This is a genomic window from Janibacter corallicola NBRC 107790 (genome assembly GCF_001570965.1).
GTDB lineage: Bacteria > Actinomycetota > Actinomycetes > Actinomycetales > Dermatophilaceae > Janibacter > Janibacter corallicola.
This window is the reverse complement of record NZ_BCSR01000027.1, coordinates 1-41299: the sequence shown is the minus strand read 5'-3', so window position 1 is coordinate 41299 and position 41299 is coordinate 1. Positions and strand designations below refer to the sequence as shown.

General features: G+C 71.8%; 37 protein-coding genes, 4 tRNA genes and 1 riboswitch. Of the genes, 19 read left to right on the top strand and 22 right to left on the bottom strand.

The genetic code is table 11. The annotated features are described in order from the left end of the window. Nucleotides 1–89: 89 nt before the first annotated feature. Both purM and JCO01S_RS10525 read left to right on the top strand, forming a co-directional pair. The gene (gene purM / locus JCO01S_RS10530; protein WP_068255012.1) at nucleotides 90–1199 is read left to right on the top strand and encodes a phosphoribosylformylglycinamidine cyclo-ligase; all 1110 of its coding nucleotides are present in this window, start codon (nucleotides 90–92) and stop codon (nucleotides 1197–1199) included. An 8-nt stretch (nucleotides 1200–1207) separates the two neighbouring features. After that, nucleotides 1208–1801, top strand: coding sequence for a response regulator transcription factor (locus tag JCO01S_RS10525; RefSeq protein WP_068255009.1), 594 nt, complete (start codon nucleotides 1208–1210; stop codon nucleotides 1799–1801). Nucleotides 1802–1818: 17 nt separating this feature from the next. On the opposite strand, the gene JCO01S_RS10520 is transcribed toward JCO01S_RS10525, so the two are convergent. The 3 genes from JCO01S_RS10520 to JCO01S_RS10510 form a co-directional block, all read right to left on the bottom strand. Continuing rightward, nucleotides 1819–2010 (bottom strand): DUF3073 domain-containing protein, encoded by a 192-nt coding sequence (locus JCO01S_RS10520; protein WP_068255006.1) that lies wholly within the window; start codon nucleotides 2008–2010, stop codon nucleotides 1819–1821. A gap of 153 nt (nucleotides 2011–2163) precedes the next feature. After that, a complete protein-coding gene (locus tag JCO01S_RS16430; RefSeq protein ID WP_157074570.1) occupies nucleotides 2164–3897 on the bottom strand; it encodes an ABC transporter ATP-binding protein in 1734 nt (577 codons plus the stop codon). Further along, entirely contained in the window at nucleotides 3890–4759 is an 870-nt protein-coding gene (locus JCO01S_RS10510; protein ID WP_245634405.1) for an ABC transporter permease, read from the bottom strand. The genes JCO01S_RS16430 and JCO01S_RS10510 overlap by 8 nt, the downstream gene beginning before the upstream one ends. A 63-nt stretch (nucleotides 4760–4822) precedes the next feature. On the opposite strand from JCO01S_RS10510, the gene JCO01S_RS10505 reads away from it, so the two are divergent. The 4 genes from JCO01S_RS10505 to JCO01S_RS10490 all read left to right on the top strand — a co-directional run bounded on the left by JCO01S_RS10505 (nucleotide 4823) and on the right by JCO01S_RS10490 (nucleotide 11031). After that, nucleotides 4823–7360, top strand: coding sequence for a glycosyltransferase (locus JCO01S_RS10505; protein WP_169796938.1), 2538 nt, complete (start codon nucleotides 4823–4825; stop codon nucleotides 7358–7360). Beyond that, nucleotides 7357–8175 carry a CDP-alcohol phosphatidyltransferase family protein gene (locus JCO01S_RS10500; RefSeq protein ID WP_068254997.1) on the top strand — a complete coding sequence of 273 codons (819 nt, stop codon included), beginning with the start codon at nucleotides 7357–7359 and terminating at the stop codon, nucleotides 8173–8175. The genes JCO01S_RS10505 and JCO01S_RS10500 overlap by 4 nt, the downstream gene beginning before the upstream one ends. Before the next feature lie 125 nt (nucleotides 8176–8300). Further along, nucleotides 8301–9359, top strand: coding sequence for a sulfotransferase domain-containing protein (locus tag JCO01S_RS10495; RefSeq protein WP_068254994.1), 1059 nt, complete (start codon nucleotides 8301–8303; stop codon nucleotides 9357–9359). After that, nucleotides 9352–11031 carry a stealth family protein gene (locus JCO01S_RS10490; RefSeq protein ID WP_068254991.1) on the top strand — a complete coding sequence of 560 codons (1680 nt, stop codon included), beginning with the start codon at nucleotides 9352–9354 and terminating at the stop codon, nucleotides 11029–11031. The genes JCO01S_RS10495 and JCO01S_RS10490 overlap by 8 nt, the downstream gene beginning before the upstream one ends. Nucleotides 11032–11037: 6 nt before the next feature. Here JCO01S_RS10490 and JCO01S_RS10485 read toward each other — a convergent pair whose 3' ends face one another. From JCO01S_RS10485 to JCO01S_RS10475, 3 genes are all read right to left on the bottom strand, one after another. Continuing rightward, nucleotides 11038–12732 (bottom strand): stealth family protein, encoded by a 1695-nt coding sequence (locus JCO01S_RS10485; protein ID WP_169796937.1) that lies wholly within the window; start codon nucleotides 12730–12732, stop codon nucleotides 11038–11040. A gap of 38 nt (nucleotides 12733–12770) precedes the next feature. Next, nucleotides 12771–14393 carry a stealth family protein gene (locus JCO01S_RS10480; RefSeq protein WP_068254983.1) on the bottom strand — a complete coding sequence of 541 codons (1623 nt, stop codon included), beginning with the start codon at nucleotides 14391–14393 and terminating at the stop codon, nucleotides 12771–12773. Nucleotides 14394–14488: 95 nt separating this feature from the next. Then, nucleotides 14489–15355: a glycosyltransferase family 2 protein gene (locus JCO01S_RS10475; protein ID WP_068254980.1), complete on the bottom strand. Its 867-nt coding sequence runs from the start codon at nucleotides 15353–15355 to the stop codon at nucleotides 14489–14491. Between the two features lie 122 nt (nucleotides 15356–15477). On the opposite strand from JCO01S_RS10475, the gene JCO01S_RS10470 reads away from it, so the two are divergent. Continuing rightward, entirely contained in the window at nucleotides 15478–15939 is a 462-nt protein-coding gene (locus JCO01S_RS10470) for an FAD synthase family protein (RefSeq protein ID WP_068254977.1), read from the top strand. A 112-nt stretch (nucleotides 15940–16051) separates the two neighbouring features. After that, entirely contained in the window at nucleotides 16052–16759 is a 708-nt protein-coding gene (locus JCO01S_RS10465) for a class I SAM-dependent methyltransferase (protein ID WP_068254972.1), read from the top strand. Nucleotides 16760–16810: 51 nt separating this feature from the next. Here the strand turns inward: JCO01S_RS10465 and JCO01S_RS10460 are convergent. From JCO01S_RS10460 to JCO01S_RS10440, 5 genes are all read right to left on the bottom strand, one after another. Then, nucleotides 16811–16884 (bottom strand) — tRNA-Phe (locus JCO01S_RS10460). Nucleotides 16885–16910: 26 nt separating this feature from the next. Beyond that, nucleotides 16911–16984: transfer RNA gene (locus JCO01S_RS10455), tRNA-Asp, on the bottom strand. A gap of 23 nt (nucleotides 16985–17007) precedes the next feature. Further along, nucleotides 17008–17080, bottom strand: a tRNA-Glu gene (locus JCO01S_RS10450). Between the two features lie 149 nt (nucleotides 17081–17229). Then, entirely contained in the window at nucleotides 17230–18279 is a 1050-nt protein-coding gene (locus tag JCO01S_RS10445; RefSeq protein WP_068254970.1) for a PHP domain-containing protein, read from the bottom strand. Between the two features lie 4 nt (nucleotides 18280–18283). Then, the gene (locus JCO01S_RS10440; protein ID WP_068254962.1) at nucleotides 18284–19720 is read right to left on the bottom strand and encodes a GuaB1 family IMP dehydrogenase-related protein; all 1437 of its coding nucleotides are present in this window, start codon (nucleotides 19718–19720) and stop codon (nucleotides 18284–18286) included. 23 nt (nucleotides 19721–19743) lie between these two features. Between JCO01S_RS10440 and JCO01S_RS10435 the strand changes: the two genes are divergently transcribed. After that, nucleotides 19744–21018, top strand: a complete 1275-nt coding sequence (locus JCO01S_RS10435; RefSeq protein WP_245634404.1) for a DUF445 domain-containing protein — start codon at nucleotides 19744–19746, stop codon at nucleotides 21016–21018. Nucleotides 21019–21045: 27 nt separating this feature from the next. Here JCO01S_RS10435 and JCO01S_RS10430 read toward each other — a convergent pair whose 3' ends face one another. Both JCO01S_RS10430 and JCO01S_RS10425 read right to left on the bottom strand, forming a co-directional pair. Further along, the gene (locus tag JCO01S_RS10430) at nucleotides 21046–22149 is read right to left on the bottom strand and encodes an acyltransferase family protein (RefSeq protein ID WP_068254958.1); all 1104 of its coding nucleotides are present in this window, start codon (nucleotides 22147–22149) and stop codon (nucleotides 21046–21048) included. A gap of 34 nt (nucleotides 22150–22183) precedes the next feature. Next, entirely contained in the window at nucleotides 22184–23440 is a 1257-nt protein-coding gene (locus tag JCO01S_RS10425; RefSeq protein ID WP_068254955.1) for an NAD(P)/FAD-dependent oxidoreductase, read from the bottom strand. A 164-nt stretch (nucleotides 23441–23604) separates the two neighbouring features. Between JCO01S_RS10425 and JCO01S_RS10420 the strand changes: the two genes are divergently transcribed. Next, nucleotides 23605–23677, top strand: a tRNA-Lys gene (locus JCO01S_RS10420). A gap of 102 nt (nucleotides 23678–23779) precedes the next feature. Here JCO01S_RS10420 and JCO01S_RS10415 read toward each other — a convergent pair. Next, on the bottom strand, nucleotides 23780–24733 hold the full coding sequence (locus JCO01S_RS10415) for a glycosyltransferase family 2 protein (protein WP_218002262.1): 954 nt from the start codon (nucleotides 24731–24733) through the stop codon (nucleotides 23780–23782). Beyond that, on the bottom strand, nucleotides 24730–25659 hold the full coding sequence (locus tag JCO01S_RS10410; RefSeq protein ID WP_068254952.1) for a glycosyltransferase family 2 protein: 930 nt from the start codon (nucleotides 25657–25659) through the stop codon (nucleotides 24730–24732). The genes JCO01S_RS10415 and JCO01S_RS10410 overlap by 4 nt, the downstream gene beginning before the upstream one ends. 206 nt (nucleotides 25660–25865) lie before the next feature. Between JCO01S_RS10410 and glf the strand changes: the two genes are divergently transcribed. After that, nucleotides 25866–27008, top strand: coding sequence for a UDP-galactopyranose mutase (gene glf / locus JCO01S_RS10405; RefSeq protein ID WP_068254949.1), 1143 nt, complete (start codon nucleotides 25866–25868; stop codon nucleotides 27006–27008). Here the strand turns inward: glf and JCO01S_RS10400 are convergent. From JCO01S_RS10400 to JCO01S_RS10390, 3 genes are all read right to left on the bottom strand, one after another. Then, on the bottom strand, nucleotides 26934–28289 hold the full coding sequence (locus tag JCO01S_RS10400) for a glycosyltransferase family 2 protein (RefSeq protein WP_068254946.1): 1356 nt from the start codon (nucleotides 28287–28289) through the stop codon (nucleotides 26934–26936). The genes glf and JCO01S_RS10400 overlap by 75 nt on opposite strands. 16 nt (nucleotides 28290–28305) lie before the next feature. Then, nucleotides 28306–29265 (bottom strand): glycosyltransferase, encoded by a 960-nt coding sequence (locus JCO01S_RS10395; protein ID WP_068254943.1) that lies wholly within the window; start codon nucleotides 29263–29265, stop codon nucleotides 28306–28308. Nucleotides 29266–29389: 124 nt separating this feature from the next. Next, nucleotides 29390–30595 carry a hypothetical protein gene (locus JCO01S_RS10390; RefSeq protein ID WP_068254939.1) on the bottom strand — a complete coding sequence of 402 codons (1206 nt, stop codon included), beginning with the start codon at nucleotides 30593–30595 and terminating at the stop codon, nucleotides 29390–29392. Nucleotides 30596–30753: 158 nt separating this feature from the next. On the opposite strand from JCO01S_RS10390, the gene JCO01S_RS10385 reads away from it, so the two are divergent. From JCO01S_RS10385 to JCO01S_RS10360, 6 genes are all read left to right on the top strand, one after another. Continuing rightward, nucleotides 30754–31491 (top strand): sulfotransferase family protein, encoded by a 738-nt coding sequence (locus tag JCO01S_RS10385; protein WP_068254936.1) that lies wholly within the window; start codon nucleotides 30754–30756, stop codon nucleotides 31489–31491. A gap of 17 nt (nucleotides 31492–31508) precedes the next feature. Then, a riboswitch (cobalamin riboswitch) is annotated at nucleotides 31509–31686 on the top strand. Nucleotides 31687–31724: 38 nt separating this feature from the next. Then, on the top strand, nucleotides 31725–32561 hold the full coding sequence (locus JCO01S_RS10380) for a hypothetical protein (RefSeq protein ID WP_068254933.1): 837 nt from the start codon (nucleotides 31725–31727) through the stop codon (nucleotides 32559–32561). Next, entirely contained in the window at nucleotides 32551–33609 is a 1059-nt protein-coding gene (locus JCO01S_RS10375; protein ID WP_068254931.1) for a FecCD family ABC transporter permease, read from the top strand. The genes JCO01S_RS10380 and JCO01S_RS10375 overlap by 11 nt, the downstream gene beginning before the upstream one ends. Next, nucleotides 33606–34406, top strand: a complete 801-nt coding sequence (locus JCO01S_RS10370) for an ABC transporter ATP-binding protein (RefSeq protein WP_068254928.1) — start codon at nucleotides 33606–33608, stop codon at nucleotides 34404–34406. The genes JCO01S_RS10375 and JCO01S_RS10370 overlap by 4 nt, the downstream gene beginning before the upstream one ends. Continuing rightward, nucleotides 34403–35467, top strand: coding sequence for an ABC transporter substrate-binding protein (locus JCO01S_RS10365; protein ID WP_068254925.1), 1065 nt, complete (start codon nucleotides 34403–34405; stop codon nucleotides 35465–35467). Before JCO01S_RS10370 ends, JCO01S_RS10365 begins: the two co-directional genes overlap by 4 nt. 45 nt (nucleotides 35468–35512) lie before the next feature. After that, nucleotides 35513–36118 carry a hypothetical protein gene (locus JCO01S_RS10360; protein WP_369407291.1) on the top strand — a complete coding sequence of 202 codons (606 nt, stop codon included), beginning with the start codon at nucleotides 35513–35515 and terminating at the stop codon, nucleotides 36116–36118. Nucleotides 36119–36127: 9 nt separating this feature from the next. On the opposite strand, the gene JCO01S_RS10355 is transcribed toward JCO01S_RS10360, so the two are convergent. Further along, nucleotides 36128–36475: a universal stress protein gene (locus JCO01S_RS10355; RefSeq protein WP_068254921.1), complete on the bottom strand. Its 348-nt coding sequence runs from the start codon at nucleotides 36473–36475 to the stop codon at nucleotides 36128–36130. Nucleotides 36476–36757: 282 nt separating this feature from the next. Here JCO01S_RS10355 and JCO01S_RS10350 point away from each other — a divergent pair, with 282 nt between their 5' ends. Continuing rightward, nucleotides 36758–37384 carry a DUF47 domain-containing protein gene (locus JCO01S_RS10350; RefSeq protein ID WP_068254917.1) on the top strand — a complete coding sequence of 209 codons (627 nt, stop codon included), beginning with the start codon at nucleotides 36758–36760 and terminating at the stop codon, nucleotides 37382–37384. Between the two features lie 6 nt (nucleotides 37385–37390). Continuing rightward, the gene (locus JCO01S_RS10345) at nucleotides 37391–38392 is read left to right on the top strand and encodes an inorganic phosphate transporter (RefSeq protein WP_068254914.1); all 1002 of its coding nucleotides are present in this window, start codon (nucleotides 37391–37393) and stop codon (nucleotides 38390–38392) included. Nucleotides 38393–38402: 10 nt separating this feature from the next. Here the strand turns inward: JCO01S_RS10345 and pstB are convergent, their stop codons facing one another. The 3 genes from pstB to pstC all read right to left on the bottom strand — a co-directional run. Continuing rightward, nucleotides 38403–39182: a phosphate ABC transporter ATP-binding protein PstB gene (gene pstB / locus JCO01S_RS10340; protein ID WP_068254912.1), complete on the bottom strand. Its 780-nt coding sequence runs from the start codon at nucleotides 39180–39182 to the stop codon at nucleotides 38403–38405. Between the two features lie 29 nt (nucleotides 39183–39211). After that, a complete protein-coding gene (gene pstA / locus JCO01S_RS10335; protein WP_245634403.1) occupies nucleotides 39212–40318 on the bottom strand; it encodes a phosphate ABC transporter permease PstA in 1107 nt (368 codons plus the stop codon). Further along, nucleotides 40318–41299 (bottom strand): phosphate ABC transporter permease subunit PstC (pstC, locus tag JCO01S_RS10330; protein ID WP_439645698.1); only part of this gene is annotated, 982 nt, incomplete at its 5' end. The genes pstA and pstC, both read right to left, overlap by 1 nt.

Genomic DNA, 41299 nt, shown 5'->3' with positions numbered 1-41299 from the left:
CCGAGCCGCGACCGGCTGGGCAAGCAGCTGCTCGAGCTCGACTTCGCCCCGACCGAGGATCCCGCCAGCGCCGAGGAGGCCGTGCGCCCATGAGCGAGACCCCCATCACCTACGCCGGCGCCGGCGTCGACGTCGAGGCCGGTGACCGGGCCGTCGAGCTGATGAAGGCCTCCGTGGCCCGCGCGACCCGCGCCGAGGCGCTCGGCGGTCTCGGCGGTTTCGCCGGGATGTTCGACGCCACCGCCCTGAAGGACATGGACCGCCCGGTGCTCGCGACCTCCACCGACGGGGTCGGGACGAAGGTGGCCATTGCCCAGGCGATGGACCGCCACGACACGATCGGGCAGGACCTCGTGGGCATGGTCGTCGACGACATCGTCGTGTGCGGGGCCGAGCCGCTCTTCATGACCGACTACATCGCGACCGGTCGGGTCGTGCCCGAGCGCATCGCCGCGATCGTCTCCGGCATCGCGCGGGGCTGCGAGCTCGCCGGCGTCGCGCTGATCGGCGGCGAGACCGCCGAGCACCCCGGCCTGCTCGACCCGGACGAGTACGACGTCGCCGGGGCCGCGACCGGCGTCGTCGAGCGCGACGCCGTCATCGGCCCCGACCGGGTCCGCGCGGGTGACGTCGTCCTCGCGCTCGCCTCCTCCGGGCTGCACTCCAACGGCTACTCGCTCGTGCGCCGGGTCATCGCCGCCGCCGGGTGGGAGCTGGACCGGGACGTGCCGGAGCTGGGCCGCACGCTCGGCGAGGAGCTGCTCGAGCCCACCCGGATCTACACGAGGCCCCTGCTGGACCTCGTCCGCAGCGAGGACGTCGACGTGCACGCCCTCAGCCACGTCACGGGCGGCGGGCTCGCCGCGAACCTCGCCCGGGTGCTGCCCGCCGGCACCCTGGCACGGGTGGATCGGTCCACCTGGACCCCGCCGCCGGTCTTCTCCCTCATCGGCCGGCTCGGCAGCGTGCCGCGCGAGGACATCGAGCGCACCCTGAACATGGGCGTCGGCTTCGTCGCCGCGATCCCGCAGGAGCACGCCGACGCGGCGATCGCCCGCTCCCGCGCCGCCGGGATCGAGGCCTGGGTGCTCGGCGACGTCACCGACGCCGCGGAGAGCGCCGACGCGGGCTCCGACGTGGTCCAGGGGGCGAAGGGGGTCGACGGCGGCGCCGTCCGGGTGTTCGGGGAGCACCCCTGAGCGCCCCGGTGCGGGTCCTGGTCGCCGACGCCGACGAGGACCACCGGCAGGGCCTCCTCGGGGTGCTCCGGACCGAGCCCGGCCTGGAGCTGACGCCGCCCGCCGCGACCTGCGCCGAGGTGGTTGCCACACCGGGTGTCGACGTCGTGCTGCTTGTCGGGTGCCTGGACGCGCCGGACGTCCCGAGCGCGCTCTCCCGGTGCCCCGACGGCCCGGCACGCGTGGCCATGATCGCCGAGGGCACGGACACCACGGACCTGCTGAACGCCGGGGCACAGGGGTGCCTCGTCGTCTCCAGCACTCCGCTGCAGATCGTCGCCGCCCTGCAGGCGGCAGCAGCCGGGGAGCGGGCCGATGCCTCGGGCGGCCAGGTCACCGGACCGCTCGTGCAACGGGTCCGGCACGAGGTCTCGGAGCTGACCGACCGCGAGGTCGACGTGCTCCGGCTCGTGGCCGCCGGGTTGGGCAACCGGCAGATCGCCGAACGGCTCTACCTGAGCCGCTCCAGCGTGAAATCCCACCTGGCGCACACGTATGGCCGACTAGGGGTCAACCATCGTGGCGCGGCGGCGGCGGAGGCCCGCCGCAGGGGACTGATCTGAGAGTCGAGGAGACCAGGTCAGCGCGTGGTGTCCTCCGGGGAAGCCCACTCGTCGTAGTCGTCCTCGCCCGCGTCGTCGTGCTCGTCGCGACGCGCGCGAGTCTTCCCGTGAAGTTCCGCCTCCAGCGCCGCAAGGTCGGTCTCCGGCGAGTAGTACTTCAGCTCGCGGGCAACCTTCGTCTGCTTCGCCTTTGCTCGGCCGCGCCCCATGGCGTGACCCCCTCATTACGCTAGTGCGGGTCGGCATCAACTCTCCCACGACCCCCGATGGAGGACGTGGACGACTTGTGCGGACCCGGATCTGTGTGGTTTCTCGTGGTTCCAACCGTACATGGTCTGCGGTTGTTCCGCCCCATCCGGGTCTCAGGCGTGGACGGCCCCGAGCTCCTCACCGAGCGAACCGCGCAGCTTGGGCGGCAGCGTCTCGAGGGTTCCGCACAGGGCGACCTCCCCGGGGGAGAGCCGCTCCAGGGCCGCCCGGGGGACGTCGGAGAGGCGGCCGGAGTTCGCGAGCAGCAGCGGCGTTCCGGTGTGCCCCGAGACGACGACGGCCGAGAGCAGCTCGACGGTGGCTGGACCGGCGAGGATCACCCGACCCCCGGCCTCCGTGCCCTCCCACAGGCTCGCGGCCATGGCCATCGGGCCGTGGTCGGTGGAGAAGGCGATCTCGGCCCCCGTGGCCTCGCGCAGCCGGTCGACGGTGGCCTCGGGCCACTCCTCCTCGTACCCGATGAGCACGAGCCGGTCCGGCCGGAGGTCGGCGAGGGCGGAGAGGTGCTTCTCCCGCAGCCGGTTCGGGTTGCCGGCCGTGACCGCGCGGCCGGTCACCGCCGCCACGAGCGAGATCATGGTGGTGCGTGCCGGGTTGTCGCTGCGGGTGAGGTAGACCCTCGAGGTGTCCTCCGGGGGGAAGGCCCGCAGCAGCTCGCCGGCGGTGCGGCCGGTGTCGTCGTCACCGAGGCGCTCCATCGTCCCCGGCACGACCCGCTCGATGCGGGCGAAGGTGTCGGAGGAGACCGAACCCTCGCCACCGACGACGACGACGCGCTCGGGGGCGAGACGGGCCAGCTCGTCACTGGTCGCGCCGGGAAGGCCGCCGGGGCGCACCCACAGCAGCGGCCAGCCGAGCCGGGCCGCGATCGGGGCGACCATCCGGCCGACCGCCTGGGACTTCACGCTCACCACGAAGCATCCCGGGACGCCCGCGGGCCAGGTCGCCCGACTGATCTCCCGGACGACCTGGAAGCTCGTCTTGCCTGACCAGCGCACCGTGCCGGGCACCTCGGGGTCCTCCTCCGGCTGCTGCTCCTCCTTGGTGCCATGCGGCAGGGTGGCCTCGTAGGCGGAGAGGACCTGCTCGGTGGGGCCGTCCATGATGAGCTGGCCGTGATCCATCCACAGCACCCGGTCGCAGATCTGGCGGATGCTGGAGTTGGAGTGGGAGACGAGGAAGACCGTGCCCGCCTCCTCGCGGATCTGCGCGATGCGCGCGGTGCTCTTCTCGCGGAAGGCGGCGTCCCCGGTCGCGAGGGCCTCGTCGATCATCAGCACGTCGGGCGCGGCGGCCGTGGAGATCGCGAACCGCAGCCGGGCGCCCATCCCCGAGGAGTAGGTGCTCATCGGCAGGTGGATGGCCTCCCCGATGCCGGAGAACTCGACGATGTCGTCGAACTTCTCGTCGATCTCGGCCGTGGTCAGGCCGAGGGCCTGGCCACCGACGTAGACGTTGCGGGCGCCGCTCAGCTTGTTGATGAGGACGGCGTTGACGCCGAGCAGCGAGGGCTCGCCGGCGACCCACACCTTCCCGTGGGTCGGCGGGATGAGACCGCTGACGGCGCGCAGCAGCGTGGACTTGCCCGAGCCGTTGTGGCCGATGATGCCGATGGACTCCCCGTGCCTGGCGACGAAGCTGACGTCCTTGACCGCCTTGATCTCGCGGGTGCGCTCACCGGGGTCCGGGCGCAGCAGCTGGCGGAGGGGGCGGCGCTCGCCCTGGCTGCTCGGGGCGCCGCGCCGCTCGCCGCCGAGCACCTGGTAGGTGACGCTCAGGTGGCTGACGACGACGGTCGGGGCGGCGTCCTGCTCGGGCTCAGCCACGGCCGTACCTGGTCTCTGCGCGCCAGAAGATGACCAGTCCCACGGCTGCGACGACGATCGCCCAGACGGCCATGGCCAGCCAGTCGGTGAGGACCACGCTCTCGCTGCCCATGAGGGACTGCCGCCCTGTGGTGAGCATCAGGGCGAAGGGCTGCATCGTCAGGACTTCCTGGACCACCGGGGGCATGGCCTGCGCGTAGTGCACGACGGGGAAGAAGACGCCCGAGACGTAGCGCAGCAGCCGCACGACGACGGGGATGAGGTTGGCCATGTCCTGCGAGGCGTTGACCAGCCGGGCGGCGATGAAGGCGAAGCCGACGAGCGCCACCCCCTGCATGATCACGGCGACGGGGAAGAGCAGCCACTCCCAGTTCGGCCGCTCGCCGGTGATGAACATCAGCACGAAGAGCAGCCCGAATGCGGGGATCGAGGCGAGGAACTCGGTGAGCGTCACCGACATCGGCAGGATCGCGCGGGGGAAGTGCAGCGTGCGCACGAGGCCGAGCCGTCCCGTGATGGCCTTCGCGCCCCTCGTCACCGTCGCCGAGGTGAAGGCGAACATCACCACGCCGATGCCGAGGAAGCCGACGAAGTTCTCGATCCCCCCGCGAGTGCCGAGCAGCAGCCCGAAGATCATGTAGTAGCTCGCGATGAGCAGCGCCGGGTTGAGCACCGCCCAGACCTGCCCGAGGTGGTTGTCCTCGTTCTTCGCGTGGGACTCCGCGGAGGAGAGGGTCCACAGGAAGGAGCGGCGGTCCCAGATGTCGCGCAGGTACCGGCGCAGCGGGGGCCGTTCGCTGAGCGCTCGTAGGCCGTGGCCGGTGGCCAGCTCACGGGCCTCCCGGGTACTCAGCGCAGGCATGCGGCTGATCATACCGACCAGTTCATAGACTGCCGTGCAGGTCGATCCGGGAGGCAGATGCGCATGAGTGGGACGAGACGGGTGCTCTCGGTGCTGCGGCGGGCCCGACGGATCCCGCGGGCGCAGTGGGTGGCCCACTGGCGCGGCCGGCCGGTCGAGGCCGACACCGTGCTCTACGAGTCGACCTTCGGCGCGGGTCTCGTGGACAGCCCCTACGCGATCTTCCGGCACTTGGTAGCAGCCCCCGACATGGGCCACCTGAGGCACGTCTGGGTGGTCGCGGATCCCGAGCGACGCCGGCGTGCCCGCGAGCACGTGCGGTCCCTGGGCCTGGCCGAAGGGAGCGTGCGCATCGTCGGACGCCGCACCCCCGGGTACTTCCGCCACCTCGCGACGGCCGGGTACCTCGTGACCAACTCGACCTTCCCCGCGGAGCTCGGCAAGCGTCCCGGCCAGACCTACGTCAACACCTGGCACGGGACCCCGCTGAAGTCGATGGGCTACGACACACCCGACGGGGCGCTCGGCGCGGCCAACGTCATCCGCAACTTCCTCGCGGCCGACCACCTGGTCTCCTCCGGCCCCTACATGACGGACACGATGTACCGGGGGGCCTACCGGCTGGAGGGGCTCGCGCCGGGCAGCGTGCTCGAGGTGGGCCAGCCGCGCACCGACGTCCAGGTCACGGCCGGTGAGGGGGAGCGAGCACGGATCCGCGCTCGCCTCCGGGCCGAGGGGGTCGCGATCGGGGCGGGCCAGCGGGTCGTGCTCGTGGCGCCGACCTGGCGGGGCGAGGCCTTCGCCGACCCGAGCCTGGACGCGGGCGCGCTGGAGGACCTCGTCCGTGAGCTGCGGGCCTCCATCGGCGAGGACCGGCAGGTCCTCGTGAAGGCACACCCGGTGGTCCACGAGCAGGCGGAGGCGCTCCCTTCGCTCGAGGGGGCGCTCGTGCCGCCCGACGTGCCGGCCAACGAGGTCCTGGCCGTCACCGACCACCTGGTGACCGACTACTCGAGCATCCTCTTCGACGCGCTCGCCGACCCCCGCGTCCCGATCACCTTCCACGTGCCGGACCGGGAGGCCTACGAGGCGCTGCGCCCGCTCTACCTGCCGGCCGAGGAACTGCCGGGACGGGTCTGCACGACGCCGCAGGAGGTCGCCGCCGAGGTGGCCGAAGGGGGTTCCCGCCCCGAGGCCCGTCGGGAGTGGGCGGCGCGGTACGCCCCCTTCGACGACGGTGGTGCCACCGAGCGGGTGGTGGACCGTGTGTGGCGGGGCCGGCCGCCGACCACCGGACGTGAGGTCCCGCTGGCCGGGCGGAGTCGCCAGGGACGGGTCCCGCGGCTGCTCATCCACGGCGGGTCGCTGCAGCGCAACGGCGTGACGTCCTCGCTCATCGCGCTGCTCGGGCGCCTCGACCTCGACGCGGTCGACGTCTCCATCGCCTGGGGGCCCGCACGCAAGGCCGCTCCCCGCGCCTTCGCCGAGGCGATCGACCCACGCGTGCGGCTGCTGCCCCGGGTGGGCGGGATGAACGGGCCCAAGCGCGTCGTGTGGTCCCGACGGCTGCTCCAGCGGTTCGGGGCCGAACACCCGGTCGTGCCGGTGGGTGCACTCGTGCGCCTCCTGCAGGAGGAGTGGGTGCGCTGCTTCGGGACGGCGCAGTTCGACCACGTCATCGACTTCGGCGGGTACTCGCCCTACTGGGCGCTGCTCTTCTCGCGCGGGGTCGCCCCCGGGCCGGTGCGTACCCACTCGATCTGGCTGCACAACGACCTCGCCGCCGAGGTGAGCAGCACCAACGAGCACGGACGGACCCGGGCCCACCACCTCGAGCAGGTCTTCGGTCTCTACGACCGCTACGACCGGCTCGTCTCCGTCTCGGAGTCCCTCTCCCGGGTGAACGAGCGCTCCCTGGGTCGGTTCGCCGGCGACGCGCGCTTCGTCAGCGTGCGCAACGTCGTCGACGCGGGCCGGGTGCGCACGCTGGCCGACGCCGACCTCGTCGACCTCGGCCTGCCCGAGGGCGCGGTCGCCGCGCTGCGGGACGAGGGCACGGTCACCGTCGTCACCGCCGGGCGGCTCACCCACGAGAAGAACCAGGCACGGCTCGTTCGGGCCGCCGCCGCGGTCCGGGAGGCCGGCCACGACGTCGCCGTGGTCGTCATGGGTGACGGGCCGCTCGAGGGGGAGCTGCGCGGGCTCGTGGCCGAGCTCGGGCTGGAGGGCTCGGTCCACCTCACCGGGCACGTGGCCAACCCCTTCCCCGTGGTGGCCGCGGCGGACTACTTCGCGCTGACGAGTGAGCACGAGGGGCTGCCGATGGTGATCCTCGAGGCCCTCGCGCTGGCCACCCCCGTGCTGACCACCGCCTTCTCCTCCGTCGAGGGGGTGGTGCCCCCGGGCTGCGGGGTCGTCGTTCCCCGTGACGACGACGCGGTCGCCCGTGCGATGATGGAGCTCGTCTCCGAGCGGCCCGAGTTCGCCACCTTCGACGTCGATGGCTGGAACGCCGCCGCACTCGAGGAGTTCGCCGCTGCGATCGACCTCGGTGCCGGGCCCCGGAGACCGTCCGGACCGCGACCCCCAGGAGACACGTGAGCGAGCAGAGCCCGCGTCCCGCCCGACCCTCGCTGGAGGAGCTGCGCGCGGTCGTGCAGCCCCCTTCGGTCGTGGGGCGACGCAACTCCGAGCACTGGGCCGGGACGTTGTACCTGCGGGCGCTGTCCCTGCACTTCACCCGGGCCGTCATCCCGACCGGCATCTCCGCCAACGGCGTGACCTGGTTGATGGTCCTCGTCGGGATCATCGGTGCCGCCGTGCTGATGATCCCGTCCTGGTGGGCGGTGCTCGCCTGCGCGCTCATCATGCAGTTCCAGATCCTCATCGACTGCTCGGACGGCGAGGTCGCGCGGTGGCGGGGGACCTCCTCGCCGATGGGCGTCTACCTCGATCGGGTCGCCCACTACGTCACCGAGGCCGCGCTGCCCATCGCACTCGGCGTCCACGTCGACGGCGGTCCCACCTCGATCGGTGGCTGGACGACGATCGGCGCGCTCGTCGGCTGCCTCGTGCTGCTGAAGAAGTCCTTCGGCGACCTCGTCCTCGTCTCCCGGCTCTACTTCGGCCTGCCCAAGGCGGACGAGAGCGCCGAGACGGCGGCCTCCCGCTCGGCCGGGCTCCGCTCCGCCCGCAGCCTGTTGCGCTTCTTCCCCTTCTTCCGTGCCTTCGTCGCCATCGAGTTCTCGCTCATCACCCTGGCCGCGGCCACGCTGGGGCTCGTCCTCGCCGCGCTCGGCGTGGTCGAGGAGGGCACCGTCCTCGCGGGGTGGCTGCTGGTGTCGCTGCCGCTGGCCCTCGCGACCGCGGGCGGATTCCTGCTGATGATCGTCACCTCGAACCGCTTCGACGCCTGAGGACACACCCGCCTCGGCCCCGGTCGGGGCCACCGGTGCGCTGCTAGCCTGACGATGTTCGTCGAGCGGGGCCTGGGCGCGCCTTCCCCCATCTCGCGGGTGAACAGTGACCTCGGAGGGGTTCAGTGAGCCACAACATCATCGTCGTCGGCCGCCAGAAGACCGGCACCACCGGCGTGTACAGCCTGATCAAGTCGGCCCTGGCACCGATGGCGCAGGAGTACCTCTTCTCCTTCGAGCCGAACCGGTTCGACCCGCTGGAGCAGGCCCTGCGGACCTCGCCGCAGCTGAGCGTCATGACGAAGATCATGTACAAGAACATGGCCAACTTCCCGGTCGCCGCCTTCGACCGGCGGGTGATGACCGTGCGTGACCCGCGGGACGCCCTCATCAGCACGCTGCTCTTCAAGCCGCTCATCAAGAGCGTGGTCTCCACGGTCGAGATGTCCGAGCACGAGCGCTTCCTCAAGGCGTTGCGGCGCAAGGAGCGCGACCCGGGCAGCATCAGCGTCAAGCGGCTCATGAGGCTGGGCAACCAGGTCGGGTACAAGAAGTGGCGCCCGGGCACCGAGGAGCTGCTCGAGATGACCGACTTCGCCAGGGCCAACGAGTTCTTCCTCGTGTACTACGAGGACTTCGTCGACGACCGCGTGGACACCCTCGCCCAGTACCTCGGGCTGCCGCTGAACGCGCAGCAGTCCGCCACCCCGGCCTGGCTCTCCCACATCTCCCGCTCCAAGGGGCACGGCGCGTGGCGGGACTGGATGACCCCCGAGGACGTGGAGTTCTACCGGCCCCTCCTCAAGGAGGCCATGGACGCCATGGGCTACGAGGACGACTGGGAGCTGAACCCCGAGCCGTCGATCGACCCGGCGACCTCCTCCCGCTACGTCGCGGACGCGATCGCCAAGCGGCGCACGGAGCTCGCGGCGGGACGGCAGCCCGACACGGGGCACTCGGCGGCGACGCTCGCGACCCTCCACTCCCGGGCCACCGACGGTGGCGCGAACGACGCGCTGCAGCTCGCGCAGGCGCTGGACCAGCCGGAGGCCGGCATGATGCGGTGGCCGCGCTCCGCGCTGCACTGGGCACGGGAGGCCGAGATGCAGGGCGTACAGGCCGCCACCGACGTCCGGGCACGCCTGGAGCGCGAGCTGGCCGACACGCCCCCACCGCGTGCGTGACCGGATCCCCCTCGGGGTGCGCCGGCGCGTCCTCGGTGTGCTGCCGAAGGGGGCGTGGCCGAGGATCCGCGCGGTCCTCGACGGAGAGACACCGGCCCAGGAGGCCCTGCGGGAGGCCCGGCGCCGCCGGCACGAGCAGCGGCACGCATCCGGCCCCGGCCTGGTCTCGGTCGAGCACGACGGCCACCTCGTCGTGGCGCGGGAGGTCGACTCCTTCGCCGGGGAGACGGTGCGCCGGGAGAACCTCGCCCTGACCGCGGAGCTGCTCGAGCGGGCGGGCATCGAGTGGGTGCTCCTCGACGACCCGCCGGCCGGACGCAGCGTCGTCGTCGTGCCCGCGGCCTCCCGGGTGCGCTTCCGGGAGGCACTGCGGCACTGCGGGGCCGATCCGTCGCTGCACGTCGCCGACCCGGGCGGGGACCGCATCCGATCGGCAGCGGCCGGGGCGGACGCCGAGGGCCACGCCGTGGTCCTCTTCCGCCTCCTCGCCCACGGCAGGCGCGTCCTCGACGCGGGGGTCCTCGGCTGCGAGGTGCAGTTCTGGGGAGCCACCGCGGCCGGTCAGCGGGACTCCGGTGGCGACCTGCTCCCCGAGGGCACCCTGGTGGCGCCGGTGAGGAACCGGTGGGTCGACCACGTCCGCCCGCGCGAGTGGGCGGAGGCGAGACGGGGGAACGATGGCCACCCCCGGCTGCCCGGCACCGACGGGTCCCACGTGGAGGACGTCACCTTCCCGATCGACGTCGTCTACACGTGGGTGGATGGCGAGGACCCGGAGTGGCTGGCGCGCAAGGCGGCGGCCCGGGGCGGCGAGGTCGACGGGGCCCGCCACGCGACCGCCGCGAACGAGTCGCGCTACGAGGACCACGACGAGCTGCGCTACTCGCTGCGCTCGCTCCAGATGTACGCCTCGTGGGTGCGCCACGTCTACCTCGTCACGGACGCGCAGGTGCCGTCCTGGCTGGACCGGGACCACCCCGGCATCACGGTCGTGGACCATCGGGAGATCTTCACCGACACCGACGACCTGCCGACCTTCAACTCGCACGCGATCGAGGCGCAGCTGCAGAACATCGAGGGGCTCTCGGAGCAGTTCCTCTACCTCAACGACGACGTCCTCCTCGGGCGGCCGGTCCCTCCGGAGCTCTTCTTCACCCCGACCGGGCAGACGCGCTTCTTCCCGTCGACGGCGAAGCTCGGACTCGGCCCCGCCGAGGAGGACGAGGCGCCGGTCATGACCGCCGCGAAGAACAACCGCGACCTGCTCCGGAGCCGGTTCGGCCGGACCTTCACCGCGAAGATGAAGCACGTCCCGCACGCGCTGCGCCGCAGCATCCTGCAGGAGATGGCGGCGGCCTTCCCGCAGGCATACGAGCGGACGGCTGCCCAGCGCTTCCGCAGCCCGCAGGACCACGCGATGGTCTCCTCGCTCCACCACTGGTACGCCTACGTGACCGGCAGGGCCCAGCCCGGCGCCATCCGGTACTTCTACACCGACATCAACCACCCGGCCGCGCCGCGCCGGCTGCGCTCGTTGCGGGAGCGGCGGGACGTCGACGCGCTGTGCCTGAACGACCACGCCCGGGACGAGGCCGGCACCGCGGAGGGCCACCGGGCCCTGCGGGCGTACCTGGAGCAGGCCTACCCGGTACCGAGCTGCTACGAGCGCTGAGCGGCCTCAGGGGCCGTTCTCGAAGGGGGCCGGCTCGGGGAAGTACTCCGCCATCCAGTCGACGATGAAGTCCTGGTTCTCCGGGAGGGCCTCGGCGTTGTCGTTGATGCAGAAGCAGTCCCGGTTGCGTCGGTCCATCAGCCGCGACATCCGTTCGGGGATGCTCGGGTCGCTGAGATCGAAGTAGTCGTAGCGGATGGACCCGGGGGCCGCCATCCCCTTGAGGTATCCGTAGTAGTGGTGCAGCCACTGATTCGGCTCGTAGTCCTGCCTGGAGCGGAAGCGGCTGGTCACGTTCTGCTCGAAGACCTCGGGGAAGGTGGCCTCGAGGTCTGCGAAGATCTCCCGCCGTTGCGGCACCGGCGTGTGGAAGAAGTTGCGGGTCGCGGTGCGGCCGAAGTGCTCCTCGAGCAGCCGCGCGACGTTGCGCCGGGCGTTCTCGTGAGGCGGCCCCTCGCCGGGGGGCGCCAGCGGCAGGGTGGAGCGTGACATGAAGAACTTCGCGACGCCGTTGGGGTGGAAGAACTGCTGCGGGGAGACGGGCCGGCCGAAGAAGACGTCGTCGTTGATGTAGAGGTAGTGCTCGGAGAGCCCCTCGATGTGGTGCAGCCGGCTGCCGATGGAGTGGGAGTTGAAGGTCGGCAGCTGGTCGGGGTGCTCGAAGATCTCCCGATGGTCCACGACGGTGACGCCCGGGTGGTCGGTGTCCAGCCACCCGGGGACCTGCCGGTCGGTGACGAGGAAGATGTTGCGCGCCCACGGGGCGTAGCGGTGGGCCGAGCGAAGGGCGTAGCGCAACTCGCCGTAGTCCCGGAAGCGTTCCGCCGAGACACCCGATTCGACCGGGGCCTCGTCCACCGGTCGGCCCGCGCGGCGCAGTGCCTCGGCCCGCCGAGAGCGCCACTGCGGATCGCTGTCGTCGACCCACAGGTAGACCAGGTCGACATCGAGGTCGAAGTCGAAGACGTGCCTGGTGGCCAGGGGGGCGAAGGTGCGCAGCGAGGTCCCCGCCACAGTCAGCTGCGTGCTCTGCTGCAGCGTGGCGGAGATGTGCCGGGTGCGGGTGTTGCGTGTCGGTGACTCGAGGGCGCCGTCCTCGTCCCGCTCCCACCGTTGGAGGTGGATGCCCTGGCCCCGTCCGTAGATCTCGCCGTGCTCGTGGGCGGCCCGCACCTCGAAGAGGATGATGTGGGTCTGGGTCGCGAGGGCCGGCCGCACCCGCGGGTCCTGCAGGGGCGCCGACCACCACCGGACGTCGTCGCGGCGGTCCCGGGCCAGGAGGGCGACGTAGAGCTGCTCCGTGCCCTCCGGCCCGGCGCCCAGCACCTCGAGGAACCGGGTCCACTCCTGCGGCGCCATCCCGATGTTGACCGACCCGGAGCCGGACTCGGGGGCGGCGAAGTAGTCGACGTCGTGCCGGTCCAACAGCTCCGCGACGAGGCGCAGGTTCTCGCTCCGCGCCACGTCGGCCGTCATGCCGGGCCGGGTGCGGTAGAGCACGAGGCGCCCGTCCCGACGGCTGACGAAGGTGCCTGGCGCCAGCGTCGACCCGGGGAGGGAGTCCAGGAAACGCTTGCGCTCCAGCCGGTTGGCCACCTTGTACAGGTAGCGGGCCCGGCGGTGCCCGCTCAGGCGGTGGGCGATCGAGGGGCGCGGTGCGGCCGGGAGGGCAGGGCCCTCCTCGGGCGAGGGGCTGGGCATCGGACCCACGCTACTGGCTGACGGGTCGGCCGGGTCGGTCATCGCGGCTCGCTCCGGACGTCCGTCTCGAAGGGGGAGGCGAAGGGCAGCAGCATCGTCAGGACCCGGGCGACCCGGGCGTCCGCGGTCTCGCACTGCTCGGGGTCGATCCAGGTCTCGTTGAGGCAGTAGAAGTCCACATCGTCGCGCAGCAGCAGTCGGTTGATGCGCGCGTCGACGTCCGGGCTCCAGATGTCGATGAACTCGTAGCTGGTGTCCGTCGCCACCCCGCGCCCGGTCGCGGCCGCCCAGGAGGACTGCAGCTGCGCCGCGAGCGAGATGTCCGTGGCAGAGCGGAAGCGCGCCCGGCGGGTGCGGGCGACCAGCTCGGGCTCGGCCCGCTCGATCTCCTCGATCACTCCCCGGTGCTGGGGGTGCGGCGTGTGGCGCGGGCGCGTCATCGGGCGGCGCGCGAAGTGGCGCTCGATGACCCTCCGGCCGTTCTTGAAGGCGGACACGACCGGCAGGTCGACGTCCGAGGGGAGCTCGTCGTCGACCGGGATCCGGGAGGGGAAGTAGCGGATGTCCCCACCGGCGCCGAAGAAGTCCTCGGGCCGCAGCGGCCGCGCGAGGAAGACGTCGTCGTTGAAGTAGACGTAGTGCTCGCTCAGGCCGGGGATGCGGTGCAGGCAGGCCTCGATGGCGTGGGAGTTGAAGGTCGGCAAGTCATCCGGGTCGGGGAAGATCTCGTCGTGGCGCACGACGTTGATCTGCGGGTGGCTGGTGTCGAGCCAGTGCGGCACCTGACCACTGGTGACGACGTGGATGCGCCGCACCCAGTTGGCGTGGGCGACCAGCGAGCGAAGGGAGTAGCGCAGCTCCTCACGGCTGGTGAAGCGGGCGGGGGACCAGGCGCTGGCGTGCGATCCGGCCAGGGAGTCCCCGGCGCGCCGGGCGTCGAAGTCCGCCCGCCATGCCGGGTCGCTGGAGTCGACCCACGTGTAGACGACGTCGACGGGGAAGGTGACCTGCTCCAGCGGCGGCGACTGTCCGCGCCGGTCGGCCTGCGCGGCCGCGAGCTCCTGCGGGGTGAGGGTGCGGGTCCGGGGGTTGGTCCGGGGCGCGACCAGCGACCCCGCGGGCAGCATCCGGCCGTCCGGGGAGGCCCGGGAGGTGCGGATCCGCTCCCAGATCTCGATGTCGACGCCCAGGGCCATCGTCGGCAGCAGCCGGCCGGTCACGGACACCTGCGGAGAGAAGACGCGCAGCACGTCTCCGGAGCGGATGCCCGGCAGCCGGGGCAGGGCGCGGGCGGGGCCGGCCCCGCGGGAGGTGATCCGGGCGAGGTGGAGACGGCGCTCGGTGCCGAGCACGGAGAGGGTCGCGCGCAGGGCCTCGATGTCGCTCGAGGCGACCACCACCCGGTGGGGCTCCTCCCGCACGGCATCCAGCTGCACGTGGGCGATCCCCGCGTCCCGCAGCGCCTCGGTCACGCGGTCGCGGCACTGGTCCCGCAGCGCCCACGCGTCGAAACGGTCGACGATCCGGGCCTCGAGGACGGACCGGCCGCGACGCACCCGCACGGCCTCTCCGGGCGTCAGCCCGGCGACGGGGACGGGGCGGGTGCCGTCACGGACGGACCGCGCGAGGAGCCGGACGTCGGAGGTCAGGTGCTCGAGCAACGTGCGGTCCTTGAACGTCTTCGCAAAGGGTGTGGCACCGTCACTCTAGGTGCCGACGCCTCGCCGTTGGGCCGCGACACGGGGGCCGACCCCGCTCAGAGCACCGGCGGGTGACCCATCCGGGTGAGCCGCAGGACGGTCCGCCACCGCATCGGGCGACGCCCGCCCGGGTCGGCCGCGAGGCCCTCGCGGAAGCCGCGGAACCACGCGCGCAGGTTCCCCGGCTGGCGCCAGGTGCGGGCGACCGTGATGAGGGTCCACGCGAGGACGTAGACCACCGCGAACGGCCAGGGCAGGTTGCGCCGGGCCACCCACACCCGGTTCCGGGCGTTGAGCCGCCAGAAGATGGCGTGCCGGGTGGCCTCGGTGGCGGGGTGGTGGATGACCACGGACGGGTCGTAGACCAGCTCCCAGCCGTGGTCGCGCAGTCGCCAGGCCAGCTCGAGTCCCTCGTGGCCGAAGAAGAAGGATCCGGGGAAGCCCCCGACCTCCTCGTAGGCCGCGCGCCGGATGACGACGACGCCCTCGCACACGGCGAAGGCCGGACCGCCGACACCGGGGTCGCCCACGCGCGCCCGCGGCACCCACCGGCGCAGCGTGACACCGTCGGTGTCGGTGACCCGGGCGTGGACGAGCGCGAGGTGGGGGTCCGAGTGCAGCCTCGCCACGGCGTGCGCCAGCGCGCCGCCGTCCCGCAACCACGCGTCGTTGTCGAGGAAGAAGACGAACTCCGAGTCCCCCTTCGCGAAGCCGATGTTGCGACCCTCCGCCGGGCCGACGTTCTCGGGGAGGTGGATGGTGCGCACGTCGTCGGGGAAGCCGGCGGGCTCCCACCCGTTGCCGACGAGGTAGAGGTGGACCTCCACGCCGCGCTGGGAACGGACGGACTCCAGGGCGTGCAGGGTCTCCTCGTGGCGGTCGCCCTGGCTGAGGACGACCACGTCGACGGACGGCTGGGCCATAGGGGGTCCTCTCGGTGGGTCGACCGGCCAGCCTACTGTGTCGCAGGCCGACTGCCGGGACGATGCCCCATAGACTCGAGCGGTTATCGCTCCGAGCTCCGCTCCAACGAGGTGCACCTGTCATGGGCAAGACCGTCATCACGTACGGCACGTTCGATCTCTTCCACATCGGACACCTGAACATCATCAAGCGGCTCAGCGCGCTCGGCGACCGGCTGATCGTCGCGGTCTCCACCGACGAGTTCAACGCGATCAAGGGCAAGAAGCCGATCGTGCCCTTCGAGCAGCGCCTGGAGATCGTCGACAGCATCAAGTACGTCGACCTGGCCATCCCCGAGGACCGGTGGAGCCAGAAGCGCGAGGACATCGAGACCTACGATGTGGACATCCTCGGCATGGGCGCGGACTGGGAGGGCAAGTTCGACGACCTCGCCGACAAGGTCGAGCTGGTCTACCTGCCCCGTACCGACGGCATCTCCACGACCGAGATGAAGCGGGTGCTCAGCGCCTTCGACACCCGGCACGTCGAGGAGCTGAAGCGCACGATCGACAACATCGGGCAGATCGTCAAGGAGCTCAGCTGAGCTGACGGCGCGGAGGACGACTCCGCGTTCACCGGGTGTCCACCCGGACTCAACCCCGGCCGACTACCTTCGCCGCCGTACGCGCCACCACGGCAAAGGAAAGGTCGGGCCGATGCCCAAGAGCCCCACCGACGAGCTCCTGCAGCAGATCGTCAAGCAGCTGCGCACGACACGGGAGATCCCCTCGACCGCGTTGGGCCTGCGACGTGCTGCCGTCCAGGACGCGGTCGACCACATCCGCGGCGACGAGCGGTTCGCCGACGCGCAGGTGCACCAGCACAACCCGCAGGCCCTGGGTCGCGCGCTCGCCGAGGCGCCCGCGGCGTCCGGACTCGTCGCCGAGTTCGGGGTGCACAGGGGCCAGAGCCTCTCCCGGATCGCCGACCACTTCTGCGACCAGACCGTCCACGGCTTCGACTCGTTCGAGGGCCTGCCGGAGGCCTGGAACGGGAGCGGGAAGGACGCCGGTGCCTTCGACATCGGCGGCCGGCCGCCCGAGCTGCCCCAGACGAACATCGAGTTCCACGTCGGCTGGTTCGACGAGACCGTTCCGGTCTTCGCGGCCGCGACGAACGAGGCGTTCCGCTTCGTCCACCTCGACGCCGACCTTTACGGCTCGACGAGGACCGTCTTCGACGAGCTGGGCGACCGGTTCCTCCCCGGCACCGTCGTGGTCTTCGACGAGTACTTCGGGTACCACGGGTGGCACCGCCACGAGCACCGCGCCTTCACCGAGTTCCTGGAGGGCCGGCCGGACCTGGACTTCGAGGCCGTCGCCATCGGGCACATGAACCTCGCGGTGCGCCTGCGGGAGTCCTGAGCACTGGGGCGAGGTCGCGGGCGACGGGGGGAACTGCGAGGAACCACCGGGTGGCCAGGGGCGGGGTCGAACCGCCGACCTTCCGATTTTCAGTCGGACGCTCGTACCAACTGAGCTACCTGGCCGAGCTGGTCCGTGACGGACCAGCGAGCGACCCTGACGGGACTCGAACCCGCGACCTCCGCCGTGACAGGGCGGCGCGCTAACCAACTGCGCTACAGGGCCTTGCAGTGCAAGGCGTGCTTGCGTATCCCCAACGGGATTCGAACCCGTGCTACCGCCGTGAAAGGGCGGGGTCCTAGGCCGCTAGACGATGGGGACCCGATGACGGACCCTCGCCACACAGCAGGCAGGGCCCGAATCCGTCGAGGACTTTCGAAAGCATACGAGACCGGCGCCGGAACGCCAAAACGGCGCGTTGGCCCACCCCGGATGCCCGCGAGTGTCCTTCCTGGACCGAGGGGGACGGGTCAGGAGCCCCTCGCCCAGGCCCGGAGCCGGTCGACCTCCCACGTCGTGACGATCCGCTCCTGCGGGACCCCGAGCCGTTCGGCGCGCTCGGCGCCGTAGGCCTTCATCTCCAGCTGCCCGGGGGCGTGGGCGTCGGAGTCGATCGCGAAGAGGCAGCCGGCCTCCAGGGCCAGCTCGACGAGGTCGTCGGGTGGGTCGCACCGCTCGGGGCGGGAGTTGATCTCCACGGCCACGTCGTGCTCGGCGCAGGCCTCGAAGACGGCGCGGGCGTCGAACTCGCTCTGCGGCCGGGTGCCCCGCGAGCCGGTGACGAGCCGTCCCGTGCAGTGCCCCAGGACGTTCACGTGCGGGTTCGCCACCGCGGTGAGCATGCGGCGGGTCATCGGCTCCCTGGGCATCCGCAGCTTGGAGTGCACCGAGGCGGTGACGAGGTCGAGCCGGTCGAGCATCTCCTCGGACTGGTCCAGCGAGCCGTCGTCGAGGATGTCGACCTCGATGCCCGCGAGGACGGTGATGCTCTCCCCGAGCGAGTGGTCGATGCGCCGCAGCAGGTCGATCTGCCGGGCGAGGCGGGCGGCGCTCAGGCCGTTCGCGATCCGCAGGCGGGGGGAGTGGTCCGTGAGCACCATCCACTCGTGGCCGAGCTCGACCGCGGTGAGGACCATCTCCTCGATCGGGCCACCGCCGTCGGACCAGTCCGAGTGCAGGTGGCAGTCGCCGATGATCGCCTCGGTGAGGGTCTCGCCGCCGGTGACGAGCGGCCCGCCGTGCTCCTCCTGCTTGGCCGCGAGGTAGTCGGGCAGCTCGCCTGCCGCTGCCTGGGCGATGACGCCGGCGGTGGAGGGGCCGATGCCCGGCAGGTCGGTGAGGGTGCCCCCTTCGACGTGGGTCGCCAGCTCGCCTTCGGCCAACCCGCGGACGACGTCGACGGCGCCGCGGAAGGCCTCCACACGACGGCTGTGCTGGCGGGTGCGCTCCAGGAGGAAGCCCACGCGCCGCAGCGCGTCGACCGGGTCGACCGGTGCCTCCAGCGGCTGCAGGGACCTCATCGCGTCACCAGGAGGTGTGCAACGGTCGGCCCTCGGCGAAGCCGGCGGTGGACTGCAGGCCGACGAGGGCCCGCTCGTGGAACTCCTCGAGCGTGCTCGCCCCCGCGTAGGTGCAGCTGCTGCGCAGCCCCGCGATGATCTCGTCGATGACGTCCTCGACGCCCGGCCCGGAGGGGTCGACGTACATCCGGGAGTTGGAGATCCCTTCCTCGAAGAGGCCCTTGCGGGCACGGTCGAAGGGGGAGTCGGTCGCCGTGCGGTTCTGCACCGCCCGCGCGGAGGCCATGCCGAAGGACTCCTTGTAGCTGCGGCCGTCGGAGTCGGTCACCAGGTCGCCGGGGGACTCCAGGGTCCCGGCGAACCAGGAGCCGATCATCACGTTGCTCGCACCGGCGGCGAGGGCGAGGGCGACGTCGCGGGGGTGGCGCACACCGCCGTCGGCCCAGACGTGCTTGCCCAGCTCGCGGGCGGCGGCCGCGCACTCCAGCACGGCGGAGAACTGGGGGCGCCCGACGGCGGTCATCATCCGGGTCGTGCACATCGCGCCCGGGCCCACACCGACCTTGACGATGTCGGCGCCGGCCTCGATGATCTCGCGGGTCCCCTCGGCGGAGACGATGTTGCCCGCGACGACCGGGACGTGCGGGTCGAGGGCCCGCACTGCGGCCAGAGCGTCGAGCATCTTGCGCTGGTGGCCGTGGGCCGTGTCGACGACGAGCACGTCCGCGCCGGCCTCCAGCAGGGCCGCTGCCTTGCCGCCGACGTCGCCGTTGATGCCCACGGCGGCGCCGATCCGTAGCTGCCCCCGGGCGTCGACGGCGGGGGTGTACATGCTGGCGCGCACCGCCCCCTTCCGCGTCTGGATGCCCACGAGGCGACCGCCGGAGTCGACGACGGGAGCCACCCGGCGGCGGGCGGCGTGCAGCGCGTCGAAGGCCGCTCGCGGGTCGGCGTCGGCCGAGAGGGTCATCGGGTCGGGGGACATGACGTCGCGCACCTGGGTGAAGCGGTCCACTCCCTGCAGGTCCCGGCCGGTGACCACGCCGACCGGCCGGCCGTCCTCGACGACGATGCCGGCGCCGTGGGCGCGCTTGTTGATCAGGGCGAGGGCCTCGCCGGAGGTGGTGGTCGGCTCGAGCACGATCGGGGTGTCGTGGACCAGGTCGCGCTCCTTGATGAAGGAGATCACGTCGGCGACGACCTCGACCGGGATGTCCTGGGGGATGACCGTCAGGCCGCCCCGGCGGGCCGTCGTCTCGGCCATGCGGCGGCCCGCGATCGCCGTCATGTTGGCCACGACGAGCGGGATCGTCGTGCCCGTCCCGTCGCTCGTGGCGAGGTCGACGCCGTGGCGGCTCGCGACCTCGCTGCGGCGCGGCACCATGAAGACGTCGTCGTAGGTCAGGTCGAACTGTGGCATCAGGCCGTTGAGGAACTTCACGCCGGCGAGTCTAGGCCGCCGGCATGAGAGAGGATCTGGCCGTGAGCTTCCTGCAGGAGTCCCCGGCCGATGCCCGACGACGAGCGGGGCTGCGGCGCATGCGCGCCCTCGCGACGGGACTGCTGGTCCTCGCGGCGCTGGTCTTCCTCGCCACCCTCCGGCTGGACCACGGTGGGGTGTGGGGGTTCGTCAACACCGCGGCCGAGGCCGCGATGGTCGGCGCGCTCGCGGACTGGTTCGCGGTGACCGCGCTCTTCCGCCACCCGCTGGGCGTCCCCGTCCCGCACACGGCGCTGGTGAAGCGGCGCAAGGACGAGCTGGGGCGCAGCCTGCAGGAGTTCGTCTCGGAGAACTTCCTCACCGAGGAGATCGCCCGTGAGCGGCTCGCTGCCGCCCACGTGGCGGAGCGACTCGGTCGTTGGCTCGGGCAGCCGCGGAGCCGGGACCGGGTGCTGACCGAGGTCTCCCGGGGCGGCTCGCTCGCCCTGGAGCAGGTGGCCGATGACGACGTGCACGACTTCCTCTCCGAGCTGCTCCTGCCGCGCCTCGCGCGGGAGCCGGCCAGTCCGATCCTCGGGTCCCTCCTCGAGGGGGTCATCGAGGGCGGCAGCCACACCGGGCTGGTCGACCTCGGGATCGAGGAGGCCCACCGGTGGCTCTCGGACAACCCGGGCAGCTTCGCCCTCGTGCTGGGGGAGAAGGCGCCCTGGTGGAGCCCGGAGTGGCTCGACCAGCGCGTCATCGACTGGACCTACCAGCAGGCCCTCGGGTGGCTCGCCGAGATGCGGGCCGACCCCCGCCACCCGGCGAGGCGGGCGCTGGACGACCTGCTCGCCCGGCTGGCCGCCGACCTGCAGCACGACCCCGAGGTCATGTCCGCGGCCGAGACGCTCAAGGAGCGGTTGCTGGCCCACCCGCAGGTGCCGACGAGCACGGTCGCGGTGTGGCGCTCGCTGCGCGTCTCGTTGCTCGCGGCGATGGCCGACCGGGACTCCTACTTCTGGTCGCGAGGTGATCAGCTGCTCGGCAACCTCGGCGAGCACCTCGCCACGGACCCGGTGTGGCAGCAGCGGTTGGAGGGTTACCTCGGTGAGGTCGTCGCCTTCTTCGTCAACACCTACGGCGACGAGCTCGCGGAGGTCATCTCGGTGACCGTGGAGCGCTGGGACGCGGACGAGGCGAGCCGGCGGATCGAGCTCTTCGTCGGGCGCGACCTGCAGTTCATCCGGATCAACGGCACCGTCGTCGGTGCCCTCGCCGGCCTGGCGATCCACACGGTGGCGGTGCTCGTCGCCTGATGGCGCCGTGCCCGCCCGACGGCCCGGTCAGCGGCTGCCGAGCAGCACGGGGCGGCGCGGTGACTCCGGCGCGCTCGCCGTGGCCTCGGCCGGGTGCAGGTCGCCCGTCGGCCGGGGGCGGGTGCCCAGGCGCATGGCCGGCTTCTCCACGAGCCGCCAGGAGAGCAGCGCCAGCGGGGCGGTGCAGGCGATCGACAGCACGACGAAGGCGGCCTGCGGGACGAACGCGCCGACACCGGCGAGGGCGAGCAGCTGCTGGACCGGCCAGCCGTAGATGTACATCCCGTAGGAGATGTCCTCCGTGGCGGCGAACCGGGTGCGCCACGTGGACCCGACGTAGAGCAGCAGGTACGTCAGCGGGATGACCGTCAGCTGGTGCATGGCCTCCTCGCCGCCGACGAGGCAGCCGGCGACGACCCACACCCCGGCGAGCAGCCCGAGCGGGTGCGAGACCGGCAGCCGGTCCTTCAGCGAGTAGGCCATCGCGCCGGCGGCGAAGAAGGCGAAGAGGCGCACGATCTGCTCCACCTTGTTCGCGAGGCCGGTGAGGTCACCGAACCAGCAGTAGAGCAGCGGCAGCACGAGCACCGCGACCAGCATCGTGCGCGAGAGGTGGCGGCGCACCCACGGCAGCCCGATGACGAGGCCGAAGACGAGGTAGGCGAGGAACTCGTAGGGCAGCGACCACAGCGAGCCGTTCCACTCCGACGGTGCCGGGGCGCCCTGCAGGGTCGAGGCCACCGTCGGGCTGAAGACGTAGAGCAGGACGTTGTCGACGACGAAGGAGACCGCCCCGGCCGGGTGCCAGCGCCCCTCGCCGAAGAGTGCACCGAGCGGCGCGAAGAGGAAGGCGACGACTCCGAGGCACACCCAGAATCCGGGCAGGATGCGCCGCGCCCGACGGTCCAGGTAGCGGCCGAAGCCGTTGCGCAGCCGCGAGCCGGCGATGAGGAAGCCGGAGAGGGCGAAGAACCCGTTGACCGCGAGCGGGCCGATCCGCTCCCACGCCTCGTGCTCATACCCCCCGAGCGGGGAGTGGGAGGCGATGACCATCGCTGCCAGGATGAGCCGGACAGCATTGAGTGAGTTGTCCCGGCTGGACAACGCGGAGCCGATCGAGGGGAGTCGCATACCCCTCCGAGGATAACGGAAAGGTAACGGCCCGTCAGCGCAGTGGGTCGAAGGGGGTCAGCTCGGGGACCGGCCGGCCCGTCACCATGGCCTCCGCGAGGAGCTGTCCGGTGGCCGGCCCGAGGGTGATGCCCCACATCCCGTGCCCACCGGCGACGTGCACCCGCGGGGAGCTCGTGGCGCCGATCGTCGGCAGCCCGTCGGGGGTGCAGGGCCGGGAGCCGACCCACTCGTCCTCGCGGTGATCCAGGTCGACGCCGCGCAGGAAGGGGCGGGCGGCCTCGACGACGGCCTCGACCCGCCGCTGGTCCAGCGGGGCCTCGGGCGGGCGGAACTCCATCATCCCGGCCACCCGGAGGCGGCCGTCGCCGAGCGGGGTGCAGGCCACCCGCTCGTTCGGCAGGTACACCGGACCGCTCGGCTCGTGGTCGATCGGGGAGCTGAAGCTGTAGCCGCGACCGGCCTGGACCGGCGTGCGCACCCCGAGCCCCCGCACGAGGGAGCTGATCCAGGTGCCGTTTGCGACGACGACCTGCTCGTGGACCTCCGGCGCCCCCTCCGCGACGTCCAGGCGGACCCCCTTCGTCTCGGGGGTGAGACCGGTGACGGTGACGCCGGTGCGGATCGTGGCGCCGCGCGCCCGCACCGAATCGGCGAGGGAGGCGACGTAGCGGGGCGGGTGGATGTAGCGCTGGTCGAAGAGGCGGATGCCGGCCCCCACGATCTCGGAGAAGGTCGGCTCGAGTGCGCGGACCTCCTCGCCGGTGAGCTCCTCGAAGTGCATCTCCTGGCCGGCCTCGGCGATGTGGCGCAGCTCGGTGAGCATGAAGTCGGTCTCGGCCTTCGAGCGGTAGCCGGCGAGGAAGGAGTGCGCCTCGTGGGTCGGCTCGGCGACGCCGCCCTCGTGCAGCGCGTCGAAGGCCGCCAGGGCCCGGGCGTTGATCGGCGCCAGGGCGCGCATCGAGCGGTTCCACCGCCGCATCGTGGAGTTGCGGGTGAAGGTCGCGAGGAAGCGCAGCAGCCGCAGGTCGGTCGTCACCGGGACGTAGACCGGGGAGGCGGGCGAGACCACGGCCTTGATCCCGTAGGAGAGGACGGCCGGATCCGGAAGGGGGGTGGACAGGCCGGGGGTGAGCCAGCCGGCGTTGCCCCAGGAGGAGCCGGCGGCGACCCCCTCGCGGTCGACGACCTCGACCTGCACGCCGTGCTCCTGGAGGAACCAGGCGGTGGACAGACCGACCATGCCGGCGCCGATGACGGTGACCTTCTGGGGTGGGTGGGTGGCGACCATGACGTCCTCTCGAAACCGCGGCCCCGGGGTCCCCGGGGCCTCCCTCCCACTGTGCCGCACCTCACAGGGCCGCGGCAAAGCGGGTCCCCCGGTGGCGCAGCCCCTGCCGTGCCGACCACGGGCCGACCACCCACCGGGTCTCTCCGCTAACCTGCACTGGCGCCGGGCCTCTAGCTCAAGTGGTAGAGCTGCGGACTTTTAATCCGTAGGTTGTGGGTTCGAGTCCCACGGGGCCCACCCATGAGTTTCGTCGCCGAACGGGTCGAGGTGTCTGGGCGTGCTGGGATTGCACCGGGAGGGGCCAGCGACCCGTGACCGGCGACGGGGGTGCCCCGCGGCTCAGACGACCGGCGGGCGGCCCAGGCGGGTCATCCGGGCGATGGTCCGCCACCGCATCGGTCGGCGGGCGGGGCGGGTGGCCCAGGCCTCGCGGTAGCCGGCGAGGACGTCCCGCAGCGAGTGGCGCCGCAACGCGCACACGCCCGTCCACAGCACCAGGTGCGCCACCAGGAGTGGCAGCGGGAGCGAGCGCCAGGCCATCCAGGCCCGGTTGCGGGCGAGGAACCACGTGAACCGGGCGTGCCGGGAGGCCGGGGTGCGGGGGTGGAAGGCGGCGAGGTCGGCGGAGTACCAGACGCCCCAGCCGCGGTCCTGCAGCCGCCAGGCCAGGTCCGACTCCTCCATGGAGTAGAAGAAGCGCGGGTCGAAGCCCCCGATCTCGTTGAAGGCACTCGCGCGCACCGCGCAGGCGGCCCCGATGAAGTGGGTCACCGGTCCCGAGCGGTCGGCTGAGCCCTGCCCGAGGCGGGGGACGTGGCGCCGCTGGGTCGCCCCGGACTCGTCGACGATGCGGATCGCCATCGCGCCGAGGCCGGGGTCCTCGTCGAAGCGGCGCAGCACCGAGGCGAGGTGGTCCTGCCCGAGCAGCTCGGCGTCGTCGTCGAGGAAGACGACGACATCGGCCCGCGCAGCAGCGGCGCCGATGTTGCGGCCGGCGGGGATCCCGACGTTCTCCGGCAGCTCGATCAGGTGGTCCGGGGTGGTCGTCCCGGGAGCGGGCGCACCGTTGACGACGAGCACGAGATGGGCGTCCACGCCGCGCTGGGAGCGCACCGAGGCCAGCGCGTCGTGCAGCTCCGGGCGGTCGGACTGGGTGAGGACCACGACGCCCACGCGGGGGTGCTTCGGGGGCACCGGCGCCGGGGACGGGGGCGACGAGGTCGCGGTCACGGGTACGGACGGGATGAGCGGTCGCGTGCGCGGTGCGGCACGGTCCAGAGTCGGGCTGCTCACGGGGACACCTCGATACCTGTGGGGATGAGTGCGGCACAGCGGGCTGCTTCGCGCGCCTGCCGTCGGGCTGCGGTCCAGTCGCCGGACCGGGCCAGGCCGAACGAAGAGCGTCCGGCGAAGTAGACGGAGTGGGCCAGGGCCCGGCGCACCGTCGAAGGGCGGCGGGCGGGGTCGACGTGCGCGCTGACGGCGCCGATGGCGGTGACGCGCTCGCGGACGTTGGCGCCGGAGCGCACGAGCGTCGAGGTGTGCGAACCGTCGTGCTTGCGGTAGCGGGCGAGCACCTCGTCGACGAAGACCACCGGACCGTGCGCGGCGAGGCGGGTCCACATCTCCCAGTCCGCGGCGTGCGGCAGGTCGGTGCGGTACCCGCCCACCTCCTCGTAGGCGCGGCGGCGGACGACGATGCCCGGGGCCCGGACCCGGTTGGAGACCGCGAAGGCGTCGAGGGCGTCGGTCCAGACCTGGGTGCCCTCCCGGTAGGAGCGCGTCGTGTACAGCGGGGTGCCCGCCTCGTCGATGTCCTGGGCCCGGCACACCGCCGCGACGGCTCCCGGTGCGGCGAGCGCCTGCTCCATGAAGGCGTAGAAGCCGGGCAGCGTCTCGTCGTCGCCGTGCAGCAGGTGCACCAGCTCGCCCCGGGCGATCTCGAGGCAGCGGTTGAAGGTCGCGACCGCGCCGAGGTTCCGTGGGTTGCGCTCGATGCGGACCCGTCCGCGCCCGAGCTCGGCGACGACCTCCTCGGGGTGGTCCCGCGAGGCGTCGTCGACGACGACGATCTCGGCGTCCTCGCGGTCGCCGAGCTGCGCCACGACCTGGGGCAGAGCCCGCGCGAGGTGGTCGGCGCAGTCGTGGACCGGGATGAGGACGGACCAGCGCGGTCGGTCCGTGGACCCCACCGTGGCGATGGTCGGGATCGTGGCCATGACCCTCACACTCGGGGCCGATTGCCAACTCCGGGTGAACCGGGCACGTGCATCAGATGTCGGTTCGTGGACCCCTTCGTGGAAGGCGCGGTCGGGGCCTCCGGCCCGTCCTACGGTGGCCGCGTGCCAACACGAATGAGCCTGTCAATGACCCCGTCCACCGCCGTCGGCAGGGGCCGGCGCGAGCAGACCGAGGAGGTGTCGCGATGAGGTTCGGCATCGCAGGAGCCGGCTTCTCCGGGGCGGTCATCGCCCGTGAGCTGGCCGAGGCCGGGCACGAGGTCCACGTCTTCGACACCCGGGACCACGTCGCGGGGAACTGCCACACCGAGCGGGACCCGGAGACGGGGGTGATGATCCACCGGTACGGGCCGCACATCTTCCACACCGGCAACGAGCGGGTGTGGAGCTACATCAACCGGTTCGGCCGGATGATGCCCTACAACCACCGGGTCCGGACGACCGTCGGCGGGCGCACCTATCTGCTCCCGGTGAACCTGCTGACGATCAACCAGCTCTTCGGGACCGCCCTGCGGCCGGACGAGGCGCGCGCCTTCATCGACGAGCAGGCCGACCACACGATCGAGGAGCCGGCCAACTTCGAGGAGCAGGCGCTGAAGTTCATGGGCCGCAAGCTCTACGACGCCTTCTTCCACGGCTACACTCGCAAGCAGTGGGGTCTGCCCCCGACGCAGATCCCGGCCTCGGTGCTCAAGCGGCTGCCGCTGCGCTTCAGCTACGAGGACTCCTACTTCAACCACCCGTACCAGGCGATCCCGAAGGACGGCTACACCGCGATCGTCGAGGGCATCCTCGACCACCCCGGGATCGAGGTCCGGCTCGGGACTCCCTTCCCGCTGGGGGAGCGCTCGCGGTTCGACCACTCGATCTGGACCGGCCAGCTGGACGCGTGGTTCGGCCACGAGTTCGGTCACCTGCGCTACCGGACCCTGGACTTCGAGGAGATCCGGGCGAAGGGGGACTACCTCGGGTGCCCCGTGATGAACTTCGGCGACATCGACGTGCCGTACACCCGGATCGCGGAGCACAAGCACTTCGCTCCCTGGGAGGAGCACGAGGGCACCGTCTGCTTCCGGGAGTACAGCCGGCTCGCGGAGGAGGGCGACATCCCCTACTACCCGATCCGGATGACCACCGACAAGACGCTGCTGACCCGGTACCTCGACGCCGCGCGGGAGGAGCCCGACGTGACCTTCGTCGGTCGCCTCGGCACCTACCGGTACCTCGACATGGACGTGACGATCGCGGAGGCGCTAACCGCGGCCGACGGGATCCTCGAGGCGATCGACCGCTCCGAGCCGATCGCGCCCTTCTTCGTCGACGCCTAGCGAGGCGCGGGCGTCGGGTACCCCGGAGCCCGCGTCCAGTCGGCCCTCGATCTCGGTGAGGCGCGCCTCCATCCGCTGCAGCCGCCGCTCGATGACGGTCAGGCCGAAGAGGACGTCCCGGCCGCTGGAGTCCGGAGCCTTGCTGCGGGCACGGGTGAGGTATCCCGGCAGCCGGCTGTCCTGCACGGTGTTGCGCAGGTAGCGGCCGGTGAGCACCGCGGTGTGGCGCACCCCGGAGTGGCGCAGGTGGAAGGCCGCGGTCACGAAGGGGTTGTCCGTGCCCGGTCGGGTGGTCAACGTCCGCACGAAGGTGGCGAACTCCCCCTTCGCCACGGCGGTGGTGAGGCGCTGGGTGCTCGCACCCTTGTTGTTCTCCGCCAGCGCCCGCCGGATCGTCTCGAGGGGGTAGCGGGTGAGGATCGGGGTGAGCACGTCGAAGAGCTGGCGGTGGCGCTCCGGGGGAGTGCGCCGGGAGATCCACTCCATCTGGGATATGACCCACCCCAGCAGCGGGACCGTGTAGAGGTCGAGCAGGCCCTGCGCGGCGAGCCAGTCGTGGATCGTGTCGTGGTGGCTGAAGATGTGGAAGAGCCGCTCGTCCGCGGTGGCCATCGTCTGGCCGCTGCGGGCCACCCGGTGGTAGCAGAGGACCTCGGGCACGAGCGCGATCGAGCGCGCGGAGACGATGGCGAACCAGTGGAAGGGGTTGTCCTCGAAGAAGCCGTCGCCCACGGGGAAGCGGATGGAGCGGGACTCCAGCAGCTCCCGCCGGTAGAGCTTGCGCCACGGGACGGCGATGAAGCGCAGGAAGGTGTGGCTCGTCGGGACGTCGAGCTCGTAGCAGGGGTCGGTGAGCGGCGCCCACCGGTGGGCGTCCGCCGGGTCGCGGCGCTCGCCGGTGCCGTCGACCTCCTCCTGGTAGTCGCACATCGCCAGGTCGGCGTCGTGGGTGCGGGCCGCGGCGTGCAGCCGCTCGAACATCGTCGGCTCGATGTGGTCGTCGCCGTCGACGAAGCCCACCCACGGGGCGCTCGCGCGGTCCAGGCCCACGTTGGCGGGCGTGGCGACGCCTCCCGGGCTGTTCTCGCCGAGGAGGACGGGGACGAAGCGGGCGTCGCCCTCGCAGAAGCGCCTGATCAGCTCCGGCGTCGAGTCCGAGGAGCCGTCGTCGACGACGATGACCTCGATGTCGGTGAGGGTCTGGGCCGCCACGCTCGCGAGGCACTGCTCGATGTAGTCCTCGATGTTGTACGTGGTGACGATGATGCTGAGCTCGGCCATGGCGAACTCCCTTCTCTCAGGCCTGTGCGCGGCGGACGAGGCGGCTGGCGAGCCCGGCGTCCTGCCGGAAGCGGATCCGGTGGAAGTCGCCCAGGTCGATGCGCAGCATGTGGTCCTGCACCCGCAGGTTGAACTCGTCGCGGACCTCCGGCGTGATCCGGCCGGAGGCCCACCCGGTGACCCGGGTGACGAGGTCCCAGTACTGCCGGGCGAAGCGCCGCCGCTTGGCGGGTCGTGCCTCGAGCTCGGTGTAGGTCTCGTCGAGGGCGTCGATGAGGCTCAGCCGGGCCCGGCTCTCGCGGTTGGTCAGGTTGCGCCCGCCCTCGCCCACGACGTGGGTGGTGAGGGGCTGGTCGATGAGCAGGACGGTCTCGGCGTCGACGAGGGTCAGCCAGTGCCCGAGGATGTCGTTGTGCACCTGCGTGGCGCCGTAGCGCAGCCCGGTGCGCCGGTAGTGCTCGGTGCGGGCGACCTTGTTCCACGGGTAGTTCGTGAAGCCGAGCAGCCCGGGGACCTCGTCCAGCCGGGCGAGCCGCCGGGGCGAGGTCGCGTACTTGGTCCACACCGCGATGTCGTAGGAGTTCATCTCCTCGGACTCCGAGTCCGGGCGCCGGTACCGGTAGGGGAGCATCGCCACGCTCGCCCCGCTCGCGTCGAGCGCGTCCAGGGTGGTGGTGAGGGTCTCGGTGTGGATCTGGTCGTCGGCGTCGAAGAAGAGGACGTAACGGCCGGTGGCGCGGGCGAAGCCGTGGTTGCGGGCGATGCCCGCGCCGTGGTTGTGCGGGAGCGGCACGAGGACCACGCGGGGGTCGTCGACGGCCCGGACGCGGGCGAGCGAGTCATCGCTGGAGGCGTCGTCGACGACGATCACCTCGATGGTCGCGGAGTCGATGCCGAGGAAGGTCTCGATCACCCCGACGACGGTCGCGCTGGCGTTGTGCATCGGGATGACGACGGACAGGTCGGGTGGGGTCATTCGGGTGGGGTTCTTCCTGCCTGTCGGGAGGGCGGTGGGTGTCTGACGCGGCCTCAGCGTAGGCATGGATCCGGGCCCCCCGGGAGTCGTTTCGGCCCCTGCCGGGACGGTGTTCACAGGGGGTTCACGAGGCGTTCGCGCCGCGGTCGGCCAGCCGTCGGCGGGCGGCACGTGCCCCGCGCAGTGCCGTGCGCCCCCCGGGGAGGGCGCGGACCCGCTCCTTGATCGTCTCGGTCCGGGTCCTGCGGGCCGGGGTGGCCCCCTTCGTGCCCTCGCGGCCGGTGCCGACGAGGACCGAGGCCACGACGGCCTCCACCGCGCCGTCGATGGGGATGCTCTCCGGGACCGGCAGCTCGCCGGGGACGGCGGAGGTGACCGGCGCGTGCAGCGCGGCGAGGTCGCCGACGACCCGCGCCCCACTCGTGGCGATCTGCTCGGCGATCTCGCGCCCGTGGATGGTGGCCTGCTCGGCGGCCCACTGCGGCAGCACGATCCGTCCCGCGGAGGGGGCCGGCTCGGTCGCCAGGAGGCGAGCGACGGAGCGGCGACGGTAGTCCAGCGCGTACTCCCGGAAGGGCACCCGGTTGCGCCGGAAGGCGTGGTTCTGGCGCCGGAAGAACTCCGCCTCCGCCGGCGAGAGGGACCGGTTCGCGGTGCCGCCGTCGGTGCCGGCTGCGGTGAGCGTGCCGGCCGGCAGGTCGAGCAGCTGCTCCAGCGAGCTGGGGACGCGGGCCGGGTCCGCCTTGTCGGCGATGACGACCGTGACCCGCTCCGGTCCCAGCGCCCGCTCCCAGCGCCGCACCATCCCCGCCTGGTCGCTCTGCCGGTCCCACTGGGTGTTCTGCCGGGCCCCGGGCGGGGTGGCCAGCGCCTCCCGCAGCCATTCCCCGAAGGGGGGCGCAGCCTGGCCGTTCTTGACGATCTCCTGCCAGTAGGAGCCGAGCAGGCCCGAGAGGGGGCGCAACGTGATGACGACGTGGAGGCGCTCGCCGAGGGCCTCGGCGAAGCGCCCGACGGTCTCCTCGTCCGCCTCGCAGGCCCATTCGTGGCTGAGCAGGACCCGGCGGTCCTGCTCGGCGTGGACCCGGGACATGAGCTCGTGCCACGTCGCCGGGTCCGGCAGCTCCCCTTCGCGCCGGAGCCCCATGAAGGCCGCGACCGGGGTGAAGTGGTTCACCGCCGGGCCGGGGTAGCGCACGCCGTGCTCGCGCAGTTCGCTGCGGCGTCGGTGCGCCGCCCGCTGCACGGCGGTCGTGCCCGACTTCATCGCGCCGACGTGGAACAGCACGGACCGCGGTGGGATCGGGGTCAGGGGGGTGGTCTCGGTCATGCGGGGAGGCTAACGACGAGGCGGCCCTCCGCCGGTGCTCGCGGGAGGTCGGAGGCGATGAGTTCACGCGGAGTTCAGGGTGCGTTCGCGGGGTCGCCGGTCGGGCCCGGATACCTTCGGAACCGCTGCCCCGGACGCGACCAGGAGAGGGACCGGAAATGCCGCTGCCGAACTTCCTCGTCGTCGGCTCCCAGAAGAGCGGGACGAGCTGGCTGCACCACGGTCTCGGGCGCTCGCGGCACGTGTTCGCCTCCGAGGTCAAGGAGCTGAACTTCTTCAACCAGCCGGACTTCGACGCCCCCGCGAAGGTGACCGCGTTGCGCGAGCACTTCCCCGCCCAGGACCCCGGCGTCCGCTACTACCTCGAGAGCACCCCGCACTACTTCCGGGCGCGGCCGACCACGGCGGAGAACATCCGCTCACTCCTCGGCTCGCCGGCGATGGTGGCGGTCTTCCGGAACCCCGTGCAGCGCTACGAGTCCGCCTACATCCACCACATGATGAAGGGCCGCTTCCCGTACACGGCCACGATCGATCAGCTCACCGACGAGTACTCGGTGCTCTCCCTCGGCCGGTACGCGGAGGCGCTGGAGACCTGGTGGAGCATCCACCCGCAGCTGAAGCCGATGCTCTACGACGACCTCGTCGCCGACCCGCTGGGCTTCGTCGGCGAGGTCATGGACCATCTCGGCGTCGAGTGCGACCTCACGGCCGAGGACCTCGACTTCCGGGTCAACGACAAGACGCGCAAGCACGCGAAGCTGACTCCCGAGTGGGACGAGCTGCCTCGACTCGACCCCGGTCTGCGACGCCACCTGCACGAGGAGTACGCCGAGGGGATCGGCCGGCTGGAGGGGCTGCTGGGGCGCGACCTCACCGCCTGGCAGGACGGCTGACCCGATCCCCAAGTGCTAAGGTCACGGGCAGAGTCAGACGCACGCCCGTGCAAGGGAATCCGGTGCAAGTCCGGAACTGTCGCGCAGCGGTGAGGGTGACTGACGGAGTGGTGACCACTGGGTCCGGATGACCTGGGAAGGAACTCCGCCGGGACGACCCCGAGTCCGAAGACCTGCTGGCTCGTTCGCCGAATGGGCCCCGCGGTCTGGGCCCCGATGGTCTGGGAGTTCCCGTGTCTCGTGCACCCGACGGGTCCGCCGTCACCGAAGCCCTCACCCTGCTGACCACGCCGCCGACGGGCGCGCCGATCGAGCTGCACCCCGACGTGGTGGCCGGCCCCGGGCTCGCGGGGTGGTACCCGATGGAGCGCCTCACCAGCCCCGACGTCGTCACGCGCGTCGTCGACGCGTACAGCGCCTCGCTCGGGACCCGCCACCGCGCGGCCGGAGCCGCCTGCGGCCTGCAGAGTTGTGCCGGCCGGGTCGCGGTGGCCACGATCGGGCTGTGGGTCCAGACCGGGGCCGTGCCCGACCCGCACGTCGGTACCTGGCACCTCCGGCTGGACGGCGAAGGGAGGACCGCGGCCGTCGCGCCGCCGGTCACCGGCACCGTGCCGGTCGGGGAGGCGTCCGACGTCGCCCGACTGCTCGTGGAGAAGCACCTGGCGGACGTGGTCACGGCCTTCCGCGAGGTCGGTCGGATCACCGCGCGGCTGGCGCTCGGCTGCATCGCCGCCTCCTGCGCCTCCGTCCTGGCCGGGCTGCACCGCAGGGCCCCGGAGGCCCACCAGGAGGAGCTGGCCCGGGTCACCCGGGAGCTGCTCGCGGCCCCGGTGTGGTCCGTCGCGGGCCGCCGTCTCGTCACGACGAGCCCGATCCGGGTGCCTGCCGGCCCCGCCCTCGTCACCGAGCGGCACACCTGCTGCCTCATGCGCCTCGGCGACGGGCGGCAGCCCTGCGGCAGCTGCCCCGACATCACCCCCGAGGAGCGGCGCCGCAGGACCACGCACCACGCCACCTTCGCCCCGCGGGGCGAGGACCTCCCGGTGGCGGTGTCCCGTGTCGCATGACCGCCCGGGCGGCCGTCGCCTCCCGGCCGCCCCGCTGCTGATCGGCCTCGTCGCGGCCACCGCGGTCAGCGCCGTCGTCTCGCTCTCGCTCGGGTCGGAGCCGCTGCGCGTCTCCGGTGTCGTCGACGTGCTGCAGGCCCGCCTGCTGGGCTCGGGCCGCGCCGACCCCACCTACGACACGATCGTGTGGGAGCTGCGGGCGCCCCGCGTGGTCATGGCCGTCGTCGTCGGCGCGGGCCTGGCCATGGCCGGTGCGTGCATGCAGACGCTCGTGCGCAATCCGCTGGCCGACCCCTACCTCCTCGGCGTCTCCGCGGGGGCGGGCGTCGGGGCCACCGCCGTCATCGTCCTCGGTCTGCTCGGCGGTCTCGGGGTGTGGGCCCTCTCCCTCGGGGCCCTCGGCGGCGCGCTCCTCGCGACCGCCCTCGTCTTCGGGATCTCGATGGCCCAGGGCGGGTTGGACCCCCTTCGCCTCATCCTCACCGGCGTCGTCATGTCGGCGGCCTTCTCCTCGGTCTCGAGCTTCCTCGTCTTCTTCAGCGCCGACCCGAAGGCGACCCAGTCGGTCCTCTTCTGGCTCCTCGGCAGCCTCTCCGGCTCCGTGTGGGCACAGACCCTGCCGTCGGTCATCGTCGTGTGCCTGTCGGTCGTGCTGCTCATGGGCCTGCACTCCTGGCTGGACGCCCTGGCCTCGGGGGCGGACGTCGCTGCCGGGCTGGGGGTGCCCGTGCGCGCCCTGCGGACCGGGCTGTTCGTCCTCGTGTCGGTCCTCGTCGGGGTCCTCGTGGCCGTCTCCGGGGGCATCGGATTCGTCGGGCTCGTCGTCCCGCACGTGGCCCGGATCCTCGTCGGCGCACGGCACCGGGTGGTGCTGCCGGTGGCCGCCCTCGGCGGCTCCCTCTTCCTCGTCTGGGTCGACGTCGCCGCCCGGGTGCTCGTGCGTCCGCAGGAGATCCCGCTGAGCGTCGTCACCGGGGTCGTCGGTGCGCCCATCTTCCTCCTGCTGCTCGGCAGGCGGCACTACACCTACTCGGGAGCGCAGTCATGACACCACACCTGCAGTGCCGCGGGCTCGCCTGCGAGATCAGCGGGCGCACCATCGTCTCCGAGGTGGACCTGGACGTGCCCCGCGGCTCGATGGTGGCCCTCGTGGGCCCGAACGGCAGCGGCAAGTCCACCCTCATCCGCTCGCTCGTCGGGCTGCGCCCGGCGGCCGCGGGCCACGTGTACGTCGGCGGCACCGACCTGGGCGAGATCTCCTCGCGGCAGCGCGCGAAGCTGCTCGCCCACGTCGGACAGGAGGAGGGCCCCACGGAGGACCTGCTCGTCGGCGAGATGGTCGCGCTGGGACGGGTCCCGCACCGGCCGCCGTGGAGCGTCGACGCCTCCCGCGAGCGACCGGTCGTCATGGAGGCCCTCGAGATGGTCGGCATGACCGGCTTCGTCGACCGCCCCTGCCAGCACCTCTCCGGGGGCGAGCGCCGCCGGGTCATGCTCGCCCGCGGCATCGCCCAGGGCACCGAGCTGCTCGTCCTCGACGAGCCGACCAACCACCTCGACGTCCACCACCAGATCCAGCTCATGGAGACCATCCGCGGGCTGGGCCGGACCGTCCTCGCGGCCGTGCACGACCTGCCGCTGGCAGCGGCGCACTTCGACCGGGTCGCGGTCCTGCACGAAGGGGGCCTGTTCGCCGTCGGTGAGCCCGCCGAGGTCCTGACCCCCGAGGTGCTGGAGACCGCCTTCGGTGTGCGGGCCACGCACCTGAGGGACCCCGACACCGGGCGGGTCCATCTCGTCCTCGGCGCCGGAGCGCCGGCCCCGGCAGAAAGGTTCGCCTCATGACCAGCATCCACGCTCACTCCCGCGGGGCGCTGCGCGCCGCCGCCGGGCTCGGGATCGTCGGCCTCCTCGCGGGCTGCGGCGTGTCCGCGCAGACCGGCTCCTCGGCGACGCAGGAGGAGGTGACGGTGACCAACTGCGGTCAGGAGGTGAGCCTCCCTTCGCCCGCGGAGCGGATGTACATCACCGGCGACGGCAACATGCTCGCGATGGTCCTCGCGCTCGGCGCACAGGACCAGATCGCCGGGGTCACCGGCCTCGACGACGGCAAGGCGGCGCTCGCCACGATGTACGGCCGCGACGTCGTCGACGCCCTGCCGGTGGCGTCCAAGGACTACCCGACGATGGAGAACGCGATCGCCCACGAACCGGACCTCGTCTTCTCGGGCTGGAACTACGGGTTCACCGAGGAGAAGAACTTCACCCCGGACGCGCTCGCCGAGCACGACATCGACTCCTACCTCCTCTCCGAGAGCTGCCGGCAGTCCGACGGGCAGCGGGGCACCATGCCGCCGTGGGAGGCCCTCTACACCGACATGGAGAACCTCGGGCAGATCACCGGCCACGAGAAGAAGGCCGATGAGGTCGTCGACGACATCAAGGAGCGGCTGAAGGCGCTCGAGGACGCCCCGCAGCCGAAGAAGGAACCGACCGTCTTCCTCTTCGACTCCGGGACCAAGGACATCTTCACCTCCGGCTCCTTCGGCGGCCCGCAGGCGATCATCGAGGCCGCCGGGGCCAGGAACGCCACCGCGGACGTGAAGGACACGTGGACCGAGGTCTCCTGGGAGCGCCTCGTGGCCTCGAAGCCGGACTTCTTCGCCTTCGTGGACTACCCCGGCCAGAGCTACCGGCAGAAGATCAGGGTGCTCCAGACGAACCCGGCGACCAAGGACCTTCCGGCGGTGAAGCAGGAGCGCTTCATCAACCTGCCGATCTCCGCGTGGACGAGCAGCCCGCTGAACATCGACGCCGCCGAGCAGCTGCGGGCCGCGCTGGAGCAGCACCACCTCGTGCCCGCGAGCGACATCGAGCCCGAGCACGACCTGCGACCCGGTCACTAGGCTGGGGCCCGCGCCGTCCGCCGGGGCGGCGCAGGAGGTGATGACGTGGCCGGTGAGGACCGCAGACCCAGGCGACCCCTCTACCTGGAACCCGACGCGATGGAGTCCCACAGCGCCTCCCAGCCGGACCCCGCCGAGACCGCGGCGGCGGCCCACCAGGCCGCTCTGACGGTGGTCACCGCCGGCCGGGAGGACGCGGACGGGGCGACCCGGGAGCGTCTGCTGCGCCTCGTCGACGAGCTCGGCCTGGACACCCTCGCCCAGCTCTGGGCCGACCGGCCCGCACGCAGCCTGCCCGGCGCCCTCTGGCGGCTCTACGTGCTCCGCGAGTGGGCCCAGCGCCAGGCCGGCGAGGCGGCCCGCGAGTACGCGAGGGGCATGTCCGTCGCCCATGTGGACCACGTCATCGCCGGCATCGCCGAGCCCCCGGGCGTGGCGGAGGTCCGTGAGCTCGCCGACCGGATCCTGCGGGGTGTCTTCGACGGCGACCTCGCGGTGGCGCTGGAGCGGGCGGCGGCCTTCTGCCGGGTCGTGGCCACCGGGCGGGCGCACGAGGACGAAGGGGACCTGCCGTCGGCCTCGGCGATGGTCACCACCGCCGAGGACCTGGAGGCCTGCGCCCGGCTCTGGCGCAGCGGCCGGCTGGACTGAAGGAGGTCCTCAGGCCTTGACGCAGACCACCGGCGCGGTGGCCTCGAGGATGATCTGCTGCGCCGCCGAGCCGAGGATCAGCTTGGCGACGGCGGAGCGGTTGCGCACCCCGATGGCGATGACCGAGATGTCCTCGCCCTGCGCGTGGTCCAGCAGGTCACCGACGGGGTCCTCGCTGTGCTCGGGCGGACGGACCACCCGCTCGGACACCTCACCCAGGTCGGAGGAGGGCTCGTGCGCGCCGTCCTCGAGGGCGAAGTAGGTCAGGTCCTCGCCCCGCCGACGGGCCTCCTCGATGGCGTACCGGTAGGCGGCCCGGCCGGCCGCGGTCTCGGTGCCGGCCACGAGGACGGTCATGGGGGACTCCCCTTTCTCGGTGTCGGATCCCCGGCAGCCTACCCGTGGCCCGGGGAACAACTTCCGGCCCCACGTGGTTACGCTTGATCGGTGCGCCGGGCCGCGGCAGCCCCGGGTCCCAATAAATAGCCGCTACGAGCGGCCACGCGCCGTGAGGCGCTCCCGGCCCGGCGCACGACACACCCCGGCAGATGAACGGCCGATGACGCCCCGAGGACGATTCGGTTCTAGGCTGGCCCCCGGTAAGACTCCACCTTCCCCCGAGAACCGGAGACAACACCTGTGGCCTTCTTCAGACCGTCCGGCAAGGACGACGCCTTCTTCACGCTGCTGGCCGACAGCGCGCGGCAGTCGGTCGCCGCGGCCGAGGTGCTCACCGAGCTGCTGGCCGCGCCCCCGCAGGATCGTCCCGCGATCGCCCAGCGGCTGCGCGACGTCGAGCACGAGGGCGACGAGGCGACCCACGCGATCATCCGCAAGGTCAACACCAGCTTCGTCACCCCCTTCGAGCACGAGGACATCCTCGAGCTGGCTGCCGCTCTCGACGACTGCATCGACTACATCGACTCGGTCGGGCAGGCGGTGGTCCTCTACCGCATGGACGGGCTGATGCCGGAGGTGACGACGCAGATGGAGGTCATCACCCGGATGGCGGAGCTGACCGCCGCCGCCATGCCGCGCCTGGCGACCATGAAGGAGCTGCGCGAGTACTGGGTGGAGATCAACCGCCTCGAGAACGAGGGGGACAGCATCTACCGCGGGATGCTGCGGGACCTCTTCGGTGGTGCGGTCACCGACCCCATCGAGGTGATCAAGCACAAGGACATCATCGAGCGGCTCGAAGAGGCCACCGATGCCTTCGAGAGTGTGGCGCACCGCATCGAGGGCATCGCGATCAAGGAGTCCTGACCGACCGTGGACTGGCTCGCAGTCGCCCTCGTCACCACCCTGGCGATGGGCTTCAACTACACGAACGGCTTCCACGACGCCGCCAACGCCATCGCCACATCGGTCTCGACGCGGGCACTGACCCCGCGGGTGGCCCTGGGCATGGCAGCCGTGGCCAACCTCTTCGGTGCCTTCTTCGGCACCCGGGTGGCCGAGACCGTCGGCAGCGGGATCATCGCCGCGCCCCAAGGGCACACCGGCCTGCTGCTGTGCGCAGCGGCGCTGCTCGGTGCGATCGGCTGGAACATGCTCACCTGGTGGCTGGGACTGCCCTCCTCCTCGTCGCACGCCCTCATCGGCGGTCTCGGCGGGGCGGCGCTCGCGATCGGCGCGACCGTGCACTGGATGGGGATCGTCGAGAAGGTCATCATCCCGATGGTGCTCTCGCCGATCGTCGGCATCATCGTCGGCTTCCTCGTGATGCGCCTGATCCTCCGGCTCTTCCGGGAGGCGAACCCGGGCCGCACCAAGCGGGGCTTCCGCTGGGCGCAGACGGCCTCCGCGGCCGCGATGGCCTTCGGTCACGGCATGCAGGACGCCGCGAAGACCGCGGGTGTCGTCGTCCTGGCGCTCACGGTCGCCGGCTACCACGGTGAGGGCGACCAGGGCATCCCGCTGTGGGTCCTCGTCCTGTCCGCCGTCGTCATCTCGATGGGGACCTACTCCGGTGGCTGGCGCATCATGCGGACCCTGGGTCGGGGGATCATCCACCTCGACCCGCCGCAGGGCTTCGCCGCCGAGGTCACCGCGGCCTCGATCCTCTACGTGGCGACCATCCTCAAGGCACCGATCTCGACGACCCACGCGATCACCTCGGCGATCATGGGTGTCGGCTCGACCCGCTCGCTGAAGGCGGTGCGCTGGGGCGTGGCGAAGAACATCGTCGGCGCGTGGATCTTCACCTTCCCCGGGGCGGGGATCGCCGCGGCGATCTTCCTCTGGGTGCTCCGCCCGATCGTCGGTCTCTGAGGCAGGGCCCTCAGCCGAAGCGACCGGAGATGTAGTCCTCGGTCGCCTGCTGCGCGGGGCTGCTGAAGATCTTCTGGGTGTCGTCGAACTCGATGAGGCGGCCCGGCTTGCCGGTCCCCTCGATGTTGAAGAAGCCGGTCCGGTCCGAGCAGCGCGCCGCCTGCTGCATGTTGTGGGTGACGATGACGATCGTGTACTGCTCCTTCAGCTCGGCGATGAGGTCCTCCACCGCGAGCGTGGAGATCGGGTCCAGCGCCGAGCACGGCTCGTCCATGAGGACGACCTCGGGCTTGACCGCGATCGTGCGTGCGATGCACAGCCGCTGCTGCTGACCACCGGAGAGCCCGGAGCCGGGCCGGTCGAGGCGGTCCTTCACCTCGTTCCAGAGGTTCGCGCCACGCAGGCTGGACTCGACGAGGTCGTCGGCGTCGGCCTTCTTGATCTTCTTGTTGTTCAGCTTCACGCCGGCCAGGACGTTCTCCCGCACGCTCATCGTCGGGAAGGGGTTCGGCCGCTGGAAGACCATCCCGACCTTGCGGCGCACGCCGACCGGGTCGACGCCCCGGGCGTACATGTTCGACCCGTCGAGGCTCACCTCACCCTCGACGCGGGCGCCGGGGATGACCTCGTGCATGCGGTTCAGCGCTCGGAGGAAGGTGGACTTGCCGCAGCCCGAGGGACCGATGAGGGCCGTGACGGTACGCGGCTCGATGGTCACGTCCACGCCCTCGACGGCGAGGAAGTCGCCGTAGTAGATGTTCAGGTTCTTCACGTCGATGCGTTTGGACACCGTGGTTCCTTGTCTGTTGCAGGGGCCGGTCAGCGACCGGTGGAGGGGGAGAAGATCTTGGAGATGAGCCGCGCCAGGAGATTGAGCAGCATGACGATGATCATCAGGACCAGCGCGGCGGTGTAGGCCATGTCCAGCGAGGCCGCCCGATCCAGACCGGGGCTGGCGTACTGCTGGTAGGAGAAGAGCGGCAGCGCGGCCATCGACCCCTCGAAGGGGTTGAGGTTGGTGCCGCGGGCGGCACCCATGGTGATGAGCAGCGGCGCCGTCTCGCCCATGACGCGGGCGATGGCCAGGGTGACGCCGGTGGCGAGGCCGGCGATCGAGGTGGGGATGACGACCTTGACGATCGTCAGCCACTTCGGCACGCCGAGGGCGTAGCTGGCCTCGCGCAGCTCGTTCGGCACGAGCCGGAGCATCTCCTCGGAGGAGCGCACGACCGTGGGGATCATGAGCACCGAGAGTGCGACCGCGCCGACGATGCCGGACTGGTAGGCCGGGCCGAGGAACAGCGTGAACAGCCCGATCGCGAAGAGGCCGGCGACGATCGAGGGGATGCCGGTCATGACGTCGACGAAGAAGGTCAGGGCCCGAGCGGTGCGACTCTTCCCGCCGTACTCCACGAGGTAGATGGCCGCGAAGACGCCGATCGGGATCGAGATGATCGAGGCCAGTCCCGTGACGATGATCGTGCCGAGGATCGCGTGGTAGGCACCCCCGACATCACCGCTGCCGACGCCCTGCATCGAGTAGGTGAAGAAGGCCGGGTCCAGGCGCCTGGTGCCCCGCTCGATGATCGTCACGGTCACCGAGACGAGCGGCACCATGGCGAGCAGGAAGAAGGTGGTGACCACGCCGGTGACCAGGCGGTCGGTGGCGTGGCGGCTCCCTTCGACCACCCGCGAGGCGAGGTAGATCGCGAGGCAGTACGTGATGGCCGCGATGACGAGCCACCCCAGCAGGCTCCACGAGAAGAGGGCGAGCTGGATCGCGAGGGCGAGGACGCCGGACCCGATGAGGATCCCGGTGCGCGCCGTGCGGTTCAGCTCACCGGTGCGCTGCACGGCGGGGCCCGGGCTCGGTGGCGTCGGGGTGCCGTTCGACTCGGCGGTGGTCATGGTCAGTGTCTGGCCCATCAGTTGGCTCCGGAGAACTCCGACCGGCGCGAGATCATCCACCGGGCGAACATGTTGACGGCGAGGGTGACGGCGAAGAGCGCCAGCCCGGAGACGAAGAGCGTGCTGCGCTCCACGCCGAAGGACTCGGGGAAGTTCAGTGCGATGTCACCGGCGATGGTCCCGGAGGCTGCGGAGGTGAGCAGCTCCCAGGAGTAGCGCGCGCTGGGGGAGAGGATGATGGCCACGGCCATCGTCTCGCCGAGCGCCCGACCGAGGCCGAGCATGGCGCCGGAGACGACGCCGGAGCGGCCGAAGGGGATCACGGCCTGCCGGATCATCTCCCACCGGGTGGCGCCGAGGGCCAGGCTGGCCTCCTCGTGCAGCGACGGGGTCTGCAGGAAGACCTCGCGGTTCACGGCCGTCATGATCGGCAGGATCATGATCGCCAGCACGATGCCGATGAGCAGCATCGTGCGCCCGGTCGCGCTCGGGGTGCCGCCGAAGAGCGGGATCCAGCCGAGGTAGTGGTTGATGGTGTCGAAGACCGGGACGGCCCGGGTGGCGATCGTCAGCCCCCACAGACCGAAGATGATCGAGGGCACCGCGGCCAGCAGGTCGATGAGGTAGCCCAGGCCCTGCGCGAGGCGGCGGGGTGCGTAGTGGCTGATGAAGAGGGCGATGCCGATGCTCAGCGGCAGGGCGATGACCAGGGCGATGATCGAGCTCAGCAGGGTGCCGAAGATCAGCGGCCCGACGTAGTGGATCAGGCCCTGTCCTGCGCGGACCTCGGAGGGGTCCGCCTCCAGGGCCGGCTTCGCCTGCAGCAGCAGGAAGCCGGCGACGGCCGCGAGGGTCACCAGGATGAGGATCCCGGAGCCGACCGAGAGGCCGGAGAAGACCCGGTCTCCGGGCCGCTTCACGGCCTTCTGCCCGGTGGGGGCGGGGGTACTGCTCACGTCGATGTCTCCGAAGGGGGTGGGGGGTGGGACGGGGCGGCGG

Coding starts and splice junctions, on each gene's coding strand:
- purM (WP_068255012.1), top strand. CDS start 90: ATGAGCGAGACCCCCATCACCTACGCCGGCGCCGGCGTCGACGTCGAG.
- JCO01S_RS10520 (WP_068255006.1), bottom strand. CDS start 2,010: ATGGGGCGCGGCCGAGCAAAGGCGAAGCAGACGAAGGTTGCCCGCGAG.
- JCO01S_RS10510 (WP_245634405.1), bottom strand. CDS start 4,759: ATGCCTGCGCTGAGTACCCGGGAGGCCCGTGAGCTGGCCACCGGCCAC.
- JCO01S_RS10505 (WP_169796938.1), top strand. CDS start 4,823: ATGAGTGGGACGAGACGGGTGCTCTCGGTGCTGCGGCGGGCCCGACGG.
- JCO01S_RS10485 (WP_169796937.1), bottom strand. CDS start 12,732: ATGCCCAGCCCCTCGCCCGAGGAGGGCCCTGCCCTCCCGGCCGCACCG.
- JCO01S_RS10475 (WP_068254980.1), bottom strand. CDS start 15,355: ATGGCCCAGCCGTCCGTCGACGTGGTCGTCCTCAGCCAGGGCGACCGC.
- JCO01S_RS10470 (WP_068254977.1), top strand. CDS start 15,478: ATGGGCAAGACCGTCATCACGTACGGCACGTTCGATCTCTTCCACATC.
- JCO01S_RS10465 (WP_068254972.1), top strand. CDS start 16,052: ATGCCCAAGAGCCCCACCGACGAGCTCCTGCAGCAGATCGTCAAGCAG.
- JCO01S_RS10445 (WP_068254970.1), bottom strand. CDS start 18,279: ATGAGGTCCCTGCAGCCGCTGGAGGCACCGGTCGACCCGGTCGACGCG.
- JCO01S_RS10435 (WP_245634404.1), top strand. CDS start 19,744: ATGAGAGAGGATCTGGCCGTGAGCTTCCTGCAGGAGTCCCCGGCCGAT.
- JCO01S_RS10430 (WP_068254958.1), bottom strand. CDS start 22,149: ATGCGACTCCCCTCGATCGGCTCCGCGTTGTCCAGCCGGGACAACTCA.
- JCO01S_RS10425 (WP_068254955.1), bottom strand. CDS start 23,440: ATGGTCGCCACCCACCCACCCCAGAAGGTCACCGTCATCGGCGCCGGC.
- JCO01S_RS10410 (WP_068254952.1), bottom strand. CDS start 25,659: ATGGCCACGATCCCGACCATCGCCACGGTGGGGTCCACGGACCGACCG.
- glf (WP_068254949.1), top strand. CDS start 25,866: ATGAGGTTCGGCATCGCAGGAGCCGGCTTCTCCGGGGCGGTCATCGCC.
- JCO01S_RS10400 (WP_068254946.1), bottom strand. CDS start 28,289: ATGGCCGAGCTCAGCATCATCGTCACCACGTACAACATCGAGGACTAC.
- JCO01S_RS10395 (WP_068254943.1), bottom strand. CDS start 29,265: ATGACCCCACCCGACCTGTCCGTCGTCATCCCGATGCACAACGCCAGC.
- JCO01S_RS10390 (WP_068254939.1), bottom strand. CDS start 30,595: ATGACCGAGACCACCCCCCTGACCCCGATCCCACCGCGGTCCGTGCTG.
- JCO01S_RS10385 (WP_068254936.1), top strand. CDS start 30,754: ATGCCGCTGCCGAACTTCCTCGTCGTCGGCTCCCAGAAGAGCGGGACG.
- JCO01S_RS10370 (WP_068254928.1), top strand. CDS start 33,606: ATGACACCACACCTGCAGTGCCGCGGGCTCGCCTGCGAGATCAGCGGG.
- JCO01S_RS10365 (WP_068254925.1), top strand. CDS start 34,403: ATGACCAGCATCCACGCTCACTCCCGCGGGGCGCTGCGCGCCGCCGCC.
- JCO01S_RS10355 (WP_068254921.1), bottom strand. CDS start 36,475: ATGACCGTCCTCGTGGCCGGCACCGAGACCGCGGCCGGCCGGGCCGCC.
- pstA (WP_245634403.1), bottom strand. CDS start 40,318: ATGGGCCAGACACTGACCATGACCACCGCCGAGTCGAACGGCACCCCG.